This is a genomic window from Terrihabitans aquatilis (genome assembly GCF_052542005.1).
Genome location: NZ_JBOCUO010000003.1, coordinates 55,565 through 113,235, shown reverse-complemented (window position 1 = coordinate 113,235; position 57,671 = coordinate 55,565). Strand labels below are relative to the sequence as shown.

Below are 57,671 nucleotides of genomic sequence, written 5' to 3'. Positions count from 1 at the left end.
CGAGACCGTTCGTCGTCGAGGCCGACGGCGATGTGGCAACCGCTCTCGGCACGGTGTTCGCCGTACGCGAGACCGGCGAAGGCGCCGTGGTGACCGTGCTCGAAAGCCGTGTGGCCGTCGCCTTCCAGCATGGCGGTCCGGAACGGCAACTCGGCCCTGGCGAGCAGGTGCGCCCGCTCGGCGGCAGCCATGAGGTCACCGCGGTGGACGCCGATGCTGCGACCGCGTGGCGGCGCGGCAAGCTGATCTTTTCCGACCGCACTCTCGGCAGCGTCGTCGCCGAGATCAGCCGCTACCATCCCGGGCTGATCCGCATCGTCGATCCCTCGCTCGAAAAACTGCGCGTCAGCGGTGTGTTCGACGCAACCGATCCGCTCGGGGTCGTCGGCGCGCTGGAGGATTCGCTGGGCATCACCTCGACACGGCTCGGTTCGGCGGTCGTCCTGCTGCATCACTGAAAAAGTTTTCCCGGCGACCTCCTCAAACCGCACCCTTCGTCGTCTCACCTCCAGAATGCTGCGATCCGTCGGGGGACGACGCGCATATGGGGGAGATGAGGGCCATGCGTTTCAACCGACCTGTCGGTCGTCTGGTGGGCGCGCTTCTGACGACGACCGGCCTGTTCGCGGTCGGCGCGGTCGCGATGCCCCGTTCGGTTGCGGCGCAGGCCCAGAGCGCGCGTGCCTATGACATTCCGGCAGGCGGACTGACCGCGGCCCTGAACCGCTTCGCCGATGCCTCGCAGATCCAGCTTGTCTACGATGCTTCAATCACCCGCAGCCTGAACTCACCGGGTGTGACCGGGACGTTCACACCGGCCGAGGCGCTGGCGCGGATCCTTGCCGGCAGCCGGCTGGACTGGCGTTTTGCCAATGCCCGAACGGTGACGATCTCAGCCCCGGTGGCCGGCAACACGCAGGCTGGCTTCACGGCCGAAGACGGCACGATCCAGCTCGATACCATCGTCGTCACCGGCGAAAAGCTGACCCGCGATCTAAGCGACGTCTACACCAGCGTTGGCCTGATAACGGGCGACCAGATCGAGGACTTCGCGATCAAGGATGTCGACGAAGGATTGAACAGGCTTGCGAACACGCGGGTCACGAATGGCAGCCGCGGCAACAGCGGCATCGTGATACGCGGCACGAGCTCGGAAGGCTTTTCGCCCGGCATCAACCAAACCAATGCCGTTGCGGTGATCATCGACGGCGCGGCTCAGAACCAGGAAGGCATCCGCCGTGGCAGCCGCGGCACTTGGGATGTCTCATCGCTTGAAGTCCTGCGCGGTCCGCAGTCCACCCTGCAGGGCAACAGCGCCATGGCGGGCGCCGTCATCGTAAACACCAATGATCCCAGCTGGGATTGGACCGGCGCGGTCATGGGCGATTTCTCGACCGCCACCGGATACGGCCATGGCGACGTGAAAGACGGCGCCTTCATGCTCTCGGGCCCTCTCGTTGAGAACCAGCTTGCTTTCCGGGTCTCAGGCCAGATCATCGATGGCGACAAGGGCATCGAGTTCGCCGATCCCCGCAACAAGGTACTGGGCGAGGACGAGTTCGAGCAAATCCGCGCGAAAATGCTGTTCACGCCCGAGGCGCTGAATGGCTTCACCGCGCTGCTCAGCTACAGCCACACGCGCGACAAGCCCGGAGCCGCCGCGGCATCCGGCCCCGATTTCTTCGAGCGCCGCTTCGCCTCGTTCCAGTCGAACATGGAAATTCGCGACACCACGGTCGATGCCTACGTGGCAAACCTGTCGAAGGAAATCGGCGACGGCATCGTCCTGAGGTCGATCACCTCATATCTGGAGACCGATGCGAAGATCGATTCGATCCCCGGCCAGACCGCTTACTTTCGAGACGCGCTGCGCGCCGGCACCGATTTCCACCAGGATCTGCGCGTCGAGCTTGCGCCGGATGTACGCCCGCTCAGCGGTGTTGCAGGCCTGTACTATGGCAATGTCCGGCAGGATAGCGACACTTTCATGGTGCAAACCGGTTTCGGAACGATCCAAGATTTGGATGTACTCGGCAAGACCGAGTCCTTCGCGCTGTATGGTGATTTCCGTTATAAGTTTCAGGACCGCTGGGCACTGCTGTTCGGTGGCCGGCTTGGTGTGGATACGGTCAAGAACAGCTTTTCCGGAACTTCTTACACCTTCCCGGCCGATCTTGACGAAGAAGAGGACTTCTTTGTCGCGCTGCCCAAGATCGGTCTCGCCTATGATCTGACCGAAAATCAAACCGTGGCCTTCACGGTTTCCGAAGGATATCGGCCTGGCTTCAGCACCGTCACGCCAGACGGGATTGGCGGACAACTCTTTTACGCGGTCGATCCGGAATATCTCTGGTCGTATGAACTCGCCTACCGGTCAACATGGCTTGACGACCGGCTCGCGTTCAACGTGACCGGCTTCTACTATGATTTCAGTGACATGCAGGTCGAAGTTCCCAATCCTGCCTTGGGTGGGCTCGTCCCCTCGACGCTCAATATCGGGGAGGCTCATGCCTACGGTGCGGAGTTTGAGGTGCGCTACCGCGCCACTGATGAGCTGACGACTTTCGCCTCGCTCGGCCTTCTCAAGACTCACATCGACGATGGCGTTGTTCCGGTGCCCTTTTTCACCGGTGACTATACTGGCAACGACTTCGCGGAATCTCCCGCCGTAACCCTCAATGTCGGCGCGGTGTACAAGCATCATTCCGGCTTCTTCGCCGCCGGCGATCTCACGTTCACGAACAGCTATTACTCGTCGTTCAGCATCGACAACGACCCGGAAGAAGAAGTTCCAAGCTTCGGCCTCGTGAATGTTTCCGTCGGCTATGAAGGCGAGCACGCATCGATCACGCTTTACGCGAAGAACCTCTTCGACGAGGAGTACGTCACCGGTCTCGCCAACAACACAGCCGCGCCGGGCGCGGATGAAGCCATCGTCGGCGACGGCCGTACAATTGGCATACGCGCCAAGGCCACCTTCTGAGCGGAGAAAGTCCGGCATCAGGGGAGGCCGAGATGTGACATGAGTGAAGGACCGGAGTTCAACGTAGACGCGGCGGCGGCGGATTCACATCCGCTGCTGGCGGCTCTTCACGCCCAGTCGAAACTCTGGCCGTTCCCATCCACCGATGCCGGCGCATGCGCGGACGGCTTCGCGCCGATCTCCGCTCTCGTGGACCGGAGCAGCTTTCTCGAGTCCATGCTGTCGCGGCAGCAAACCTCGACGCCGGGGCTAGACCGCAAAGGCGCGGCCGCCTTCCTGATGACGCAGTACGGACGTCTGTTCGGCGTCACGGCCGCCGCGCCGTTCGTCGGGTTCCGCCTCGTTCCCGATTACGCTCCGGACCGTTATGCGCTCGCGTTCGGCAGCATGCCCTCCGGCACCGATCCATCGAAGCGGCCGGATGTCCGCCTCCGCTTCCTGTCGCGCAGCTTCGTGACCTCCGACCCCGTCAGCGCGGCCCATCCGGATGCACGGGAACTCGTTGATGACGATGCGCTGGAGGATCGGCTCCGCGATCAGATCGAGCGTCATTTCACGACCCTGATCGACCGCCTCCATGTCATGACGCATCTGTCGCCGGCCGCCGCCTGGCGGCTGGTGGGGGATGCCGTTTCCGGATGGTTTCTCGAAGCCGGCGAGACGTTCGGGCGTGTTGGAGAGGCGAAAGAGGCGGCGCTGTCGATCCTGCTGAAGAAAAACTCCAGGCTCTCCAACAAGCAGGTCCATTTTTTCGATGTGACGCTGCACGACGATGCCGCGCCCGAAAAAATCCTGGTCCGGCGAACGTTCCGCCAGCGTGGCGGATGCTGCCGTCTTTACACTGCGGCCGAGCGCAGAATGTGCACGACATGCGTGCTACGCGATCCCGCCGAGCGCGACGCCATCATCCTCTCCGCGATGCGGCGCGCACTCGGCCTTCCGTCGAACACATCAACACCCGGCAAGGCGCCATGAAACGAACGGGCTTTTTCATTTCCGCGCTCGCTCTGGCGATGGCGGGCGTGTCGGGTGCCGCCGCCTGCGAGGGTCGGCAGGTTCAATCGGAACACGTCTATCGATCGCCGGTCTGCGTTCCGGCGGAGCCGAAGCGCATTTTGGTGCTCGATCCCACCTTCAGCCTCGGAATGGCGATCGAGCTCAATTTGCCCGTCGTCGCCGCGCCCCTGTTTTCGATGAGCGATGGGGAGCTGCGCGAGAAATCGCTGGCGCGTTCGGTCGTAGATATTGGCAGCTTCCTCGAGCCAAGCATCGAAAGGATCATCGCGGCGAAGCCTGACCTCATCATCGGTGTCGACGGCTACACGCCGCTCTACGATCTCCTGTCGCAGGTCGCGCCGACCGTTCTCATCGGCGGGCTCAGCTGGCGCGATCATTACGAAGCGCTGGCGCTGGCGGCAGGCCGTGACGACGCAGTGGCTGGCCTGTTCGATGCCTATGACAGACGCGCCGCCGCCATCAAGGCGCGCATGCCGGATGTCAAAGTCTCGGTCCTTCGCATCACCTCATGGGATTTTCAGGTCTTCCTCGACAGCCCGAAAGCCTATGCGCCCTTTGCCGTGCTGCGCGATGCGGGCGTGCGCCGGACCGCCTACGAGACGGCGACGGGAAACGAATCGTCCAAGCGGCCGGACTGGGAGGGACTCGCGGCCCTCGAGGGCGACATCCTGCTCTACATCGTCGGCGGCCAGAACAATTCGGACACCAATGGCCGTCACGAGGAAGTGCTCGGCAATCCGCTCTGGAAAATGCTGCCCGCCGTGAAATCCGGACGGGTGCACCGCGTCGATGCCGGGCTCTGGATGGAGTTCAGCGGCCTGACCTCGGCGAACAAGATTCTGGACGATGTCGAGCGATACATCCTTGCCGCGCCGTGATCCTGCGGCAGGCGGCCGGCACGCGCTTGCGCGTCCAGGGCAATCGCGCGCGGCGCGCACCGCGCTGCTGCTGGCCCTCGCCGCACTGACCATCATCGCCGCCCTGATTGCGGTCACGCTCGGTTCGTTCCAGGCCTCCCCCGACGCCGTTTTCGACGCCGTTCTGCATTTCGACGGTTCACGCGAGCATATCGTGATCCGTGATGTCCGGCTGCCGCGGGTGCTGGCGGCGCTGTTGGTCGGGTCCTCGCTTGCCGTCGCGGGCGCGATCATGCAGGCAATGACCGGCAATCCGCTGGCATCGCCGGGCCTGCTCGGCATCAATGGGGGAGCCGCGTTCGTCGTGGTGCTGGCCGTCGCGCTGCTCGATGCGAAATCCGAGGAGACCTACATCTGGTTCGCCTTCGCGGGAGCGGCCCTTGCGGGAAGCGCGGTCTATCTCATCGGATCCGCCGGCGGCCGCGGCGGCACGCATGTGCGCTTAGCGCTGGCCGGCGCCGTCCTCTCGACCTTTCTCGGCGCGCTGACAGCCTCCTTCCTAATCTTCGACCAGGCGACTCTCGAAGTGGTGCGATTATGGTCTGTGGGATCGCTTGCCAACCGTCAGATGTCATCCGTGCTGGCGGTGTGCCCCTACATTCTCGCAGGCCTTGCCGCAGCGCTGGTTTTCAGCCGCGAGATCATGACTCTCAGCCTCGGCGAAACGATCGCTCAATCCGTCGGCCAGAGCCTCGCCGTGTGGCGCGCGGTGGCGGCCCTGATCGTCGTGCTGCTGGCCGGCGGCGCGGTTGCGCTTGCAGGGCCCGTCGGGTTTGTCGGGCTCGTCGTGCCGCACATCGGCCGGTTCGTTGTCGGCACGGATTATCGCTGGATCATTCCCTTCTGCGCCGTTGGCGGAGCATTGCTCGTCGTCCTCGCGGACGGTCTTCTCAGATGGGTGCTGCCGGTGGGCGACATTCCGGTCGGCGTCACCATGGCTCTGGTCGGCACGCCTCTCTTTATCCATCTCGCGCGGCGGCTCGGGGCCTTCCGATGAAAACCGCCATCTGCCTCGTCATCGCGATTGGCGCCGTCATGGCGCTTTCCCTGCTTGCCGGAGACCAAGGCATCCCGGTGCGCGGTGTCATAGGCGCTCTGTCCGGCAATCCGGATACTGATCCTGCAACGCGGCTCATCGTGCTCGACGTGCGGTTGCCGCGCGCCGTCATGGCGCTGCTGGTGGGCGGCGCTCTCGCCATCGGCGGAGTGCTGACGCAATCGACCATGCGCAATCCGCTCGCCGAGCCTGGATTGCTTGGCATCAACGCCGGCGCCGCGCTTGCGGTGATCGTGCTGATCGTGCGGCTCGGCGATGTGTCGCACGAGCTATTGCCTGGGTTTGCATTCGGCGGCGCGCTCGCGGCCACAATCATCGTGTACGCGCTGTCATGGAGCGGCGGCATGTCGTCGGGGCGAATTGTGCTGATCGGGATCGGGATCAGCGCGCTGGCCGGGGCCGGCGTCAGTTTCGTCTCGGCCTTCGGCGACGTCGCAGCGGTCCAGCGCGCAATGGTCTGGATGTCGGGCAGTGTCTACGACAGCCGGTGGGTGAAGATCCAGATATTGGCGCTATGGGTCTTGCCGATGATGATTGTGGTCTGGCTGGCGGCGCGCGAGCTTGATCTGTTAATCTACGAAGACGCGATCGCGCGCAGCCTCGGGCAGCCAATTGTCGCGATGCGCATGGCGCTTCTGTTTCTTTGCGCCATCATCTGCGGCGCGGCCGTGGCGGCAGCCGGGCTGATCGCGTTTGTCGGCCTGATTGCCCCGCACGCCGCCCGGCGTCTTGTCGGTCCGGGCCATGTGATCCTGGTGCCGGTGTCCGCACTGACGGGGGCGCTGCTGGTTCTGGCCGCCGACCTCATCGGGCGCACGGCAATCGCGCCGGCGCAGGTGCCGGTCGGAATCATGACAGCGTTACTGGGCGCTCCGTTCTTTGCCTACCTGATGTGGAAGAAGCGCTATGGCTGAACCGGCACGGCGCCCAGCGCTCGAAACCAGGCAATTGTCTGCGGGCTATGGGATGCGCACGATCGTTGACAGGCTCGATCTCGCGATCCCGGAGGGTTCTTTCACCGCACTGATCGGCCCGAACGGCAGCGGCAAGTCGACAGTCCTGAGGACGCTTGCTGGCCTGATCACGCCAACCGGGGGAGAGGTGCATCTCCGCGGGCGGCCGGTCGCGAAGATGCCGCGCAAGGCGATCGCCCGCCAGCTGTCCCTGTTGCCTCAGAACCCTGTGTCGCCTGAAGGACTTACAGTCATCGATCTGGTGCGACAGGGCCGCTATCCGCACCGGTCCCTGCTGCGTGGATGGTCTGTCCGGGATGAGGAAGCGGTGCAGGAGGCGCTCGTCAACACGGGGCTTCGCGACCATGCCGAGCAGGCTCTGGACACCTTGTCGGGCGGCCAGCGCCAGCGCGCGTGGATCGCGATGACCCTTGCCCAACAGGCGGAAATCCTGCTGCTCGACGAACCGACGACGTTTCTCGACATCTCGCATCAGCTCGACGTGATGGAACTCCTGTCGGGATTACGGCAGCGCCGCAAGACGACGATCGTCGCCATCGTGCACGATATCAACCTCGCAGCGCGCTATGCGGACAACGTAATAGCACTGCATAAGGGACGGATATACATTGCCGCCTCCCCTGCCGAGGCCGTAACCGGGCAAATGCTGAGCGATGTTTTCGGCATTGATGCGACCCTTCTGACAGATCCCGGCACGGGGTCTCCGGTGGTAATTCCGAATTCGGTCAATCAGACGACGTGATATTGCGCATTCGACATGACGTCTGCGCTGTACACCGCTCATCGAGCAGCCATTCCAGCGCAAAGCATCCCGACGTGTACGTTTCCGCACCAGCCCTGGTCTTCCGGAACGCCTACCGTCTCATTTCTGTTATAGGATTATATTCGACCATCAAAGCTTATCGGTTCCGAAGATTTCGTAGCATCGCTCAAGCGTGCTGATCCGGTACACGCTGTTTTGGCCGGCTTCCAAAGGAGAAGTCCATGCGCCTCGCCGTGTATCCAGATCGCGTGGACACTCACCCTGGAGCCGAATATCTCCTCTGCTTTTCTCATCTGCGCTGGAATTTCGTCTACCAGCGGCCCCAGCATCTCCTGAGCCGGGCCGCGCGCCGGCAGCACGTCGTCTTCTTCGAAGAGCCCATCGATGGAGACGTAGCGGTGCCCCGGCTTGATCTCAGCCGGACACCGGAGGGCGTGACCGTGGCCGTACCGGTCTTGCCGCGCGGCCTCAGCACCTTGCAAACCATCAATGCCCAGCGCGCCTTGCTCGACGGTCTTGTTGCGAAGTGGCCGCGCAAACCGAAGACACTTTGGTACTATACGCCTATGGCTCTGACGTTCTCGCGCCATTTGCAAGCCGATGTGTGCGTCTATGACAACATGGACGAATTGTCCGCCTTTCGTGGTGCGCCTCCTCGGTTGATCGCGCTGGAGCGGGAACTTTTTCGCCGCTCGGACATCGTCTTCACCGGTGGCCAGAGCCTGTACCAGGCCAAAAAAGGCCGCCATCACAATCTCCACGCCTTTCCCAGCAGCATAGATTCCGCGCATTTCGGAACCGCCCGTTGCACGGCGCGGCAGGAACCCGAGGATCAGGCCGAAATTCCCCATCCGAGGCTCGGATTTTTCGGCGTCATCGATGAGCGGATGGACATCGATTTGGTCGGCCGGATGGCCGATCAGCGCCCCGATTGGCATTTCGTGATGATCGGGCCGGTGGTGAAAATCGATCCGGCAACGCTGCCGCAGCGTTTGAATCTGCATTGGCTCGGCGGCAAGAATTACGGCGAGCTCCCTGCCTATCTGGCCGGCTGGGACCTCGGGATCATGCCCTTCGAGATGAACGAATCCACACGGTTCATCAGCCCCACGAAGACGCCTGAATTTTTGGCTGCGGGCGTTCCCGTCATCTCCACGCCGATCACCGACGTCGTTCATCCGTATGGCGATCTCGGACTGGTCGATATCGCGCACGATGCGGACACCTTCGTGCAGAAGGCGGAAATCCTTCTCCGCCGGCCAACCGGCTCCTGGCTGGCGCGCGTCGACGAACATCTCGCGACCATGTCCTGGGATCTGACGTGGAGCTGCATGGACCAATTGATGCAACGAGCACCGGGCCGCGGCACCGCAAGCCTGCCCGCCATCGAGGAGGCTATCGGTGTTTGACCGGTTGATCAGCGGCCGGCACATCGAAGAAACGCGTCCGGGAACGACGCAGCGTGCAACAAACGGTGCGGCACAACCCGCCGTGGACGGATAGGACATGCCGGAGCGTCTCGCCGACGCCCTCGAAATCTGGGGCGGGATCGAATGCACGATCGCCCGGCTTCAGGACAGTTGGCGCGACCAGAGTGTGGAAACCGGACATCGTGAGCGTCTCGACGACCTGGACCTCGTCGCGGACCTGGGAATCCGCACCTTGCGCTATCCTATTCTGTGGGAGACGGTCGCGCCACACATTCCAGAGGCCCTCGATTGGTCCTGGCACGATGCGCGGCTCGGCCGGCTGCGCGAACTCGGCATCACGCCCATCGTGGGCCTGGTGCATCACGGCAGCGGTCCCGTTTATACGAGCCTGCTCGACCCCGAATTCCCGCAGAAGCTGGCGCGCTATGCCGAAGCCATCGCCCGGCGCTATCCCTGGATCAAGAGCTTTACGCCCGTCAACGAACCGCTGACCACCGCCCGTTTCAGCGGACTTTACGGCCATTGGTACCCGCACCATCGTGACATTCGCAGCTGTCTTCGCATGCTGGTCAACCAGTGCCGGGCGGTGGTGCTGTCCATGGAAGCGATCCGCCGCATTACGCCGGACGCCCACCTGATACAGACGGAAGACCTTGGCAAAACGTTCTCGACGCCGCTGCTGTCCTATCAGGCCGAGCACGAGAATGCGCGGCGCTGGCTGACCTTCGATCTGCTGACCGGCCGCATCACACCCGGCCATGCCCTGCACGATTATCTCATCGCGAACGGGATCACGGCGGAGGAACTGGTCGCCTTTGTGGAGGCTCCCTGTCCACCCGACATCCTCGGCATCAATCACTACCTGACCAGCGAGCGCTTTCTGGATCATCGTCGTTCCATGACACAAGGGCATGGCACGGGCTCGAACGGGCGCCATCGCTACGCTGATCTCGAAGCCGTCCGAGCCCATTTGCCGGATGGCTCGACAGGCCCGGAAGCAAGGCTGACGGAGGCCTGGGAGAGATATGGGCTGCCGATGGCTGTCACCGAAGTCCATCATGGGTGCAGTCGCGATGAACAAGTGCGTTGGCTTGCGGACGTTTGGGATGCCGCCCTTCGCGTGCACGATACCGGCGCCGATATCCGAGCAGTCACGGTCTGGGCGCTGTTCGGTGCGATGGATTGGAACAGCCTGCTGACGCAAAGGCATGGGCATTACGAGCCCGGAGCGTACGACATCCGCGCAGGCTCTCCACGCCTCACGGCGCTGGGCACGTTGACGAAGCAATTGGCGCACGCCGGTTCGTGCGATCATCCGGTTCTGGATTCACCCGGATGGTGGCGACGCAAACAGCGCTTCTACCGGGCGACGAAAGACGGCGTTGCGCCGTTGCCTGGCAGGCCACGATCCTTGCTGGTGATCGGCGCCGACAGCCCGTTCGGGCAGGAACTCCTTGAGACGGCGGATCATCGCGGGCTGGCATGTATCGCGCTCCCGGCGCGCGCGCTGGCCGATCGCGGAACGGACTGGACCAGGATACTCGGCGGCCATCGCGCCTGGGCGGTGGTGAACGCCTGGGGGATCGACGGCGCTCCCTCCATCGACGCTCCGGACGGGCCTGAGTCCGGCGGCGATGTGATCGAACTCGCGCGAGAATGCGCCCGGCGCGCCCTTCCCTTTCTCACCTTTTCATTCCGGGACTGCGTTTTCAGCCCCGCGGAGGAAGATCGTCTGCGCAGCCTTTATCCGCACGCTCTTGTGGCGTGCGCCGGACCGCTGTTCATGCCGTCCGACACCGACAATTTCGTCATTTCGGCGCTCCGCGAGATGGCTCAGGGTCGCTCGATCACAGTCCCTGTCCGAAGGCAGATGGCTCCGAGCTATACGCCGGACCTCCTGCACGCAGCCCTGGATCTCCTGATCGATCGGGAACAGGGTATCCAGCGTCTCACCAATGGCGGCGATGTTTCTCCGCTCGACCTGTCACGACGGATCGCCAAACTGGCCGGCCTCGACCCAGCCCGGGTTCTGGCCAGTCCCACGGTACCCGAAGAGGTTCCGCCCAGCCGCAACGAGGCCTTCTGCCCGACAATGCCGAACCTCGACAGCGCATTGCAGCGATACTTTCGCGACAGCAGGATCGTCTGCCACGGCGAGGCGAATGTGATGGCGGCCGAATAGCCGAAATTGCGGCCGACAGCAGCGGGCCGCGTTTCTCACAACTCCCACGTCAGGGCTATTTGCCCTGACGCGCGTCCTCGGCGATCGCGGCAGGGTCGCGCTCTTCCTTCGGCCCATAGCCGCCCGCGCCCGCCATTTCAAAGCGCAGCACATCGCCGTTGTTGAAGCGGCGGATGAACTTGGACGGCAGCGCCTCCTCGTTCGTGGCGCCCGGATTCAATATCGACCGCGCCCGCGCCCCGCCCTCTCCGCCGAACAGGCCGAAAGGCTGGGACTTGAAGCGGTCGGCACGGACCTGGACCTGCACATCGTCCGCAAGGATGCGGTACTGCCGCACCATGCCGAGCGCGCCGCGATATTTTCCCGCCCCGCCCGTGCCGGGCAGGAAGCCGTATTCGTCGATCCGGATCGGGTTCTCCGCCTCGATCAGCTCCACCGGAACATTGGCGAGATTGCCGATACAATAGGGCCCGGCGTCCTGGCCGTCCGAATCGGGATTGGCACCAAGTCCGGTGTTGTTGTGGAATTCGAGGTGCAGAAAGCGGCGGCCCTGCGCGTCATTGCCGGACGCTGCGATGGCGAATTCCGAGCCTCCCGCGCAGGCCGGCATGCGGCCCGGAAGCAGCGTGGCCAGCGCGCCAAGCACGATGGAACGCAGCCGGAAGCCGACCTGCCCGCGCGACCCAACGGCGGCGGGATATTTCACATCCACGAAGGTGCCCGGCCGCGTCGTCACATGGATGGCGCGGTAGAGCCCGGCGTTGTTGGGAATGACCGCGCTCAGCACCGTGCGGATGGCCGCGTAGACGCAGGACACGGTGAAGGCGCGATTGCAGTGCACCGCACCTCCCTTGTCGTCGTCCGTGCCGGAGAAGTCGCAGAAGATCTCGCTGCCCTTCTTGGTCAGCTTGAGGTGGATGCGGATGGGGCCGTTGCCGACGCCGTCATCGTCGTTCCATTCCTCGAACTCGACCTCGCCATCCGGCAGCGCCTCGATCTCGTTCCGCGTCAGGGTCTCGGCATAATCGATGAGATCGCCGAGATAGGCGCCGAGCACGTCGGGCTGCCAGTCGCGGGCCAGCTTCTCGACCTCGGCGGCGGCCTGATCGAGCGCCGCAAGCTGCGCGCGCACATCGCCCATCACGCGGTCGGGCACACGGGTGTTGAACTCGATGATGCGCATCAGCGTGTCGTTGACGCGTCCGCCCTCGACGATCTTCACCGGCGGGATGCGCAGGCCTTCCTCGAAGATCTCCATGCTGTCGGCGGCATTTCCACCTGGCACGCGCCCACCAAGATCGGAATGGTGGAGGATGAGGCTGACGATGGCCACCCGCTCGCCGTTCACGTAGACCGGCTTGAAGGTGAAGATGTCGTTCAGATGGCTGCAGCCCGAATAGGGATCGTTGCTGGCCAGCACATCGCCTTCATGGATATCGTCGCCGAAATGCTCGAGGCAGGCTTCCAGCGCCGGCATGACGACGCCGAGATGCACCGGAACGGCAAGGCCCTGCGCGACGAGGCGCCCCTGGCCGTCACAGATCGCGGCCGAGAAATCCATGCTGTTCTTGACGTTCGACGTGCGCGCCGTGCGCGTGACCATGACAAGCGCGTTGTCGGCGGTGGTGACGAGCGCGTTCTTCAGCAGTTCGCGGCGGACAGGATCGATATTGGTCATCTGAAAACCTCTCAACCAGCGCGGCGCGTGAGCACGACATTGTTCCAGCCGTCGAGGGCGGCGGACCAGTTCGGCAAAACGACGATGGTGGTGTCGTATTCCTCGACGATCACGGGGCCGTCGAGTGGCTCACCGGTGAGCGCGGACCGGGGAATGACGGGCGTCTCGAACCAGCCGGCCTCACCGAAGAAGGCGCGACGGCGCGAGACGGGCGCGCGCTTTTCGGCGCCGCGCTCGGCCCGCTCGGGCATGCGCGGCTGGTCCGGCACGCCGCCGCAAACGAGCTTCAGCGACACGAACTGCACCGCCTCGCCCGGCGAGGAATAGCCGAAGATGGCCTCATGCTCGCGGTGGAAAACGGCCTCCAGCTGAGCGATGGCGCTCTCGCCCTCCGGCACTTCCAACGTAAGCGGCGCGGTCTGCCCGACATAACGCAGATCGGCGAACAGGGTCATGCGGCGGCGCGAGGCCTCGGTGAAGCCTTCGGCCGACAGCATGTCGAGACCGCGCGCGATTAGAGGGGCCGCGGCCTCGTCCAGCGCGGCGCGGTCCACGGCGTCGAGCCGGCGGTAAAATGCGCCGACGAGCTGGTGCTCGACATCGGCGAACAGCATGCCGAGCGCGCTGAACAGGCCGGCCACCGGCGGCACGACGATGCGCTTCATCCCGGCGGCTTCCGCAAGCGTGCAGGCATGCACCGGCCCGTTCCCGCCGATGGCGAGCATCGCGTATTGCGAGGGATCGCGCCCCTTCTCGGACGACACGCCACGCAGCGCGCGCAGCATGGTGGCGTCGGCGATGGCGTGGATGCCGTAGGCGGTATCGGTCTCCGACAAGCCAACGCGCGCGCCGAGATCGGCGACGGCTTTGCGGGCGGAGTCGATGTCGAGCGTCAGCTCGCCGCTGACCAGAGCGTGAGGGTTCAGATAGCCGAGTATCAGATTGGCGTCGGTGACGGTCGGATTGGTGCCGCCCCGCCCATAAGCCACCGGGCCGGGCTCCGCACCCGCGCTGCGCGGGCCGACCGTGAGGCCGCCCGCGACGTCGCTCGCCGCGATGGAGCCGCCGCCGGCGCCCACTTCCGCGATGTCGATGGTCGGAACCTGGACTGGGTAGCCGGCGCCCTTGATCATGCGCGTCCCGAGCGCCGCCCCGCCTCCGACTTCGGTTTCCGGGCACAGCTGGTAGGCGAAATTCTCGATGACGGTGGCCTTGGCCGTGGTGCCGCCCATGTCGAACACCAGCACGTCAGGCTCGCCGATCTTGGTGCCGAGACGCTGGCCGCCGAGCACGCCCGCCGCCGGGCCGCTCTCGATGATGTCGATGGGCTGGCGCGCCACGAGATCGCCCGGCGAGATGCCGCCGCTCGACTGCATGATCATGAGCGGCGCCTTGATGCCGAGCCGGTCGAGCCGCGCCTTCAGCGACTGGACGTAACGCTCCACGACGGGGCGGATGTACGAGTTCACCACCGTGGTGGAGGTGCGCTCATACTCGCCGAGCTGGGGCAAGAGATCGACCGAGGCGGTGACCGGCACGCCCGGCAGAGCTTCGGCGAGCAATTCCGCCACGCGCCGCTCGTGCGCGGCGTTGACGTAGGAGTTGATGAGCGTGACGGAGACCGACTGGACGCCCTCGTCGCGGAATATCTGAGCGAGGGTCGCGATCTCGCTCTCGTCGAGGGGCGTTACCACAGAGCCGTCCGAGGCGATGCGCTCGTCCACTTCGAGGCGAAGGCGCCGCTCCACCAGCGGATCCTGCTTCTTGTAATGGATGTCGTAGAGGCGCGGCGTGCGGAAACGCGCGATCTCGAGCACGTCGCGGAAGCCCTTGGTGGTGACAAGGCCGACCTTGGCGCCCAGCCGCTCGATGATGGTGTTGGTCGCGACCGTCGTCGCGTGGACGAATTCGCCGATCTGCGAGGCATCCACGCCGAGCTCGCCGAGCAGCGCGGAGACGCCGTTCTCGATGCCCTGGCTGTAATCCTTCGGCGTCGACAGGACCTTCTTCGAGAAGATGGTGCCCTCTGCGCTCATCAGCACGACATCGGTGAAGGTGCCGCCGATATCGACGCCGAGACGGTAGGATGGCTGTGTCATGATCCTGCGACGGTCCTTTCCTGAAGCGGGTGCCGGGGCTAGCGCAGACGCGCGGCGGCCGGGATCGGCCACACCGCGGCGATGCGGTCACCACGCAGGGCGTAAAGCTCGCTGTGGAGGTGAACACTGGTGTCGGCATAGCCGACGACGAAGCGGATGCGCTCGCCGACGCGCGGCGTCTCCGAGGGCGCGGTGAGTTCGATCTTGGCGTGCTCGGCGGAGAAAGCGGCACTGGCCAAATTGTCGACCAGAGGCAGGGGCAGCCCGGAATCGGTGCTCATGCTCTTCTTGCCGGCATCGGTGATGATGCGGGTCGGGGTCGGGCGGCTCGTCACCGTGGAGAGCACGGTCAGCCCGTATTCGACCGGCACATGATAGAGCGTGCGGTAGCGGACATCGCCGAAGATACCGCCGCCGGCCTGAATCTCGGTGACGCCGGGGATGCCCGGCGAGACTTCGAAGGTGCCGGTTCCGCCACAGCTGACGATGCGGATGGGTATTCCCTCGGAGCGGCAAAGCTCCGCGCTGGCGACGAGCTGGCCGACGGCGCCTTCGATGGCCGCCCGCTTTTCGTCGGGATCCTCGATGCGCGTCGTGTGGCCTTCCCAGGTCATCACGCCGGCGAGGTCGAGCGAGGAATGGCTCTTGATGAAACGCGCCAGATCGAGCACCGCCTCGCCGGGCGCGACGCCCGCGCGCTTCGTGCCCGTATCGACCTCGATCAGGACGCGGAGGCTGAGGCCCGCGACGCCCGCCGCCGCGGCGAGCGCCATCACGTTGTCGCGCCCGTCGACCGCCACCGCGATGTCCGCCCGGCGGCGCAGGCCCATCAACCGCTCGATCTTGATCGGACCGGCGATCTGGTTGGCGACAAGGATGTCGTCGATGCCGGCATCCACCAGCATCTCCGCTTCGGACAGTTTGGCGCAGGTGATGCCTATGGCTCCCGCCTGAACCAGGAGGCGGGCGATGTCGGGCGATTTGTGCGCCTTGCAATGCGGCCGCCAATCGACACCACCAGCCCGGCAGGCATTGGCGATGCGCCCGATATTGCGCGCCATCACGTCGAGATCGATCAGCAGGGCCGGCGTGTCGATCGCGTCGGTGCTGGCACCGACGAAGGGCTGCACCGCGATCATGCCGCGCGGCCCCGGCCCGCTTCGCGGAACAGGCGCACCAGCTCGCGGGCATCCGCGACACCGTCGAGGTCCATCACGGCGGCCTGCAGGCTTTCGATGCCGTCAGGCTCTGCGCCGAAGCCCCATTCCAGGCAGGAGCGGAACTTGGCGAATACCTCCGCCTCGCTCATCGGCTCGTCCGGCGCGCCCTTCATGGTCAGACGCTCGAGCTTCAGCTCGCGGCCATCCTTCGTGGTGATCGAGACGCGCGCGGGCGCGATGGCCGTTTCGGGATAATCGGCGGCGGCGATCGTGCGGATCGTGGAGGCGAACGCCACGTCATCGGCCTGGATACGGGCCGGCTGGAAGGTCTGGATTGTGACCGCGCCATCGCGCAGGGCCGCCGCGAAGGCATAGGCCGCGTTGAACTGGGCGTGGACCACCGGCGTGGGGTGCGCGCGGTCGAAGTTCGCGCCCACGATCTTGCGATTGACCTCGCCGAGCTCGATCGTGCCGCCCGCAACATCGTCGGCGGACAGACCCTGCGCGCGCAGTTCCAGAGCGAGCTGGATGGCGGTGTGCGTGCAGCGGCAGCATGGAAACGGCTTCATGCTGAGGTCGCGGACATGCCAGTCCCGGCCCAGACCATCGACGAGGATTTCCGGCCGCACCTCGCCGCGCTCATGCAGGTTGAACAGACCGGCCTGCCCCTCGAGGAAGCGCGCGGGGCCGGTGATGCCATTGCGGGCGAGCTGCGCCGCCAGCACGCCGGAGCGGGCCGCGAAGCCCGGACCCACGCGTTTTGCCAGCGCGCCGTCGGCGATGAACTGGGTGGTGCCCGAGAGCTGGACGAAGGCGAGCGCGAGCGCGTTCAGCGTCTCTTCCTCGTCCAAACCGTAAATGCTGGCGGCTGCGGCGGCCGCGGAAATGGTGCCGAGCGCGGTGGTGGGGTGCCAGCCCTTGCCCAGCGAATTGTAGCAGGCGAGCCCCAGCCGGCAGAACAGCTCCACGCCGATGGCGATGGCGGTGATCGCCTCGCGCCCGCTGACCGTGCGCTCCTCGCCCTCGATGGCGGCCAGCACCGCCGGCAGCACCACGCAGAACACGTGGACACGGGCCGGGTCGTGCTGGTCGTCGAAATCGAGGCTGTGCGCTGCCGCGCCATTGGCGAGCGCCGCCGTCGCGGGGTTCACCCGGGCGCCGTTCAAAAGCAAGGTGGCGCGGCCGCCATCTTCCCAGGCGGTGAGCGCTCTCAGCAATTCCTGCATGCCGGGCGCCCGCGCCGCGCCGCCGATCACGCCCAGGGTGTCCACGGTGAACAGCTTGACGATGCGTGCCACGTCCTCGGGCAGATCCTCGTAGCGCAGAGCGGAGATGGCAGCCGCGATCTCCCGGCCATAGGGCCGCAATTCGGTTCCGGTCTGTGTCATCGTCAGGTCTCGATGTCGTGCCGAAGGAGCTCGGAGATCTCGCGCCGCAGTTCGAGGAATTCGGGTGCGAGCTTCATCTCCTCGCGGCGCGGGCGCTCGAACGGCACCCGGATCTCGCGCAGCACATGCGCGGGCCGCTTGGAGAAGACGAGGATGCGGTCGGCGAGGTAGAGCGCTTCCTCGATGCCGTGCGTGACGAACAGCACCATCTTGCGCTCGGCTTCCCAGATGCGGACCAGTTCGTCCTGCAGGATGTCGCGCGTCTGCACGTCGAGCGCGCCGAACGGCTCGTCCATCAGGAGCAGGCTGGGCTGGATGCAGAAGGCGCGGGCGATGCCGACGCGCTGCTGCATGCCGCCCGACAGCTGGTGCGGCCAGGAATTCTCGAATCCCTTGAGGCCGACCATCTGCAGGTATTTGCGGGCGCGCTCCAGCCGCTCGGCCTTGGGCACGCCCATGACCTCCAGCCCGAACGCCACGTTCTCGATGGCCGTGCGCCAGGGGAACAGATCCGCCCCCTGGAACACCATGCCCCGGCCCGTCCCGGTCTTGCCGGTGATGTCCTGTCCGTCGAGCACGATCTTGCCGGTATCGGCTGGAACCAGCCCGTTGATGATCTGCAGCAGAGTGGACTTGCCGCAGCCCGAGGGGCCGAGGAGCGCGACGAACTCGCCCTCATCCACTTCCATGGATTGCTCGACGAGAACCTGGACTTGGCCGAAGGATTTCGAGACGTTCGATACCGAAAGGTGGGCCATCGTCAGCCGATCTCTTTCAGGGCCTGTTCGAGGTAGGTGCGGTCGATCACCTGGTCGAGCTTCACCGTGCCCTTCAGCGCACCGGCCTTCTGATAGACCGGCAGCACCTTGGCGAACTCGTCCGGCGTCAGCGGGGCCATGTCGCCGGGGAACGCCTTGATCTCGGTGGTGAGCGTCGTCCAGACGGGCTTCAGGACATCATCGCCCGCCGCCTTCAGGTCCTTCGACGAGGCGTATTCCGCGACGCGCGCCTTGTACCAGTCATAATCCTCATTAGTCTTGCGGAACGAGGTCAGGGTCGCCTTCAGCACGGCCACGGCCGCCGCCTTGTTCTCGTCGGCCTGGAGCCATTTGCCGGAGGCGATGATCACCGCCGAAAACCAATTGTCGTATTCCTCCCAGGGGCGCACGAGGACCTGGAAATTGCCCTGCTTGGCCAACGCCGCCGCCTGCTCGACATGCATCGGCACCGCATCGACGCGGCCGGCCAGCAGCGCGCGGGCGCGGTCGCCCGAGGATCCCATCTCGATGAAGTTGACGCTGGAGGCGTCGATGCCGCGCTTGGCCAGAACGCCCAGCAGCATCACGTACATGAAATCGCCGATGCTGTTCACGGCGATGGTGCCGCCGTCCTTGGCGACATCCTTGAGGCTCTTCGTCTTGTCGGCGTTGACGACGATCACCTGCGAGGTGTTGCTGTAGGACAGGCCGATGATCTTGAGGTCGGCGCCGGCTTCCGCGCCCGACAGCGTGGAGGCGACATCCGCGTCACCGAGATCGGCCGAGCCGGCGATCACTTCCTGCGCGATCTGCGGGATCTTGGCGGTGGGCCGCACTTCCGGCGCGGCGAAGCCCGCGAGCTGGGGCAGCTCGGTGCGGAGCGCCGCCTGCATCGGCACATTGACCGCTGCGGCCGAGGCCAGGGTGTTGATCTTCAGCGCGCGCCCGCTCTGGGCAAAGGCGCCCGAAACGGGTCCGAGTGCGAGCATGCCCATGCCGGCCAGCCCGGTACGCATCACATCGCGTCTGCTCATCTTTCCGAACATGGCCTGCACCTTTCCTGTGGTTATCCGTGGGGGCCTTCAATGGGCGGTGCGGCTCGCGTACCAGGGAGCCGATCGGCCGGCGATCCAGCGCAGCACGCCGGTCGCCGAGATGCTGACCGCCATCAGGATGACGATGAGCCCGAAGAGATTGGCCGTCGAAAGATCGAGGCCGGCATTGTTGATAAGGCCGCCATAGCCGGCGCTGATGAACATCTCTGCCGTCACCATGGCGCGCAGCGCATGCACGAAGCCGATGCGCGCGGCGATCAGCACGAAGGGATGCAGCGCGGGCAGCAGCACGTAGCGAAAGCGCTGGAAATCGCTCGCGGCGAAGGAATGGGCGACGTTGAGCAGGCGCGGCGACACGTTGCGCGCGGCCTCCGTCATCGAGATGACGACGTACCAGACGGTGACGACGAAGACGATCGAGACGCAGAACGCGACGCCGCGCCCAAGCAGGATGATGAACAGCGGCACGATGGCGGCGGCCGAGATGACGATGAACATCGACGCCCAGGGCTTCACCACGCTGTAGACGATGCGCGAGCGGCCCATGGCGATGCCCAGCGGCACGCCGACCAGCATGGCAAGCACGTAACCGATCAGCATCTGCCACATCATCAGCCAGACGGACGACCAGAAACCCGGATCGGACAGCGTGGAGAGGACCGATGGCGCGACCTGCAACGGTGTGGCGAGCAGCGCCTCGCCGAACTGCATGCCGGCAACCTGCCACAGGACGAGGACGAGGAAGACGCCGAGCAGGTTCACGGCTGTGGAACGGCGGCGCATGGTCAAGCCTTCTCCTGCCGCCAGGTGCAGATGCGACGCTCCGCGATGAGCAGGATCTCCTGCAGCAGGAGGCCGGTGACGCAGAGAAGAACAAGAACGCCCAGCACGGCCGCGCTGTCGAAGCGCACCGCCGCCTGCTTCATGATCTTTCCGAGATTGACCGCCGCGAGGAACAGCTCGGCCGTGATCATCGCATTGACAGCGCGCACGACACCGATGCGCAACGCGGTGAAGGTGAAGGGCAGGCTTTCCGGAAGGAGAATCAGCCGAGTGCGCTGCCAGGCGCTGGCGCCGAAGGAGCGCCCCACATTCAGCAGCCGCTGCTCAGCATTGCGCGCCCCCGTCGACACCACGATGATCATGTCGAAGGTGCACATCATCACGACAAGCGCGACCCGCGCCTCGAAATAGAGGCCGAACCAGATCATGATGAACGGCGCCCACGCCACGCTGGGCACGGCGTAGATCAGGTTCACCACCGGATCGAGAAGGTCGTTGATGAAACGCACGCGCCCCATCAGAAAGCCGATGGGGAAGGCGATCGCGCAGGCGATGAGGAAGCCCACCACCATGTGCTGCAGGGCACCGCCGAAGGCCGACGGAAGCTCCCAGCTGACCGTCAGTTGCCAGAGCCGGGCCAGGACTTCGATCGGGCCGGAGAGCACGAAGCTCGAATAGCCTTTCGCGACCAGCTCCCAGACGACGAGGCCGAAGACGATGGACGCAAGAAACAGCAGCAGATCGGATCGCTGCGCCTTTTGGCGCCTCGACACTTTCGCTGAGGGCTGGACTGCGTCCGTCATCCCCTGTCTCCACCCGATGGATCATTGTCGATCCGTGTTATTTCGCTGTCATCTTGCGGCAAGAATTGATAGCTGTCTAGTTGACTATGCAGCTTTTCAACGCGAGCGCTGAAAATTGTCTCACGTGGATTTCATTCCCCTCTACGCGCGCATCGAACGGCATCTGCGCGACGAGATCGCCTCCGGGCGCCTGCGTGAGGGAGACCGCATGCCGTCCGAGCCGGAACTGGCGCGCAGCTTCAACACCACGCGAGCGACCGTGTCGCGGGCGCTTCAGCAGCTCGTCTTCGAGGGCGTGGTGCTCCGGCGGCCCGGCAGCGGCACCTTCGTCGCCGCCACGTCCCTGAGCGCCCCGCTCGAAACGTCGCGCGTCCATTCCTTCGAGGAGCAACTCGCCGCCAAGGGTGCGGAGATCACCTACAAGCTCCTGAACTTCGACGAGCGCGCCGCCAGCGCCGAGGAGCGCGACGACCTGCATCTCGACGGGGAAAGCCACATCTACGCGCTCGACCGCCTGCGCATCGTCAGCGGCAAGAATTTCAGCGTGGAGTGCCGCGTGATCCCGGCCGAGCTCGGCCGCCACATCACGCTCGACATGCTGCACTCGCAGTCCATCCACCGCATCCTGCACGAGCATTTCCGGCTGCCCGTTCACCGGGTCGAGGGAAAGATCCGCGCGGGCCTGGCCAGTCAGGCCATCGCGTCCCATCTCGATGTGAAGGCCGGCAGCCCCGTACTGATCCGCGAATATGTGCTTTTCAGCATGGACCGGCGGCCGCTGGTCTGCGGCGAATCGTTCTACCGCGAAGACTTCAGTATCGATTACCTCGTCCAGCAATCGCTTGATGACGAAGGGTCGCCGCATCAGGCTTCCAAACCGTAGATTGTGCGTGCGCTTTCCTCGCTGACATAGCCGAAAGCGATGTCGCGGCGGATCAGATTCTCCGCGCGGGACCGGGGGTCGCCATAGCCGCCGCCGCCGGCCGAACGGCAGATGATGCGGCTGCCGGGCTCGATCCGCACCGCGCTGTCATGGACGCCGAGCGGGCGGCGTTCGCCATCGGCCATTTCCACGCTGTAATCATGGCCCGGCCCGGCGAGGCCGCCTTCCACGCCATAGGGCGCCACTTCGACACCCTCGCCCGACGCATTGAGCAAAGCGGGTCCTGCACCGCCATAGCGCAGGACGAGGCGTCCTCCGAGGCCGCCGCGCCGCCGGCCCGGCCCGCCCGTATCCGGCATCAAGGCATATTCCTCGACCGTGAGCGGATAGGAGCTTTCCGTCTGCTCGATACTGGGTGAGGCCGTGCCGCCGGGATTGTGCAGGCCGCCGATATTGCTCCAGCCGTCATGCTCCCGATTGCCGCCGGTGCCGCCCTTGTTGAAGAAATAATGCCAGATGAAGGTGGAGCCGTCGGCCGCACCGCCGGACAGCGCAAAGCGGAAGCGACGCGCGAAACCGCCGATGGCGCGGCCGGGATCAGCTCCGCTCAGCGCGTCGAGAACCGCCTCGATCACCGCACACGCGGTCGATGAGGTGCACGCGCCCACAGGCGCCGGAAGCCGGGGGTCGAGCAGGCTGCCCTTTCGGGTGCGGATGTGGATGGCGCGCGCGCTGCCGTCGTTCAATCCTTCCTCGTCGCCCATGAAATAGAGGAAGGCCACCAGCACGGCGGCACGGGTGTTGGCCTCGGAGCTGTTGATGAAGGCCTGCACCTGGTCCGGCGCGGCGGTGAGATCCACCTCCGCCTGCCCGTCGGCGATGCGGACGGACACGGGGATGGGCAAAAGGCCGCCTTCCACGCCCGCGAATTCCATATGGCTGAGGCCGTTGTGCACGCCTTTGGCACAGCCTCGCAGCAGGGCCCGCATCAGGCCCTCGCCGCCGTCGAGGATGGCTGCGACCGCAAGCGCGATCTCATCGCGCTGGTAGCGGCGGAACAGATCTTCCAGACGGCGCGCGCCGGTGCGGACCGCCGCCAATTGCGCCATCAGATCGCCGATGATGTCGCCCGGACGCCGGGTGTTCTCCGCCACGAGCCGCAGCATGTCGCGGCGCAGTTCCCCGCCCTCCACGAGCCGCACCGGCGGGATGCGCAGGCCCTCGTGCCACACCTCACGCGCCGCGGCGCTGTAACCGCCCGCCGAAAGGCCGCCGATATCGCCCTGATGCGCCCGGATCGCGACCCAGAAACGGATCTCCTGCTCATGGAAGAAAGGCATCGCCAGGGTGACGTCCGGCAGATGGCTGCCGCCCCAATAGGGATCGTTCGCCATCAACACGTCGCCGGGCGCGAGATCCTCGAAAGCCTCGGCCATCAGCCGCACGGCGAGCGGCATCGCTCCCATATGGATCGGCACGCGCTCGGCCTGCGACACCGTACGGAACTCGGTGTCCAGAATGACGGCCGAGAAATCCTGGTTCTGGTTGAGGATCGGCGAGAAGCAGGTGTGGGTCATCACCTCGACCATCTCCTCGGCCACGGCGCGCAGCTTGTGGCGGATGATGGCGAGCGCAAGCGGACTCAGGATCGGCATCACAGGGCTCCGAGATCGAGGCTGCCGGTGCGGTCGAGGCGGGCCTGCCGGCCTTCGCCGACGAGGATCGTGGTCGAGGTGGATTCGATGATCGCCGGGCCGGCGACCGACATTCCGGGAGCGAGCGCCTCGAACCGGTAGATGCCGGCCTCGACCGGGCGGCCGAGATAGAGCGTGCGCGTGCCGCTCCGCGCAGCCTGCGCATCCGCCTTCTGCTCCGTCTGGTTCGGCAGGCTGATTTTCGGAAGCGTTCCGAGCACCGAGACCCGACAGGTCTCGATCATGGCCGGCTCGTCTTCATGCGCGTGGCCATAGAGTTCGCGGTAGCGGTCCGTGAAGGCCGCCTCGATCGAGGATGGATCGTAATCCTCGCCCAGCACCACGGGGATGCCATGAACCTGCCGACCGTAGCGGCAATCCATCTGCCGCACCACGCGAATATCGCCGGTGCCGACACCCGTCGCCGCCAGCTGCGCGCGCGCATCCGCTTCGAGCGCCGCGAAAATGGCTTCGATCCCGGCCGCATCGAGGTCGCGGATCGCACGATTGACCACGCCTTCGCGGTCCTGGCGGATATCGGCCGCGAGGAAGCCGAGGGCGGACAGGACCGAGGCCATCTGCGGGATGACGACGCGGGGGATCTCGAGATCCACGGCCACCTCGTCCGCATGCAGGCCGCCGGCTCCACCGAAGGACATCAGGGCGAAATCGCGCGGGTCCTTGCCGCGCCGCACGGTGGCCAGCCTCACGCCTTCGGCAATGCGCGACGACGCCAGCACATGAAGCGCCCAGGCGGCCTCCTCCACGCTTATGCCGAGCGGCCGCGCGATATCGGTCTCGATGGCGGTGCGCGCGGCGTCCACCGAGAGGCGCATGCGGCCGCCGAGGAAATTGTCGGGATCGATCAGGCCGAGGACGAGATTGGCATCCGTCAGCGTGGCGCGCGTGCCGCCGCGCAGGAAACACGCCGCGCCCGGCACGGCGCCCGCGCTTTCCGGCCCGATGGTCAGGATGCCCGAGGCGTCCACCCGAGCAAGGCTGCCGCCGCCGATCCCCAGCGGGTTCACGTCGATCCCCGGAACCGCGATCCGCAGATCCTCATGGTCGGTGCGCTGGCGTTCCACCGGCACGCCGTTCTCGATGAGGGCGATATCGGTGGTGGTGCCGCCAGTGTCGTAGGTCACGAGCCGCTCGATGCCGAGCTCGCGCGCGAACAGCGCTCCGGCCATGGCGCCGCCCGCGGGTCCGCTCGTGACGGCACCGACCGCGCGCCGTCCAGCCGCCTCGACCGGCAGCACGCCGCCCGTCGATTGCATGACGAACACCGGAACGGCGATGCCGCGGTCGCGAAGATTATTCGAAAGCCGGCCCAGATAAGCCTGCAGACCGGGGCCAATGTAAGCGTTGACCACGGCGGTCGAGAGCCGATCATATTCGCCCTGCTGGCCCAGCAGATCGTGGCCCAGCGAGACATAGGCATCCCAGCCGGCATCATGGATCGCCGCGCGCACGGCGTCCTCATGCGCGCTGTTGCGGTGGGCGTGCAGGAAACAGACGGCGACGCCTTCGACACCCTCCCCCCGCAGCGCGGCAATGGCCGCATCCAGCTCCTCGGCATCGAGCGGCCGTTCGACTTCGCCGTCAGCCCGCAGGCGCTCGGCCACTTCCAGCCGCAGCGGCCGGGGCACGAGGGGTTCCGGCTCGGCGCGGCGCAGGGTGTAGCGGCGATCGCGCGCGCCTTCGCGCATTTCCAAGAGATCGCGAAAACCGCGCGTCGTGATCAGGCCGAGCTTGGCGCCCTTGCGCTGAACGAGGGTGTTGGTGGCAACCGTCGTGCCATGAATGAACACTTCGATCTCGGCCAGCAGGTCCGGGAGGTGCCGCCCCTGCCGCTCCGCCAGCACATCCAGCGCATCGAGCACCGCGCGCGCCGGATCGTCCGGCGTGGAGGGCATCTTGACGAATTCGATGCCGTCACGCCCGCCGCTTGCCACAAGATCCGTGAACGTGCCCCCAACGTCGATGCCGATGATCATGATCTCTCCTCAAAGGCAGGAGAGGCCATCCTTCATGATCGAGCAATGTCATGAGTGATGCGATTGCGATGCTCAAACGGCATCACTAGACTGCGAGCATGGACATTGTGGTTTGGCGCAACTTCCTCAGCATCATCGAAGCCGGCTCCATCCGCCGGGCGGCAGACAATCTCCATATTGCGCAGTCCGCTCTCACCCGTCAGATCGCCGGGCTCGAACGTGAGGTTGGGGCGCCGCTGCTCCTGCGCCTGCCGCGCGGGGTGCGGCCTACGGAAGCCGGCCTGATCGCCGCCCGCCGCGCACGCATGGCCCTCGATCAGTTCGAAAGCGTCGGCGAGGACATCCGGGCGCTGAACGGGCTGCAAACCGGCCGCATCTCTATCGCAGCCATCGAGCCGGTGGCGGCCATCATGCTTCCGCACTGCATCACCGGCTTTCACGCGCAATATCCGGGCGTTTCGTTCGACGTGCGCGTGGGCAATACCAGGCAGGTCCTGTCACTGCTCGCAGAAGGCATTGCCGACCTCGCCCTCGCCTACAACGCACCGGTCAATCCGGACATCTCCGTTCGCGCTCACATACACATGCCGCTCGTCGCGCTGGTCCGGAACGGCCACCCGATCGGCGATAAAACGGCCATCGAAATCCAGGACCTGACGAACTGGCCCATCGTGCTTCCTCCCGCGGGGTCGCCATCCCGGGTGCTGATCGACGAGGCGGCACGCCGGGAAGACTGCCATTTCGGCTCGGTCCTGCTTGAAAGCGATTCCGCCGTCCTGCGCCTCTCCATCCTCGAAAACACCGACGCCATCGCCATTCTCGCGGAAGCCTCGGGGCACATTCCGGGAGCGGGCCAAAGCGTTGCCGTCCTCCCGATCAAGCACCCGATGCTCGAAGCGGGCTCCCTCCAGCTTCTGGCGAACCGCAATGTCGGCCAGGGTCTCGGAATGAGCCGCGCCTCGCTCGCCTTCGAGCGGCTGCTGCGTGCCGAGATGCGGAAGCTCCGGGCGGCGATGAACAGCTCGCCCAGCGTGCGTTAACCCCATCGGGCGCCGGCCGACATATCGCGGGTGTGATCGGCCTGTATCGGTGGGCTGATATCCGCTTCTGGTGTACGAGAAGCCTTGGCTTGGACCAGCGCCCGCAAGCTGGGAAGTGGAGAGGACCAATCTATGGATACGTTCGGCCTGTCAGGCTTCGGCATGATCATCGTCATTCTGGCCGTTCTTGCCGTCCTCTATCTCTTCTCGGCGATCAAGATCGTGCCCCAGGGCTACAATTGGACGGTCGAGAATTTCGGCCGCTACACGCGCACGCTGAAGCCCGGGCTGAACCTCATCGTGCCGTTCGTGGAGCGCATCGGCCACAAGATGAACATGATGGAGCAGGTGCTGGACGTTCCGACGCAGGAGGTCATCACCCGCGACAACGCCTCCGTGGCCGCCGACGGCGTCGCCTTCTACCAGATCCTCGACGCCGCCGCAGCCGCCTACGAGGTGTCGGGCCTCAAGAACGCCATCCTGAACCTGGTCATGACCAATCTGCGCTCGGTCATGGGCTCCATGGATCTCGACGATCTTCTCTCCAACCGTGACGCGATCTCCGAGCGCATCCTGCGCGTCGTCGATCAGGCCGCGCATTCGTGGGGCATCAAGATCACCCGCATCGAGATCAAGGACATCAACCCGCCCGCCAATCTGGTGGAATCCATGGGTCGCCAGATGATGGCGGAACGCGAAAAGCGTGCCGAGATCCTGGAAGCCGAGGGCGCGCGGGCCGCCAAGATCCTGCGGGCCGAGGGCGAAAAGCAGTCTCAGATCCTCGAAGCCGAAGGCAAGCGCGAAGCCGCCTATCGTGAAGCCGAAGCGCGCGAGCGTCTCGCGGAGGCGGAAGCCAACGCGACCCGCATGGTGTCCGAGGCGATCGCGGCCGGCGACGTGCAGGCCATCAATTATTTCGTCGCCCAGAAATACACCGAGGCGCTGTCCAAGATCGCGTCCGCGCCCAACCAGCGCGTCGTGATGATGCCGCTGGAAGCCTCCTCGCTGATCGGCGCGATCGGCGGCATCGCCGAGATCGCCCGCGCCAGCTTTCCCGAAGCACCCACTCCCGGAACCGCTCCGTCTTCGGACAATGTCCGGCGCCGGGGGGTAAGCGTCCCGTCCGTGGGCGAGCGCGGCTGACGCGATGATGGAGTTTCTGACCACCTACGGATGGTGGATTCTCGGGCTGCTTCTGCTCGGGCTGGAGTTGGTCCTGCCCGGTGTCTACCTGCTGTTCTTCGGCATCGGCGCGCTGGTCATCGGCATCAACAGCCTGCTGTTCCCCGCGCTTGGCTGGCAGGGCGAAGTGCTCGGCTTCATCGTGGTGTCGACCGTTGCCGCCCTTCTCGGTCAACGCTGGTACGGACAGCGAAGCGACAGCGCCGGGGCCGACCTGCTCAACAAGCGCACCGATCGCCTGATCGGGCGCACCGCCACCCTCAGCGAAGCCATCGTCAACGGACGCGGCCGCGTGTCGATCGAAGACGGGTGGTGGAGCGTGGCCGGCCCGGACCTTCCCGCCGGCACGCAGGTCGAAATCGTCGGCGCGAAAGCAAGCGTCCTGGATGTGCGCGCGGCGGAGCATCCAGCACCCTGACGCGAGATATTCGAGATTCAGGCGCTTCAGATCTTGGTGTTGACCGGCGGCAACTCGCCGTTAAGGTAGAAATTGCCCACCGCCCGCGCTTTGTAGGCGACGGGATCATGCGTGGTGTGGGTGCGGGCGTTGCGCCAATGGCGATCGAGGTTCAGCGCGCGCGACGTCGCCGAGGCCCCGCCGATCCGGTAGATCATCTCGGAGACCTTGATCGACACCTCGCTGGAGAGGAACTTCGCCTCCGCCACCGCGATGGAGGCCTCCGCCAGCAGCCGGTCGGCGTCTTTTCCATTTGCATGGAACGCCGCTACCCCTTCGTCGAGCAACGCGGCACCGCGTTCCACCATCGCCAAGGCGCTGTGTGCGGCGATCACCATCTCGCCCACATTGTGCAGGACATAGGGGTCGTTCGCGCCTGTCTCGACACCCGCTTCCGGCAATGGACGCACGCCTGAGCGGCCGAAGGCCACGGCATCGTCCACGGCCGCCAGAGCGATGCCCGTGTCGACCGCGCAGTGCAGGAGCTGGGCGAAGGCGCCCTCATAGGTTCGCCTGCGGCCATATTCCAGAATGGGCAGCACCTCGTCTTCCGCCAGCTGCACATTCTCGAAGATCGCCGTGCCGCTGGCGGTCGCCCGCTGCCCCATCCCGTCCCAATCGTCCAAGAGGGTCACGCCCGCACGGTCGGTCGGGACGATCACGGCCGCTCGCCGACCGCCTTCGAGATGGGCGGTGACCAGGGTAAATTCGGCGAAGAGGCTGCCCGTCGCGTAGAATTTTCGGCCATTGAGCCGATAACCCGCCCCGTCTCGTGTCACGAGCGTGGTCATGTGCCCGATTGTCGTGCCGCCGCGCTCCGCCGCAGCATTGCCCGTCAGAACCCGCCCGCCGAGCGCGAGCCCGAAGTACTTTCTTTTCTGCGCCTCGCTTCCGTAGATCCGGATCTTCTCGATATTGGTGAATTGCGGCGCAGCCGCCTGCGCGATGTTGGGGTCGCCCTTGGCGAGGTTCAGAAGAATGCGGGTGTAATCCAGCACGCTGCCGCCAGCGCCGCCATAAGCCGCCGGGATCCGGGCCGACAGGACACCACTCTCCGCGAGCCGCCTGATCTCGTCGAACGGCAGCAGGCGTTCGGCATCGCGGCGTGCGGCACCTGCCGCAAGCTCCCGGCCGATATTCTCCGACAAGGACACGAGCTCCGCTGCCGTGTGCGAGACAACCTGTTCGGCAAGCAGGGCCGATGACGTCGACATGTGGAAATTCCCTTCACGCGCATGGGCCGGCACAGGAGCCAGAAATCCCGGATTTCAGAGGCTCTCCGTCAGGCCGATGGGTCGATCCAGACGGTCTTCAGGGATGACAAGACGCCGTCCGGCGCCGTGTTCAGGCCGCGCACCTTCTTGTTGAAGAAGGTGAAGTGCTGCATCTCGAAAAGCGGCAGCAGCGGCAGGTCGTCCATCGCCACACGCTGGAGATCGTGGAACAGCGCCACGCGCTTCTCCGGATTGGCCTCGATGCGGATGGCCTCGATGATGGCGTCGGTGCGCGGGCTCGAATATCCCGAGGCATTCACATAGGGCACGCCCGGCGCCTGAGCCTTGGTCCAGTACAGCCGGAACAATCCCATCTGTGGATCCGCCAACGGCGAGATCTGCAGAAGATTGAGATCGAAATCGTAGTCCTTGTAGACCTTCTTCAGATACGACGGATCATCGAGATTGTTCAGAGTGACGTCGATGCCGATTCTCTTGAGGCTCTGGCGGATATATTCGGCCGAGTTCGCGGTGACATCCCCGACAGAGGTGAAGTCAAGATTGATGGCGAAGCGGCTTCCGCCGGCTCCGCGCGGATAACCGGCTTCGTCGAGCAGGCTTTCGGCCCGCTTCGGATCGAAATCGTAACGCTCCACATCCGGGGTGTAATAGGTCTTCACGCTGGACGGGATGGGCCCGGTCGATGGCTTGCCCAGGCCGTACCAGACGGTGTCGATGAGCGCGTGTTTGTCGATGGCATGGGCGATCGCCTTGCGCACCTGCGGCTTGCTCAGGATCGGATGGCGCAGATTGCTGTCCAGCAGATAGAATTGCGAGTGATAATCGTAGCCACGGCTCTCGAAGCCAAGGCTCGGATCCTCCTTCAGCCGGGCGACATCGCCCAATGGCACGGCATCGTAGGGTGCGTAGAGAAGCTCGCCGGTCTCAAGCGCGGCGGCGCGGCTGGCCGTATCCGGTATGACCTTGAAGATGACGCGGTCGAGATAGGGCTTGCCGGCGTCCCAATAATCCGGGTTCCGCTCCAGCTCGATGTACTGGCCCTTCTTCCATTCCTTGAAGCGGAACGGGCCGGTGCCGATCGGCTTGACGTTCGCCGGATTGGTCTGGATCTGGCTTCCCTCGTAGATGTGCTTGGGAATGATCTGGGATTCGGCCGAGTTCAGCGCATTCAGGATCACCAGCGACGGCGCTGACAGCCGGAAGATGGCCGTCAGTTTGTCCGGCGTCTCGACATCGGTCAGCGCCACGAAGGTGAGGCGGCCGCGCGTGTGTGTCTTCTTCCACGCCTCCAGCGCGCTGAACTTCACGTCCTCCGAGGTGAAGTCGACACCGTCGTGCCAGCGCACGCCCGGGCGCAGCTTGAAGGTGATCGAGAGCCCGTCGGGCGCCACCTCCCAACTCTCGGCAAGGCTCGGCTGTGGCCGCAGATCGTCGTCGTAGCGGACGAGGCCGTCATACAGGTTCACCGAAAGAACCGCGTTTGCGTATTGGTTGTTGAACACGGTGGTCAGCACCGAGGGCTGCGGCTCGATCGCCGCGATCAGCGTCCCGCCCCGGACCGGCACGGCCTCCTGCGCCAGCGCGCCGTTCCCCTTTGCGAACAAGGCGGCCACCGAAAACGCAGCGCTGCTCAGCAGCATATCACGCCGATTGATGGATGGGCCGGACCCAGCCGGACGCAGGGGATGGAAGCGCATGTTCGACCTCAGGGGAAGTGCGCTTCCAAGGGAGCGCAGACCAGCTGCGACTGAAATGTCTCAGCTTGCCGCGTACAATTATCCAATATGTCGATTGACTCAATAGGGTTTATGGAGATATCCGCTTAATCACTGTGTTCAATATTAAACCACACACTTATTTTGTTTTATTTACCGATTGGGGCGGTTCGCGTGGTGCTAAAGTTTCGCCGATCAACGATTTCCGCAGCTGCGCAGAAGATGGGTCTGCTGGCCTGCGGCCTCGGACTCGCCTTCAGCACCGGCATCGCATCAGCGTCGGAACCTGTCCGGGGCGGCACCCTGATCACTGTCATCCAGCCGGAGCCGACATCGCTCAACAGCGTGGTGAACAACAATTACGCCAATGGCTCGGTCAGCGCGAACGTCTATGACGGCCTGCTTCGCTACGACGACGCCATGGCCCCGCAGCCGGCCCTCGCGGAGCGCTGGGAGGTAGCGCCCGACGGCAAGTCGATCACGTTCCACCTGCGGCAGGGCGTGAAATGGCACGACGGTGCGAATTTTACCTCGGCCGATGTGCGCTTCAGCGCACTGGAGCTCTGGAAGAAGGTCCATGCGCGCGGACGGGTCACGTTCGCATCGCTCGAAGACGTGGAGACGCCCGACGACCACACGGCCATCTTCCGGCTAAAGGCTCCGGCGCCTGTGATCCTCAGCGCATTGAACGCGGCGGAATCGCAGGTTCTCCCCAAGCATCTCTATGAGAACACCGAGATCCTGCAGAACCCGCGCAACAACAACCCCGTGGGAACCGGCCCCTACATCTTCAAGGAATGGAAGAAGGGGCAATACGTCACCCTGGAGCGCAATCCGAATTACTGGGATGCCGGGAAGCCCTATCTCGACCGGATCATCTTCCGGGTCATTCCCGACGCCGCGTCACGCGCCGCCGCGCTTGAGACCGGCGAGGTCCAGTACGCCCCGTTCAGCGCCGTTCCGCTGTCGGACGTGGATCGGCTCAAGGACGACCCATCGCTCGCCGTCGCCACCAAGGGCTATGCGTTTCAGTCCCACGTCTTCCTTCTCGACTTCAACCTGAACCGGGGGCCGCTGAAGGAACTGGGCGTGCGCCGCGCCATCGCCCATGCCATCAACCGGCAGGGCCTGATCGACACCGTCTGGTACGGCCTCGGCAAGCCGGCCATCAGCCCGATCCCGTCGCAGCTCACGCGCTTCCACAACACGGAGACCGTCTCGTACGCCTTCGATCCGGCGCAGGCCGAGAAACTTCTCGACGAGGCCGGCTACCCCCGGGCAGCAAATGGCGTCCGCTTCCAGATCACGCATGATTACTTGCCGTTCGGCGAAACCTACAAGATCGCCGGCGAGTACATCCGCGACAATCTGAAGAAGGTCGGCATCGATCTTGTGCTGCGTGGTCAGGATTACCCGACCTGGACCAAGCGGGTCTACACCGATTACGATTATGACATCGACAGCAACACCATCGCCGTGATGATGGACCCGGAGATGGGCCTGCCCCGTCTTCTTCTGTCGACCAATCGCAAACCTGGCGTGCCCTCCTCGAACAATTCCGGATACGAAAATCCGGAGGCGGATTCCGTGATCCAATCGCTCCAGATCGAGCCCGATGCCGCCAAGCGCAAGGCGCTGTTCGACCGCCTGCAGACGATCGCGATGACCGATTTGCCGCTCCTGCCTCTCAGCGAGATGCGGCACTTCACGGTCTACAACAAGCGTCTCCACGGCCTTTCGACGGCTCCGGACGCCGCCCTCGCCGCGCTCTCCGGCGCATGGCTGGCGCCCGAATGAACCCGGCCCTTCCCGACGCCTGCCATTCTTCTGCGGGAGCGCAGCGATGACCAAGGAAATCCGCTTCAACGCGTTCGTCGTGAACCGGCCGGTGCATCAATCGCCGGGTCTGTGGCGCCACCCGCGTGATCGCTCGACATCCTATCAGGACCTCGACCATTGGTGCGAACTGGCCAGGACGCTGGAGCGCGGCCTGTTCGACACCGTGTTCCTGGCCGACGGGATCGGGCCGAACGACGTCTATGGCGGCAATCTCGATGCGGCGCTGCGGCACGGCTCACAGGTTCCGACCAACGATCCCATCCTGCTGGTGCCGGCCATGGCCGCCGTCACGAAGCATCTCGGCTTTGCGATCACCGGCAATCTCTCGTTCGAACCGCCTTATCTGTTCGCCCGCAAGTTCTCGACCCTCGACCAGCTGACGAAGGGCCGCGTCGGCTGGAACATCGTCACGGGCAAATCCTCGGCCGGCGCGAAGGGCATGGGGCGCATTTTGCTGGGCCACGACGCCCGTTACGACGTCGCCGACGACTTCATGGACGCCGTCTACAAGCTCTGGGAAGCGAGCTGGGAAGACGATGCCGTCCTGTGGGACCGCGAGGCGGGGATTTTCGCGCGTGCCGACAAGGTGCACCGCGTCCACCACGACGGGCCGCATTACCAGCTCGACGCCATCCACCTGACGGAGCCCTCGCCCCAGCGCACGCCGGTGCTGTTCCAGGCGGGCGCATCGCTCCGGGGACGCGTCTTCGCGGCGCGTCATGCCGAAGGCGTCTTCCTCGCCGCGCCGACCAAAAATGTCGTGAAGGACATCGTTGACGACGTGCGGCGCAGGGCCGCCGAAAACGGCCGCGATCCCGCCGACCTGCTGTTCTTCCCGCTGATGACCGTCATCGTCGGTGAAACCGAGGAGGCCGCGCAGGCCAAGCTCGCCGAATACCGCGACTACCTCAGCGAGGAAGGCGCGCTCACGCTGTTTTCGGGCTGGACCGGCATCGACCTGTCCGGGCGCGATCTCGATGAGGTGCTGCAGTTCGAGAACCGCGACAACGGCGTGGTCTCGACCATCGAGGCCTTCACCATCGCCGATCCCGACCGAAAATGGACGCTGCGCGACATCGCAAGGCACGCTGGCATCGGCGGTCAGGGACCGCTGATCGTGGGCTCGCCCACGCAGGTCGCCGACGAACTGCAAAGCTGGGTGGAGGAGACCGGCGCGGACGGTTTCAACCTCGCCTACGCGGTGCTGCCGGAGACCTATACCGATTTCATCGACCTCGTGGTGCCGGAATTGCAGCGGCGCGGCGCCTACAAGACGGGATACGCCGCCGGCACGCTCCGCGAGAAGTTCTTCGGAGAGGGGCGCGCGCGGCTCGGCGCCAACCACCCCGCCTCCGACACGCGCCGCACCGCGTCTCCCGCTTCCGAAGCACGCACGCCCGTCGAGGCATGAACATGGCCAAACAGATCCACCTCAACACCTTCCACATGAACGCGCCGGGGCATTCCTGGGCCGGCCTGTGGACCCATCCGCAAGACACGTGCGTGAACTACACGGACCTCGATTTCTGGACCGAGATCGCACGCACGGCCGAGCGCGGCCTGTTCGACGGCATCTTCCTGGCCGATGTGTCGGGCGTCTACGACGTCTACAACGGATCGCCCGACGCAGCCCTGGCAGCCGGCGCGCAAATCCCGAGCGGCGATCCGTCCGTGCTCATCTCGGCCATGGCGGCGGCGACGCGTCATCTCGGCTTCGGCGTCACCGCGTCGGTCGGCTACGAACAGCCCTATTATCTGGCGCGCCGCTTCTCGACGCTCGATCACCTCACGAAGGGCCGCATCGCCTGGAATATCGTGACCGGCTACCTCGACAGCGGCTCGAAGGCGCTCGGCGAAACCACCACCCGCGCCCACGACGACCGCTACGACCGCGCCGACGAATTCCTCGAGCTCGTCTACAAGCTCTGGGAAGGCAGCTGGGAAGATGATGCGGCCGTGCACGACAAGGTCGGGCGGCGGTTCGTGGATCCCGCCAAGGTTCACCGCATCAGCCATCACGGCGAACATTTCAATCTCGACGCCATCCATCTGAGCGAACCGTCGCCGCAGCGCACGCCCCTGCTCTATCAGGCCGGCACGTCGACACGCGGCCGCGAATTCGCCGCCCGCCATGCGGAATGCGTGTTCGCGAACCAGAGCAAGACATCGCTCGCGGAAAACGCTGCTGACATCCGACGCCGTGCCGCCGCTTATGGCCGCCGGCCGGAGGACATCAAGATCTTCGTCGGCGCCACCGTGATCGTCGCGCCGACCGAAGCCGAAGCGCGCGACAAATACGAGGATTATCGTGGCCATCTCGACGTGCAGGGCGCGCTGGCCCTCCTGTCGGGCTGGACCGGCATTGATTTCGCGCAGTACGGCCCGGACGATCCGGTGCAATACGTCAAGAGCAACGGCATGCAGTCGAAGCTCGAGGCCATGACGATCCGCAGCCCGGACCGGGTGTGGAAGGTCAAGGATCTGGCCGATTTCGGCGAAGTCGGGGGGCGCGGGCCGTTCGTGGTCGGCACGCCCTCACAGGTCGCCGACGAATTGCTGTCGTGGGTCGATGACGCCGGCGTCGACGGCTTCAACCTGACCCGGGTGGTCGAGCCCGCGAACCTCGCCGACTTCGTCGATCTCGTCGTGCCCGAGCTGCAAAACCGCGGCGTCTACAAGACCGAATACGCGCCGGGCACACTGCGCGAGAAGATCTACGGCTCCGGCCACGCCCGGCTGTCCTCCCGGCATCCGGGAGCGGGCTTCCGCCATGGGGTCACGGCCACGCCCTCGCCGGCGCCTGTTCGGGAGCCTGCGGAATGATCACGCGCCGTCGCCTCAATCACCTCATCGGCGCGCTCGCGCTGGCCTCGATCGTCTCGCCCGCCCTAGCTCAGACGCCGCCCTCCCCGGCCCGGGGCGGCACGCTGATCGGCGTGCTCGAGCCGGAGCCGTTCGCGCTCGTCAGCATCGTGAACAACAATTATCCGCTGGCCATCGTCACGGCCAACGTGTTCGACGGGCTCGCCGTCTACGACAGGGATTTCGTGCCTCAGCCGGCCCTTGCGGAGCGCTGGGACATCGCTCCCGACGGGCTGTCCATCACCTTTCATCTGCGCCGTGGCGTCAAATGGCACGACGGGCAGGACTTCACCTCCGACGATGTCCGCTACAGCGCCCTCGAGCTCTGGAAGAAGTTCCACCCGCGCGGCCGCTCGACCTATGCGGCGCTGAAGGACGTTGAGACCCCCGATCCGCACACCGCCGTGTTCCGGCTGGAGCATCCCTCGCTCGTTATCTTCAGCGCGCTGTCGGCGGCGGAATCGCCGGTTCTTCCCGCGCACCTCTACGAAGGCACCGAGCCGCTGAAGAATCCGCACAATTCAAAACCGGTCGGCACCGGCCCCTTCGCCTTCAAGGAATGGAAGAAGGGGCAATATGTCGAACTCGTCCGCAACGAGCATTACTGGGTGGAGAACCGCCCCTATCTCGACCGCGTGATCTTCCGCACCATTCCCGACGCCGCCTCCCGCGCCGCGGCACTGGAAACGGGCGAGGTGCTCTACGCGCCGTTCGACGCCGTTCCGTTCCCAGACGTCGCCCGGCTGGAGGAGGCCGGACTGAAGGCCGAACGGCGCGGCTATGATTTCCAGTCGCAATTCCTGCAGCTCGAATTCAATCTGAAGAACCCGATCCTCGCCAATCTGAAGGTGCGCGAAGCGATCGAACACGCCATCGATCGGCAGGGCCTGATCGAAACCGCCTGGTACGGCTTCGGCAAGCCCGCGACCGGGCCGATTCCGTCATCCCTCAAGCGCTTCTATACACCCGATGTCAGCGTCCGGAGCTTCGACGCCGCACGGGCCGAGGCGCTGCTGGACGAGGCCGGATATCCGCGCAAGGCCGGCGGTGTGCGCTTCGCGATCAGCCAGGATTACGCGCCGATCAGCGAAGGCCATCGTCTGTCGGCCGAATACATCCGCCAGAACCTCAAACAGGTCGGCATCGAGCTGGAGGTCCGCACGCAGGACATGGCCTCCTACACACGGCGCGTCTTCACCGATTACGACTTCGACACGCAGCTTGGTCAGTATTCGGCAATGATCGACCCGGAAATGGGCCTGTTCCGCAAGCTGTTGTCGACGAATTACATCAAGGGCGTTCCAAACATGAACGTCTCCAGCTACGCGAATCCGGAAACCGATGCCCTCATCGCGAAAATTCGCTCGGAAGCCGATCCGGAGAAGCGGGCGGAACTGTTCAAGAGCCTTCAGGGCATCGTCCAGAAGGACCTGCCCTTTCTCTCGCTGACCGAGATCGAGCACGTCACGATCCACAGCAACCGGCTCCGTGGCGTTGCGCAGACGCCTGACGGCGCCCTGTCCTCGTTCCGCGACGTCTGGCTCGCGCCATGACCGACACCGGCCCAGTTGAACGCACCGAGCGAGCCCTGCCCATGCTTGAAACCGTGAAATCACCGGCGGGATCCGCCATCCATCTCGGTCGCTATCCCGAACCCGTCGTCAATTCGGATCAGTCGCCGTCCGACCTGGTGTCCGCTTCGCGTGAGCTCGGCGAAACCCTCTCCCGCACCGCCTCCGACCGTGACCGCGAAGGGCGTCTGCCGCGCGCGGAGCTGGAGGAGGTGCGGAAGGCCGGCCTCACCGCCATCCGCGTTCCGCGTCCCTATGGCGGGCCGCATCTCTCCTACACCGACACCGCCAAGGTGATGATCCATCTCGCCAAGGGCGATCCCAGCGTGGCGCAGGTGCTGCTGCCCCACACCACCACCATCGAACGCATCCGCCTGATGGCCACCGAGGATCAGCGGCAGCTTTACCTCGGCGCGGTCCGGCACGGCGCCATCATCAGCGGCGCCACCACCGAGCGCGTCAGCACGATCCGCACCGACATGGCGACACGCCTCGTGCGCGACGGCGAAGGCTATCGCCTGACCGGCACCAAGTTCTACAGCACTGGTGGCCTGATGGCCGACCTGCTGCGGGTCACCGCACGCCATGATGACGGGCATACGGTCTCCGTGCTTCTGCCCCGCGACCGGGCCGGCATCCATCAGGAAGACGATTGGCGGTCCATGGGCCAGAAGGGCACGGCCAGCGGCACCACCCGCTTCGAGGACGTGGCCGTCTCCGAAGACGAGATCATCCCCTTCGACGCGCGCGAAGGCAGCACCCGTAATTATCAGGCCAGCGGCACGCAGGTCCTGCATTCGACGATCGAGGTCGGGATCGCGCTCAACGTGCTCGACGATGCCGCGCGCTTCGTCCGGGAAAAAGCCCGCGTGCTGCCCGACAGCGGCGTGACCCGCGCGGGCGACGATCCTTACGTGCTCCACACCATCGGCGACATCGCCGCCCGTGCGCACACCGCTCGCGCGTCCCTGCTTTGGGCGGCCGGCTGCGTGGATGAGGCGCACGACCTCTGGCACGAGGGCTGGCTGACCGGAAAGCATCCGTGGGAGCGGGTGGAGCAGACACTCGCCGAAGCGTCCGTCGCCGTCGCGGAGGCCAAGATCGTCTGTAACGAAGCCGCCCTGCGCTCGGCGGACCTGCTGTTCGAAGTGGGCGGCGCGTCGGCGACGCTCAGCACGAACAATTTCGACCGACACTGGCGAAACGCGCGCACGCACACCACGCACGATGCCACGCCGTACAAATACAAGATCGTCGGCAATTACTACACGAACGGCACCCTTCCGCCGATCACCATGTACTATTGATTACATCAGGCACACCATCATGGATCTTGGCCTCCACCAGAAAAACGTCCTGATTACCGGAGGAAGCAAGGGCCTCGGCCTTGCCGCCGCCCGGGCTTTTGCAGCGGAAGGTGCCCGCGTGGCCATCCTTTCGCGCAGCGCCGACAATCTGGCCAAGGCGCAAGCCGAGCTGTCCGCTGAGGGCTTCGCGGTCGAGACCGTCGTCGCCGATCTCGCCGACCCCGCGGCCGCCACACGCGCCGTGGACGAGGCCGAGGCGCGGCTCGGCCCGCTCGACATCCTCATCAACAGCGCCGGCGCCGCGAAGCGTACCCCAGCCGAGTTGCTGGACGCCGCCGCATGGCGGGCAGGGCTGGAGGCGAAGTTCTTCCCCTACATCCACGTTCAGGATGCCGTGCTGAAACGCTTCCGCAGCCGCGCCGAGACCGACGGGACCACGCCCCCGCTCCGCCAGATCGGCGCCATCGTCAACATCGTCGGAACGGGCGGACGGGTGCCGGCGGACAATCATCTGCCGGGCGGCTCGTCGAACGCTGCCTTGCTGCTCTCGACGCTTGGGCTGGCCGGCTATTACGCGCGCTACGGCATCCGCATCAACGCCATCAACCCCGGCATCACATTGACGGGCCGGGTCGAGCAGGGCCTCGCGCTGGACATTCAGCGGCTGGGCATCAGCCGCGAGGAGGCCCTGGCGCGCGGCCAGGCACAGACGCCGCTGCGCCGCTACGGCGAGCCCGAAGAGATCGCCAATGTGGCGCTGTTCCTGGCGAGCGAGAAGGCAAGCTACGTCGTGGGTGCGCTCGTCTCGGTCGACGGCGGCCAGGCCGCGGTTCTGTAAGAAGGATCGCGCCGTTGCCGAAAACCCTGATCTATGTCGGCCGGAGACTGGTCCAGGCGCTTCCCCTGGCCTTCGGCATCGTGCTGCTGAACTTCGTCCTGCTGAAGCTGACGCCGGGCGACCTCGTCGATGTCATGGCCGGCGAATCCGGTTCGGCGACGCCCGAATACATGGAGCAATTGCGCACGCTGTACGGGTTGGACGTGCCGCTGTCCCAGCAATTCCTGAACTATATCGGCAACATCATCCATCTCGATCTCGGCTTCTCCTTCCGCCAGAACATGGCGGTGGCCGATCTGATCGTGGAACGGCTTCCCTCCACCATCCTCTTGTCCCTGACGGCGATCGCCTTCGCCCTCGTCATCGGGGTGACGTTCGGCGCGATTGCCGCGCGCTTCCGCGGCAGCGCCGTCGATGAGAGCATTTCCATCGTCTCGACCATCGGTTTCGCCACGCCCCTGTTCTGGGTGGGCCTGATGATGATCGTGGTGTTCTCGATCAAGCTGCGCTGGCTACCCTCGGCCGGCATGGTCACCATCGGCACCTCCTATGACGGCACCTGGGACTATGTCGTCGACGTCGCCCGGCACCTCGTCCTGCCGGCTTTCACGCTCAGCCTGTTCTTCCTGTCCATCTACGTGCGCATCACGCGCTCGGCGATGCTGGAGGTCTACGGCCAGGATTTTATCCGCACCGCGCGGGCCAAGGGCCTCAGCGGCACGCGCATCATCATCCGCCACGTGCTGCGCAACGCCTTGCTGCCCATCGTCACCATTACCGGCCTGCAAGTGGGCGCGATCTTCGGCGGGACGGTGGTCATCGAGACCGTGTTCGGCTGGCCCGGCGTCGGGCGGCTGGCGCACGAGGCGGTGTTCGCGCGAGACGTGAACCTGCTGCTCGGCATTTTCCTGTGCAGCTCGCTCATGGTCATCATCGTGAACCTGCTCGTGGATCTGCTCTACGCCGTGCTCGATCCCCGCGTGGAGGTGCGCTGATGGCCATCATCACCGTCCCATCCCGCCCGCTGCCCGCACTGCGCCGGCTGAAAATATCGCGCGCTCTGTTCGTCGGGCTGCTGTTGCTGGCCATCGTCGCGTTCGTCGCGCTGACCTGCTCGCTGTTCTATCCCACCGATCCAAGAGACATGGTGGGGCGGGCCTCGCTGTGGCCGGGCGTTGACGCCCGCTTCCCGCTGGGCACCGACATGATGGGCCGCGACATGGCGGCCGCCATCGCCCATTCCGCCGGCACCTCCCTGACGGTGGGAATCGCAGCGACCAGCCTGTCGCTGATCGTGGGCATCACGTTCGGCATCCTGTCCGGCTATTTCGGCGGTGCGGTCGACGATGTGCTGATGCGCATCAGCGAGCTGTTCCAGACCATGCCGAGCCTGCTCTTCACCATTATTCTCGTGGTGATCCTGGGCCCATCGGTCGAAAGCATCGCCTTCGCCATCGGCATCACGTCCTGGCCTCAGATCGCCCGCCTCGTCCGCGCCGAAGCGCTGCGGGTCCGCCAGCTCGATTTCGTCCATGCGGCCACCACCATGGGCATGGGTCATGGGCGCATCATCTGGACCCATGTGCTGCCCAACAGCCTGTCGCCCGTCATCGTCGCGGCGTCGATCCTCGTCGCGCATGCCATCCTCTCCGACGCGTCGCTCGCCTTTCTCGGCCTTGGCGATCCCAATGTGATGAGCTGGGGCAGCATGGTGGGCGCCGGCCGGCCGATGCTGCGCACCGCCTGGTACATGACGGCGCTCCCCGGCCTCGCGATCTTCGTCACCGTGATGAGCTTCATGCTCATCGGCAACGGCCTGAACGACATCCTCAATCCTCGCACCCGGTGATCCAGAGATGAGCCTGCTTGAGGTCGAAAACCTGTCTGTCCGATTTGGCGACGCCGCGGTGGTGGACAGCCTGTCGTTCTCGCTCGATGCCGGCGAGACGCTCGCGATCGTCGGCGAATCCGGCTGCGGCAAGTCCATGACGGCCCTGGCGGTCACGCGGCTTCTGGAGCGGTCGGCGCGGCTGTCCGGCAGCATCCGGCTCGGCGGCTCCGAACTGACGGGCCTCGGCGAGCGGCAGATGCGCCAAATCCGTGGACCCGGCATCGGCATCGTGTTCCAGGACCCGATGTCGGCCCTCAATCCGGTGCTGACGGTCGGCGAGCAGATCGTGGAAGCCGTCCGCGCCCATGGTGATCTGGGTCGCAGCGCCAGCCGCGATCGCGCGGCCGAGCTTCTCGACCTCGTCCGCATCCCCGACGCCCGACGGCGGCTGAACGATTATCCGCACCGCTTCTCGGGCGGGATGCGCCAGCGCGTCGCCATAGCCATCGCCATCGCGTCGAATCCGTCGATCCTTGTCGCGGACGAGCCTACGACCGCGCTCGACGTCACCATCCAGGCGCAGATCCTCGACCTCCTCGGTGATCTTCAGAGCAAACTGCGGATGGGCCTCCTGCTGATCACCCACGACCTCGGTGTCGTGGCGGAAACCGCGGACCGCGTGCTCGTGATGTATGCCGGCAGCAAGGTGGAGGAGCAGGACGCATCCGCCCTCTTCGCGCACCCGCTTCATCCCTATACAAGGCGTCTGATGGGTGCGAAACCGGGCCTGACGCTCGGTGAGCCCCAGCCGCGACAGCGCCTTCAGGAAATCCCCGGCCTGGTCCCCAAGCCGGGCACGATGCAGCAGGGATGCGCCTTCGCGCCGCGCTGCTCGCTGGCGGATGAACGCTGCACGACGGAAAGTCCGGCCCTGCGGCCATTCGGGCGCGCCCGCGCCGCCTGCCACAAGATCGAGCCGTCCGTCGGAACCATCGCGGCACCCTTCGCCCGAAAGCTCACCGTGCCCGCCACCCCGCGGGCGGCCGTTCCGGCGTTCGCAAGAGCCGGGAGGCAGGCGCTTTGACCGCCTTGCTCGATGTCCGCGACCTCGAGGTCCGCTACCAGACGGGCCGTGGCCTTCTTCATGCGGTCGACGGCATCAGCTTCTCGCTGAAACAAGGAGAGACGCTCGGCCTCGTCGGCGAGTCCGGCTGCGGGAAATCCTCGCTCGGCAAGGCGATCATGCGGTTGATCGAACCTCATTCCGGCAGCATCTCGCTCGACGGCACCGACATCACGCGCTTGAAGGGGCGCCGGCTGCGGCCGCACCGCAAACGCTTCCAGATGGTGTTTCAGGACCCGTCGGCCTCTCTCGATCCACGCAAACGGGTCGGCGCGCTGCTCGAGGCGCCGCTCGCCCTGCACAGGCTCGGCAATCACCGGGAGCGGCGCGACCGTGTTCTCGCCTTGATGCGGCAGGTGGGGCTGCACGCCGATCACGCCGACCGGCTCCCCCATGAGTTTTCCGGCGGGCAGCGGCAGCGCATCGCCATCGCCCGCGCTCTGGCGCTGGAGCCGAGCCTCATCGTCTGCGACGAGCCTGTCTCCGCGCTCGACGTCTCGCTGCAGGCGCAGATCCTGAACCTGCTCTCCGATCTGCAGGAATCGCGGGGTGTGGCCTATCTGTTCATCAGCCACGACCTCTCCGTCGTGCAGCATCTCGCCGACCGGATCGCGGTCATGTATCTCGGCCAGATCGTCGAGATCGCGCATCGGGCCTCGATGTGGCGGCGGCCGGCCCATCCCTACACGCAGGCGCTGATCGCCTCCGTGCCGCAGGTGGACCCGGCGCAGCGGCGTGCCGCATCGGCGGCGCACCTCAGCGGCGACCTGCCAAATCCCTATGCGCCGCCGCAGGGCTGCCGCTTCCACACACGCTGCCCGCACGCCATGGCGATCTGCCGCCGGGAAGCGCCGGTTCTGCGCAACATCGCGCCGGACCACGCCGCCGCCTGCCATCTCCACGGCGAGGCCGCCAGTCCAGACATCCACATCGCTGAGAAGGAATGTGCCTCATGAACGCTGTCGTTCCCATCGTCCCGGCCACACGTGGCGCCTCCAGAGAGACGCCCGAGCAGCTTCAGGCCCGCATAGATCTCGCGGCCTCCCAGCGCCTCGCCGTCATCCAGGACATGAGCGAAGGCATCTACAACCATTTCACGCTCGCGGTGCCCGGAACCGACGACCGCTTCTACGTCAGCCCGCTGGGCCTGCACTGGTCCGAGATCAATGCGGGAAGCCTGCTGACGGTCAGCTACGACGGCGAGGTGCTCGACGGCCAGGGCCCGTTGCAGCGGTCCGCCTATTGCATCCACGCGCCGATCCATCGTCGAAAGCCACAGCATGCGGCGCTGCTTCACACGCACATGCCCTATACCAGCGCCCTCACCCGGCTGAAGGACCAGCGGCTCCTGCCCATCGGTCACACCGAGGCGCAGCTGATCACCCAGATCGCCTATGACGAGGATTACACCGGCCTCGCCCGCGACACCGCCGAGGGTGAGCGCCTCGCCGACGTGCTGGGCGACAAGACCATCCTCATCATGGCCCATCACGGCGTGCTGGTGGCGGGCCGCACGATCTCGGAAGCCTACGACCGGCTTTACCAGCTCGAGCGCTCGGCGCGTGTGCAGTTGTTCGCGCAATGGACGGGCCAGCCGCTCCGTTACCTGACAGACGAGCAGGTCGACCACGTCTACGCCCAGATCACCGGTACGCCACTCACCAATGGCGGCAAGCCGGGGCATGAGATGCACTTCGATGCGCTCAAGCGCCTGCTCGACCGGCAGAATCCCGGCTACCGCGACTAGCCGTCAGCCACCGCGCGCCTTTTTCCAGCTTCTCGATCGGCACCTCCATGAACATCCCTGTCTTCGATCCGTCCGTCGTCCGCTCCGTGTCCGCCACACAGGTGCGGCAATGGCTGGAGGAACCCGAGGAGATCGCGTTCATCGACGTCCGCGAGGAAGGCGAATTCGGCTGGGGGCATCCGCTCCTTGCCGTCAATCTGCCCTACAGCCGGCTGGAAGCCGATGTGGAGCGTCTGGTGCCGCGCAAAGGCACCCGCATCGTCCTGATCGACGGTGACGGGATCATCGCCGCACGCGCCGCGCGGCGGCTGAAGGCGCTCGGCTACACAAATCTGCACGCCATCGACGAGGGGATCGACGGCTGGAAATCGGCGGGCTTCCCTGTCTTCCAGGGCGTCAACGTGCCCAGCAAGTCGTTCGCGGAAGTGGTGGAGCATGCCTACCACACGCCCGACATCAGCGCCGAGGATCTGAAGCGCCTGCAGGATGGCGCGGAGGATTTCATCATCCTCGACAGCCGGACGGAGGAAGAGTTCGACCGATTTCACGTTCCCGGCGCCATCAGCGTGCCAGGTGGCGAATTGGTGCACAGGTTCGATGACGTCGTGACATCGCCCGACACGCTCGTCGTCGTGTCCTGCGCAGGCCGCACGCGCGGCATCATGGGCGCGCAAACCCTGATCAACGCCGCCGTTCCCAACCGGGTGGTCGCCTTGGCCGGCGGCACGCAGGGCTGGCGGCTGGCCGGTCTCCCGTTCGAATCCGGTCCCCGGCCCTCGCATATTCCGAGCACGCAGGCACGGGCCAAGGCGCGTGAACGCGCCGACGCGCTGAACGAACGTTACGGCGTGCGCCACATCGATCATGACACGCTTGCCGAATGGCGGGCCGACGCGGCCCGCACCACGGTCCTGATCGACGTGCGCAGCCCCGAAGAATTTGCAGCCGGTCACCTCGCCGGCACCGTGTCCGTGCCCGGCGGCCAATTGGTGCAGACGCTCGACGAATGGGTGGCCGTGCGCCGCGCACGCCTCGTCCTCGTGGACGATGACGGCGTCCGAAGCACGATCACCGCGCACTGGCTGAACCAGCTTGGCTGGGACGCGTTCGCGCTCGATGGCGCACTGGAAGCCCGTGAGCTCGTCACGGGCGCCGACGAGGTGTCCACCAAGATCGTCGACGTGAACAGCGTCACCGCTGCCGAGGCGCAAAGCTGGCTTGCCGAGGACGGACAGATCGTTTCGGCGTCGCCCAGCGGGGAATTCCGCAAGGGCCATCCGGCGAGCGCGGTGTGGGCCATCCGGCCACGCATCGACGGCCTGCCCGAAACGGTTCGTAAGGCTCCGAAGATCCTCGTCGTCGGAAGCGACCCGGCATTGGCCGCGCTGCTGGCCGTCGAACTGGGCGAGGCCGCGACGGGCGAGGTGCGTGTGCTCAGCGGCGGCGACGCCGCCTGGCGGGCCGCCGGCCTGCCCTGGACGGAAGCCGACACCGAACCGGCGGACCACGCGCGTATCGATTTCCTGACGTGGAACCACGACCGCCACCAGGGCAATCTGGAAGCATCGCGCGCCTATCTCGACTGGGAGGGCGATCTGCCCCGACAGGTCGCCGCCGATGGCGGCGCCCAGTTCAGCATCGACACGCCCTAGCGTTTCAGCAAAGCGAGGCCGCTGGCCTGATCACCGGCGGCCGGGCCGCGCCATTTCGGAGAGGTCTCGGCGAAGATAAGCGCCATAGCCTTTCGCGCCTACGATTTTCCCCTCCTGCGCGACAACCTCGCCGCGCAGGACGGTCATGACCGGCCAGCCCGTTACCTCAAGCCCTTCATAGGGCGTGTAATCGCAACCGTGATTGAGGATGTCCTGGCGGATGGTTTCCTTCCGCTCGGGATCCCACAGCACGATATCGGCATCCGAGCCCACGGCGATCGTACCCTTGCGGGGATAGAGGCCGTACATGCGGGCGTGATTGGTCGAGGTCAGCGCCACGAAATCGTTGATGCTGATCCGCCCTTTGGACACGCCCTCCGAGAAGAGGATCGGCAGGCGGGTTTCGACGCCCGGAATGCCGTTGGGAATCCATCTGAACTTCGCATCCGAGCCATGCCGCTGCTTGCCGTCCGGGCCGTCGAAGCGGAACGGGCAATGATCCGACGAGAACAGCTGGAACACGCCCTGCTCCAGCCCCTGCCAGCAAGCGTCCTGGCTGTCGGTGTCGCGCGGCGGCGGGCTGCACACGAATTTGGCGCCCTCCATCCCGTCGCGGTTCAGATCGTCCTCGGTGAGGACGAGGTATTGAGGGCAGGTTTCGCCATAGATCTTGAGGTTGCGGTCGCGCGCCCAGCGGATCTGCTCCATGGCCCCGCGTCCGGACACATGGACGATGACGATGGGCACATCCACCAGCTCGGCGAAGCTGATGGCGCGATGCGTGGCCTCACGCTCCACCATGGAGGGACGCGAGACGGCATGGCCGTAGGGCTGGGTGCGCCCCTCATTTTCCAGACGCTCGGCCATGAATTTGATGGCGTCGTCGTTCTCGGCATGGACCATGACGAGCGCCCCCTCGTCGCGGGCAACCGCCAGCACGTTGAGGATCTCGCGATCGTTCAGCTTAAGATCGTCATAGGTCATGAAGATCTTGAAGCTGGTATAGCCGTCGCGCACCAAAGCCGGCAGTTCCTGCCCCAGCACGCGATCGCTCGCGTCCGAGATGATCATGTGGAAGCTGTGGTCGACGTAGCAATTGCCTTCGGCCAGGCGATGATAATCCTGCACGGCGGCGCGCAGCGACTGGCCGCGCGGCTGCACCGCAAAGGGCAGGATCGTCGTATTGCCGCCGCAGGCTGCGGAGGCCGTGCCGCTCTCAAAGTCGTCGGCCATGACGATGCCATGCCCGCTCGGCTGCGCCAGATGAACATGGCTGTCGATGCCGCCCGGCAGGACCAGAAGCCCGCCGGCATCGATCGTCTTCGCGCCCGCGAGATTACGGCCGAGCGCCTGCACCACGCCATTGGCAATGCCCACATCGCAGACGATCGTATCGGCCGCCGTGCAGACCGTGCCGCCACGGATGACAAGATCGAAATCGTTCATCGGAAAGAAGCCATCGCGCAATCCTACAGGACAGACCGGCTCCGACCGTTTCTGACGCCGAATCCAGGTTGATCACGCTGCAGGGTCGGGCCGGACGCCACAATCTCAAACATTGTGCAGAATGGGCAAATTCCCGGCATGGAGCCATTGCGCAATTCGCATCTGGCGTTGCATTTGCAGCCCGTGATCGCATCAGGGCCTCCCATCGACTTGGGAGCGACGCCCCAACCCGCGATCAAATCAGGGCAGCGATGCAGTGTAGGCATAAGTAGAAAGCAAACATTCGCAGCCTTCTTACGAGCTATTGAAAATATATTGTTTATTGTGGATGTACAGCCACACCTCTTCCCAGAGCAACTTTGCCTATATTAGAGCTCTTCTAATAATAATGTGCCTGCCACCTACTTGCCACATTTTCTCAACGTGGCTATCAGGGCGCTTGAGTTTGTTGTTGTGTGACGCTCCATCTTAGTGCGTGCAGCGGGGGCTGCGGATGCGGATGCGTCTTTGAGGAGATTCGATATGCACCGCGCCGACAATCAGACTGCGCTTCAGCGCAGGGCGTGTGGCCAAGCCCATTTGCGCCAGACTTTCCTGTCCGGCTTCAGCCATTGCGCGCTGATGGCCCAATTGATGGGTGGTCTGGTCGTGGGAGCCCTGCTCGTCGCGCCGGCCTCGGCGCAGACGGCGGCCGGCGCTTCGGCGGACGGCACCATCGAACTCCAGACAATCGAAGTCGAAGGCACCGGCGAGGGCCGCATCGGCTCGGTCCCGGCGCCTTATGCCGGCGGCCAGGTCGCTCAGGGCGGATCGCTCGGCATCCTCGGCACGCAGAGCGTGATGAACACGCCGTTCAGCACGGTCAATTTCACCGAAAAGCTGATCAAGGATCAGCAGGCGCGCACGGCCGCGGACATTCTTGTCAATGACGCCTCGGTGCGCCTGACCACGGGCAGCAACGGATTCGACGACACCTTCCAGATCCGCGGTTTCCAGGTCAATTCCGAGGATGTGGGCTTCAACGGCCTCTATGGGCTGATCCCGTCCAACCGCGTCAACTCGCAATACATCGAGCGCATCCAGCTTCTGAAGGGACCGGGCGCCTTCATGAACGGCATTCCGCCGGGCGGAAGCGTCGGTGGTGCCATCAACATCATTCCAAAGCGCGCGATCGATGAAGCCTTCATCGAGGTCACGCCCGGCTTCATCAGCGACGGCAATTTCGGCGTCGCGGTCGATGCCAATCGCCGCTTCGGCGCGAACAAGGAATGGGGCATCCGCTTCAACGGCGTCGGCCGCAAGGGCGAAGCCTCGATCGAGGACGGCGATTGGGAATCCGGCGTCGGCGCGCTGTCGATCGACTACAATGGCGATCGCTTCCGGTGGGCACTCGACGCCATCACTCAGAACGACAACACGGAGAATTTCCGCCCGCAGGCGACTCTCCGTTCCGATATTCCGTTCATTCCCCGCGCGCCCGATGCACGCGGCAACTGGTTCCCGGGCACCGAGCTTGAGCAGCACGACAACACGATCGCGACGTTCGCCGAATACGATGTGACGGACTGGCTGACGGCCTATGCGGGCTATGGCCATCGCGAGGGCGAGAACTACCAGACCTTCCCGGATACCCGCGCGGTTAACGGCGGCGTCGATGAGAACGGCAACTTCTTCCTGACCAACTCGTATTACGATTCCTATTCCTCGACCGACAGCGGGAATGTGGGTCTGCGCGCGAACTTCGACACAGGCTTCGTGAACCATTCGATGAACGTCGTGTTCACCGGCTACACCGAGGAAAGCGGCTGGTCTTACACCCAGGGCGACGCAACGGTTCCGTCGAACATCTACAACCCGTCGCCACTTCCGAGCATATCCGGCGACCGTCTGGAACCGACCAAGACCGACCGGGAGACGCTCACGAGCTACGCAGTCGTCGATACGATGTCGTTTCTCGACGAGAGGATCCTGCTGACGGCGGGTGTCCGTTATCAGGAGGTCAAGCAGGAAACGTTCGGGGGCAATTCGTGGACGACCTCCTATGAGGCGGATGCGACGAGCCCGCTTGCCGGCATTGTGGTGAAGCCGTGGGACAAGGTTTCGATTTACGCAAATTATGCGGAAGGGCTTTCCGCCGGCGAGACTGTCCCCGCGAATTCTGGCTATTCCAATGCGGGCGAAGTCCTTGCACCGTACAAGTCGGATCAGCAGGAAGTCGGCGTGAAGGTCGATTGGGGCACGATCACGACGACCGCCGCGCTCTTCCAGATTTCGCGCCCCAATCTGGTGGGCACCGTGCCTGGTCCGCGGGATTATGATGGCGAGCAGCGGAATCGCGGCCTCGAGCTCTCTGCCTTCGGCGAGATCATTCCCGGCCTGCGCGGCTACGCCAGCGTGATGTTCCTGAACGCGGAACTGACGAACCCGGCCGATCCGTCGCAGCGTGGCAACGAAGCGGCAGGCCAGCCGGACTTCACGGCATCGGCCAGCCTCGAATGGGATACGCCGTGGGTGGAAGGGCTGTCCCTCAACGGACGCGTCATCTACACGTCGGGCTCCTACCTCACGAACGATAACCTTCTGGAGTTCCCGGATTGGACCCGCGTCGATCTCGGCGCGCGTTACGAGACCGTCATTCAGGACACGCCGGTCACCGCCCGGCTCACCGTCGAGAACGTGTTCGACGAGAACTACTGGCTGACCACCGGCAATTTCGTGACGGTCGGCTCGCCCCGCACCTTCCTCGGCTCCGTCGCGATGAAGTTCTGAGGGATGCACGCCAAGGCCGGCCCATCGCATGAGGGGCCGGCCAGAGGAACAGCTTTCACGATGATGCACGGCAGGCGCGTCCCTGCCGTGCATCGCGCATTTTGCGCCCAAAAACCTCCGAGCTCCGGACGCGTTCAGCGGGCTCCACGAACAGGCCTTTTCCGATGCCTCGATTGATCTCCCTCATCCGCATCGCGGCCCTTTGCCTGGCCTTCGGCGCGGCATCCACGGCCATTGCTGACGAAACCACCTATCCCATCACCATCATGCACGCCCTCGGCGAGACGGTAATCAAGAAGAAGCCGGTACGGGTCGCGACCGTGAACTGGGCGAACCATGAGGTGCCGCTGGCGCTCGGCGTGGTTCCGGTCGGTTTCGCGAGGGCCCCGTTCGGCGACGAGGACGGAGACGGGCTGCTGCCCTGGGTCGAGGCAAAGCTCAAGGAACTCGGCGCCGGCACGCCGGTCCTGTTCAACGAGGGCGACGGCATCGACTTCGAAGCCGTCGCGGCCACGCAGCCCGATGTCATCCTCGCCCCCTATTCCGGCCTGAGCCAGAAGGATTACGCCACCCTGAGCCAGATCGCCCCGGTCGTCGCCTATCCGGAGGCGCCGTGGTCAACGCAATGGCGCGACATGATCCGCCTCAGCAGCACGGCCATGGGAATGGCCGAAGAGGGCCAGGCGCTGATCGCGAAGATCGAGGCGGAGATCGCCGGGACGATTGCGCAATATCCGGAGCTGCGCGGCAAATCGGCGATGTTCGTCACGCACCTCAGCGCTCGCGACCTCAGCACCATCAATTTCTACACGCCGAACGACACCCGCGTGAAGTTCTTCGACGATCTCGGGCTCGTCTCTCCGAAGGCGGCGCTCGACGCCAGCCAGCCCGGCAAATATTCCGGTTCGATCAGCGCCGAGAAGATCGATCTGTTCGAGGACGTCGACATCTTCGTCACCTATGGCGGGCCCGATCTCCTCAAGGCGCTGGGCGACAATCCCCTGATGGCGCGGATGCCGGCCGTGAAGCGGCAATCGGTCGTCGTGCTCGGCCGCAATTCCGCCGGCACCGCCGCCAACCCCACGCCCCTTGCGATCTCCTGGGTTCTGAAGGATTACGTGGCCCTGTTGGCCGAGGCGGCGCGCAAGGCCGAGTGAGCGGGCGGACGTCGCAATTCATGGTTTCCGGTGTGTCCTCCGGTCGCCGCCACGCGGTTCGCGGCCTCGCTTTGCTGGGATTGTTCACCCTCCTCGCCGCGCTCATGGCGGTCTCGGTGATCGTCGGTGCGCGCGAGGTCTCGTTCGGCGATATCCTGGCGGCCATTGGCGGCCAGACGGAAACGATCGGCCAGTCCGCGGTCGCCGTACGCATACCCCGCATGGTGCTGGCCATCCTCGCCGGAGGGGCGCTCGGGCTGGCCGGGGCGGTCATGCAGGGCGTCACCCGCAATCCTTTGTCCGACCCCGGCATTCTGGGCGTCAATGCCGGGGCGGCGCTCGCCGTCGTCATCGGCGTCGCCTGGTTCGACATCACCTCCGCCGAATCCTATCTCTGGAGCGCACTGATCGGCGCCGGCGCGGCCACCTTGTTCGTCTACCGCATCGGATCGCTCGGGGCCGGGGGCGCCACGCCGCTGAAGCTGACATTGGCCGGCGCCGCGACATCGATCGCCTGCGCGTCGCTGATCATCGCCGTGGTTCTTCCCCGAAACGACATCGCCGGCGGCATCCAGTCCTGGCAGATCGGCGGCGTGGGCGGCGCCACGTTCGAACGGATCGTACCGGTTCTGCCGGTCCTCATTCTGGGCTTCGCGATCAGCCTGCTGGCCGCACGCAAGCTGAACTCACTCGCGCTCGGAGACGACGTGGCCGCCGCGCTCGGCGAAAACGTGGCGCTCGCGCGTGTCGTCGCGTCGGTCGGGGCGGTTCTTCTGTGCGGGGCGATAACGGCCCTGTGCGGACCCATCGGTTTCCTGGGTCTCGTCGTTCCCCATCTCTGCCGGCTGCTGATCGGCGTCGATTATCGCTGGCTTCTGCCGTTTTCCGCCCTGGGCGGCGCGTGCCTGCTCCTGGCCGCAGACGTTCTCGGGCGCGTCGTCGCCCGGCCGGGCGAGATCGAGGTCTCCATCATCACGGCCCTGATCGGCGCACCCTTCTTCATTTGGATCGTCCGTCGCCAGAAGGTCCGCGAATTGTGACGACGCATCAGGCCGCCATCCACGCCATCGCCGATCGCCGGCGCGGCCGCCTCGTTCGCCGCCGGCTCACGCTCGGCATTCTTCTGGCGCTGGTCTTCGGGCTTTTTGCGCTGACTCTGGTGCTCGGCCAGTCGTTCACGCCGCCCTCCATCGTGCTGCGCGTGATCCTGGGCGAGGATGTCGAAGGCGCGAGCTTCCTCATCGGCACGCTGCGCCTCCCGCGCGCCGTCATGTCGGTTCTGGCCGGGCTGGCCTTCGGGCTCGGCGGCGTCGTGTTTCAGGTCATGCTGCGCAATCCGCTGGCCAGCCCCGACATCATCGGCATCACCTCGGGCGCCAGCGCTGCCGCCGTGTTCTGCATCGTCGTCCTGTCGCTCAGCGGGCCCATCGTCTCCGTTATCGCGGTCATCGCCGGGCTTCTGGTCGCCTTGATCGTTTACGGCCTGGCGGTGCGAAACGGCGCTGCCGGGACACGCCTCATCCTGGTCGGCATCGGCGTCGCGGCCATGCTCAACAGCGTGGTCGCCTATATCCTGTCGAGCGCGCCCGCCTGGAACCTGCAGGAGGCGCTGCGCTGGATGACGGGCAGCGTCAACGGCGCCCAGCTCAGCGACGCCCTTTCGCTGTTCCTGGTCCTCTTCGTGTTCGGCGGGCTCCTTTTCACCCAGCGCCGCGACCTCGAGGCCCTCCGGATGGGCGACGACACCGCCGCCGCCCTCGGCGTCCGGGTGGGGCGGACGCGGATCATGGTCGTTTTCGCGGCGGTCGGCATGATCGCGTCCGTCACCTCGATCACCGGGCCCATCGCCTTTGTCTCGTTCCTGGCCGGCCCGATCGCCGCACGCATCGTCGGTGGCGGCGGGTCCCTGCTGCTCCCGGCGGCCCTGATCGGCGCGGTGCTCACCCTCGCCGCCGATTACACGGGGCAATTCCTGTTGCCGAGCCGTTATCCCGTCGGCGTCGTCACCGGCGCGCTCGGCGGGCCCTATCTGCTTTACCTCATCGTCCGCATCAACCGCAGCGGAAGGTCGCTATGACGGATCATCCCCGCCACGTCCTCACCGTCAGCCAGCTTTCGGCCAGCTATGGCGATACCGAAATCCTGCGACATCTCGACCTCGACGTACCGCCGGGAAAGATCACCGTGATCGTCGGCGCCAACGCTTCGGGCAAGTCCACGCTGCTGCGCACCATGTCCCGCCTCCTGTCGCCGACGGCCGGGCAGGTCCTGCTCGACGGACAATCGATCCACCGGATGCCAACCCGCGAGCTCGCCCGCACGCTCGGCCTGCTGCCCCAATCGCCCATCGCGCCGGAAGGCATCCTCGTGGACGATCTCGTCCGGCGGGGGCGCCATCCGCATCACGGCCTGTTCTCGTCGTGGACACGGAAGGACGAGGACGCGGTGGTGCATGCGCTGACCGCGACCCGCACCGCCGATCTCGCGGAGCGGCCGGTCGACGAGCTGTCCGGCGGCCAGCGCCAGCGGGTCTGGATCGCGATGGCGCTCGCGCAGGAAACGGACATCCTGTTCCTGGACGAGCCGACCACGTTCCTCGACATCAACCACCAGATCGAGATCCTCGACCTTCTGGTGGACCTCAACCAGGCTCGCGGCACGACCGTGGTGATGGTGCTGCACGACCTCAATCTCGGGGCGCGCTATGCCGACCATCTCATCGCGCTGGCCGGGGGCGGGGTGCATGTCTTCGGCGCGCCGGAAACGGTTCTGACCGAGGACAATGTCCGCGCCGTTTTCGGGCTCGACAGCCGCATCCTGACCGATCCGACCTCAGGCCGCCCCATTATGGTGCCCATCGGCCGGCACGGCATGCTGGACGATCACCGCATCCGCTAGATCCCGCATGCGGTCATCGGCCGTCAGCGAAGGTCGGCGGCCGCCTTTGCCAATGCCGTGATACGGCTGCGGTCACGGGCCGCCACGGCGTCGGGCGGGGTCAGCCAGGAGCCGCCCACCGCCGCCACGTTCGGCAGGGCAAGATAGCCACGCGCCTTTTCGACATCGATCCCGCCCGTCGGGCAGAATAGGATGTCCGGCAGCACCGGGGCCCAGGATTTCAGCATCGCCGTGCCGCCCGAGGCTTCGGCGGGGAAGAATTTCAGCACCTTGCGCCCGTGCTCGCGCAGCCGCATCACCTCCGAGGCTGTGACGGCGGCGTGCAGCCAGGGCAGGTCGAAATCGGCCCCTTCCCGCAGCAGCGCGTCGGTGCAGCCGGGCGAAACGAGGAAGCGTGCGCCGGCAGCCTTGGCCGCTTTGGCCTGGTCCATGCCGAGCACCGTTCCCGCGCCGACCTGGGCCTCGGGAAACCGGCGCGCGACGGCCTCGATCACCTCAAGCGCGCCCGGCGTCCGCAAGGTGATCTCCAGCACATCCACGCCACCGTCGAGCAGGGCGCCGCACACATCGATCGCTTCTTCGGCCGTCTGGAAGGTCAGGACGGGAACGACGGGGCCACGGCCGAGAAGATCCCGCAGGGCCTGATTGTGGTCGATCATCGTGGGCTCCGTTTCGGTCAGTGGGCGAGCGCCGCCGTCACGTCGCGGCGGAACGGCATGGGGGCCACCGCGCCATGGCCGCGCGTCTGCAGCGCGGCGGCGACATTGGCGTAGCGCGCGGCGGCGAAGGGATCGCCGGTCACGAGATATTCCGCGAGGAAGGCGCCGCCGAACGTGTCGCCCGCGCCCGAGGCGTCCACCGCGTCCACGCTGATGCCGGGCACCACGCAACGCCGCTCCGGCGTAGCGACGAGGCAGCCTTCGCGGCCGAGCGTCAGCGCCACGATGCGGGGCCCGAGCCCGAGATAGAAATCGGCGATCTCATCCGGTGTCTGCAGGCCGGTCAGCTGGCGCGCATCGTCGAGCCCCGGCCGGGCAATCGTGACATCGGCCATGGCGCGGTGGATCACCGCGCGGGCGCGCTCCAGCGGCCACAGCCGCAGCCGCAGATTGGTGTCGTAGGAGATCAGCGCCCCGGCGGCCTTTGCCTGCGCCATGGCGGAGACCACGCATTCGCTGGCGCTATCGCTGATGGCCTGGCTGATGCCGGAGACGTGGAGGATACGGGTGTCCGCCAGAAGCGCGTTCGAGAGTTCGGCCTCGCTGATCCGGCTCGCCGCCGAGCCGAAGCGGGCATAGCTGAACTCGTGCCCGTCCGCGCCATAGGTGATGAAATAGGCTCCGGTATAGCCGTCCGACCGGGTGATGACGGTGCTGCGGTCGATCCCCTCGCGGTCCCACAGATCGAGGAAATCGCGCCCGAAGCGGTCGTCCCCCAGCGCGGTGAACAGCGCGACCTTCGCGCCCTGCCGCGCCGCGGAGACCGCGACATTCGCCACATCACCGCCGAAACCCGGCAGCATCAGTCGCTCGCCGGCGCGCGTCACTTCCGCGAACTCCATCAGGGGTTCGCCGATGCACAACAGGTCGAACCGTTTTGCCACAGGAGCCACCGTCCCGCTCATTCGGCCGGCATCCGCACCACGAGATCGTCACGCGCGGCGGCGCAATGGTGCCGGGCGACCTCGACCGCCCGTGCGCAATCGCCGCTCGCGATGGCGTCGACCAGGAGACGGTGCTCCTCGAGGATGTTGGTGATGCGGTTCTCGCCGAAGCCGTAGCGCTTGCGGATGGCGACCACGAGCTCCCAGCCCTGATCCTGGATGCGGGCCGCTTCCGGATTGTCGCCGACGATGGCGATGAAGCGGTGCAGGGCCCGATTGGCCTGCACCATGCCGGCCGCGTCGTTGGCGGCCACGGCCTCCTCATAGATCTCGGCATGGCGGCGGAGTTTCACCGTCTCGTCCGCACTGATCTTGCGGGACGCGTTCTCGACCAGCAGCGCCTCGATCGCCGCGCGCATGTCGTGCATGTCGATGACGAATTTGCGCGTCACGCCGCGCAGGATAGCGCCCTTGTGCGGATCGATGACGACGAGCCGGTCGCCCTCCAGCTGGCGCAGCGCCTCACGCACGGGGATTGGGCTGACCCCGTATTTGGCGCTGAGCTGCGCCACGCGCAGGCGGGTGCCGGGCGCGATGTCGCCGCTGACGATGTCCTTGCGAATGGCCTGCTCGACGCGGGAGGACATCGTCTCGGATATGCCGTTGAGAATGACCTCGGTCACCGCGCCTCCCGCCTCCGTCAGCCCGTAGCTGCGAAAGCCTATCATCGTCCGCTTCATCATAGCACAGAGCTACGGCGCGGCTTGCCTTCTTATATTATATATTATATTTGATCGTCGAGTGCATCATTCCTCGCATACGAGGGATGCTCAAAACGCTGGGCGGGACACCGGACAGCGAAACAGCGGCCACAAGAGCCGCAGGCACGATTGGGAGGATTATTCATGAGCGATTTCCACGACCCCAACAGACAATGGCGTAACCGGTTCGCGATGGACCGGCGGCGCATGCTGATGCTGATGGGCGCGACATCGGCGCTGCCCTTCCTGCCGACGATGGCCCATGCGCAGGAAACGCCGCGCAAGGGCGGCGTGCTGAAGCTGGCCGCGCCCTTCAATCCGTCGAGCCTCGATCCCGTCACAGGCGGCGCGGGCTCGGATCACATGATCCTCTATCCGATCTTCGACACGCTGGTCGATTTCGAGCCCACCACCTTGTCCGCGCGGCCGGGGCTTGCGCTCGCGTGGGAATTCCCCGATCCGCAGACCCTTCTTCTCACCTTGCGGCCGGGCGTGCGCTTCCACGATGGCGAGCCCTTCAATGCGGAAGCGGTGAAGGCCAATCTCGACCGCGCGAAGAGCGATCCGCGCTCCGCCGTGCGCGGCGATCTGCAATCGCTCGAATCCGTCGAAGTGGTGGCCGACGATAAGGTGGCGCTGAAGCTCAACCGGCCCGACACCGCGCTACCGCTGATCCTGGCCGATCGTTCGGGCATGATGTCGTCGCCCAAGGCGTTTGCCGGCAAGGGCCGCGATTACGACCGCTCACCGGTCGGCACGGGGCCGTTCAAGTTCGAGAGCTGGGCCGACAATGATCGCGTCGTGCTCACGAAAAACGCCGATTATTGGGACAAGGACCTGCCGCACCTCGACGGCATGGTGTTCCAGATCATCACCGATCTGAACACGGGCCTGAGGTCCGTCGTCGCCCGCGAGAACCATTTCGCCTACCGGCTGAACCCGCAGCAGAAGCTCGTCGCCGAGCGCGCGGGCAAGAGCGTCATCATCAGTTCGACGCCGACGATCGCCGACTACCAC

47 protein-coding genes (2 of these 47 running past the window's edge) are annotated in these 57,671 nt (G+C 65.4%); 31 read left to right on the top strand and 16 right to left on the bottom strand.

Annotation, left to right across the window (positions count from 1 at the left end):
- The 9 genes from ACQ6S1_RS11540 to ACQ6S1_RS11500 form a co-directional block, all read left to right on the top strand.
- Positions 1–458, top strand: the 3' portion of a protein-coding gene (locus ACQ6S1_RS11540; RefSeq protein ID WP_445041368.1) for a FecR family protein. Its footprint begins 454 nt before the window's first position; the window shows 458 of its 912 coding nt (coding positions 455–912); the start codon falls outside the window, past its left edge; its stop codon occupies positions 456–458.
- Between the two features lie 134 nt (positions 459–592).
- Positions 593–2,983, top strand: coding sequence for a TonB-dependent receptor (locus ACQ6S1_RS11535; RefSeq protein WP_445041367.1), 2,391 nt, complete (start codon positions 593–595; stop codon positions 2,981–2,983).
- Between the two features lie 39 nt (positions 2,984–3,022).
- Positions 3,023–3,958, top strand: coding sequence for a ferric iron reductase (locus ACQ6S1_RS11530; protein WP_445041366.1), 936 nt, complete (start codon positions 3,023–3,025; stop codon positions 3,956–3,958).
- Complete coding sequence (locus ACQ6S1_RS11525) at positions 3,955–4,878, top strand: iron-siderophore ABC transporter substrate-binding protein (protein ID WP_445041365.1); 924 nt, start codon at positions 3,955–3,957, stop codon at positions 4,876–4,878. The genes ACQ6S1_RS11530 and ACQ6S1_RS11525 overlap by 4 nt, the downstream gene beginning before the upstream one ends.
- Positions 4,847–5,914 carry a FecCD family ABC transporter permease gene (locus tag ACQ6S1_RS11520; protein ID WP_445041364.1) on the top strand — a complete coding sequence of 356 codons (1,068 nt, stop codon included), beginning with the start codon at positions 4,847–4,849 and terminating at the stop codon, positions 5,912–5,914. The genes ACQ6S1_RS11525 and ACQ6S1_RS11520 overlap by 32 nt, the downstream gene beginning before the upstream one ends.
- Positions 5,911–6,888, top strand: coding sequence for a FecCD family ABC transporter permease (locus ACQ6S1_RS11515; RefSeq protein WP_445041363.1), 978 nt, complete (start codon positions 5,911–5,913; stop codon positions 6,886–6,888). The genes ACQ6S1_RS11520 and ACQ6S1_RS11515 overlap by 4 nt, the downstream gene beginning before the upstream one ends.
- 52 nt (positions 6,889–6,940) lie before the next feature.
- A complete protein-coding gene (locus ACQ6S1_RS11510; protein WP_445041362.1) occupies positions 6,941–7,690 on the top strand; it encodes an ABC transporter ATP-binding protein in 750 nt (249 codons plus the stop codon).
- Positions 7,691–7,932: 242 nt separating this feature from the next.
- Positions 7,933–9,120 (top strand): glycosyltransferase, encoded by a 1,188-nt coding sequence (locus tag ACQ6S1_RS11505; protein WP_445041361.1) that lies wholly within the window; start codon positions 7,933–7,935, stop codon positions 9,118–9,120.
- A 97-nt stretch (positions 9,121–9,217) separates the two neighbouring features.
- Positions 9,218–11,323 (top strand): family 1 glycosylhydrolase, encoded by a 2,106-nt coding sequence (locus ACQ6S1_RS11500; RefSeq protein WP_445041360.1) that lies wholly within the window; start codon positions 9,218–9,220, stop codon positions 11,321–11,323.
- 55 nt (positions 11,324–11,378) lie between these two features.
- On the opposite strand, the gene ACQ6S1_RS11495 is transcribed toward ACQ6S1_RS11500, so the two are convergent.
- Genes ACQ6S1_RS11495 through ACQ6S1_RS11460 form a run of 8 tightly spaced genes read right to left on the bottom strand, consistent with a single transcriptional unit; the run spans position 11,379 to position 21,047 of the window.
- Positions 11,379–13,001, bottom strand: coding sequence for a hydantoinase B/oxoprolinase family protein (locus ACQ6S1_RS11495; RefSeq protein WP_445041359.1), 1,623 nt, complete (start codon positions 12,999–13,001; stop codon positions 11,379–11,381).
- 11 nt (positions 13,002–13,012) lie between these two features.
- Complete coding sequence (locus tag ACQ6S1_RS11490; RefSeq protein WP_445041358.1) at positions 13,013–15,100, bottom strand: hydantoinase/oxoprolinase family protein; 2,088 nt, start codon at positions 15,098–15,100, stop codon at positions 13,013–13,015.
- A gap of 38 nt (positions 15,101–15,138) precedes the next feature.
- Complete coding sequence (locus tag ACQ6S1_RS11485) at positions 15,139–16,239, bottom strand: alanine racemase (RefSeq protein ID WP_445041357.1); 1,101 nt, start codon at positions 16,237–16,239, stop codon at positions 15,139–15,141.
- Positions 16,236–17,648: an MmgE/PrpD family protein gene (locus tag ACQ6S1_RS11480; protein WP_445041356.1), complete on the bottom strand. Its 1,413-nt coding sequence runs from the start codon at positions 17,646–17,648 to the stop codon at positions 16,236–16,238. The genes ACQ6S1_RS11485 and ACQ6S1_RS11480 overlap by 4 nt, the downstream gene beginning before the upstream one ends.
- Positions 17,649–17,650: 2 nt before the next feature.
- Positions 17,651–18,406, bottom strand: coding sequence for an ABC transporter ATP-binding protein (locus ACQ6S1_RS11475; RefSeq protein WP_445041355.1), 756 nt, complete (start codon positions 18,404–18,406; stop codon positions 17,651–17,653).
- Positions 18,407–18,408: 2 nt separating this feature from the next.
- Complete coding sequence (locus ACQ6S1_RS11470) at positions 18,409–19,440, bottom strand: ABC transporter substrate-binding protein (RefSeq protein WP_445041354.1); 1,032 nt, start codon at positions 19,438–19,440, stop codon at positions 18,409–18,411.
- A 48-nt stretch (positions 19,441–19,488) separates the two neighbouring features.
- Positions 19,489–20,244 carry an ABC transporter permease gene (locus ACQ6S1_RS11465; RefSeq protein WP_445042006.1) on the bottom strand — a complete coding sequence of 252 codons (756 nt, stop codon included), beginning with the start codon at positions 20,242–20,244 and terminating at the stop codon, positions 19,489–19,491.
- Between the two features lie 2 nt (positions 20,245–20,246).
- Positions 20,247–21,047 carry an ABC transporter permease gene (locus ACQ6S1_RS11460; protein ID WP_445041353.1) on the bottom strand — a complete coding sequence of 267 codons (801 nt, stop codon included), beginning with the start codon at positions 21,045–21,047 and terminating at the stop codon, positions 20,247–20,249.
- Between the two features lie 124 nt (positions 21,048–21,171).
- Between ACQ6S1_RS11460 and ACQ6S1_RS11455 the strand changes: the two genes are divergently transcribed.
- Positions 21,172–21,930, top strand: a complete 759-nt coding sequence (locus ACQ6S1_RS11455; RefSeq protein ID WP_445041352.1) for a GntR family transcriptional regulator — start codon at positions 21,172–21,174, stop codon at positions 21,928–21,930.
- Here ACQ6S1_RS11455 and ACQ6S1_RS11450 read toward each other — a convergent pair.
- Together ACQ6S1_RS11450 and ACQ6S1_RS11445 are read right to left on the bottom strand one after the other, a co-directional pair.
- Positions 21,912–23,585, bottom strand: coding sequence for a hydantoinase B/oxoprolinase family protein (locus ACQ6S1_RS11450; RefSeq protein WP_445041351.1), 1,674 nt, complete (start codon positions 23,583–23,585; stop codon positions 21,912–21,914). The two genes, ACQ6S1_RS11455 and ACQ6S1_RS11450, sit on opposite strands and share 19 nt — an antisense overlap.
- The gene (locus tag ACQ6S1_RS11445) at positions 23,585–25,621 is read right to left on the bottom strand and encodes a hydantoinase/oxoprolinase family protein (protein WP_445041350.1); all 2,037 of its coding nucleotides are present in this window, start codon (positions 25,619–25,621) and stop codon (positions 23,585–23,587) included. Before ACQ6S1_RS11445 ends, ACQ6S1_RS11450 begins: the two co-directional genes overlap by 1 nt.
- 98 nt (positions 25,622–25,719) lie before the next feature.
- Here ACQ6S1_RS11445 and ACQ6S1_RS11440 point away from each other — a divergent pair, with 98 nt between their 5' ends.
- The 3 genes from ACQ6S1_RS11440 to ACQ6S1_RS11430 all read left to right on the top strand — a co-directional run bounded on the left by ACQ6S1_RS11440 (position 25,720) and on the right by ACQ6S1_RS11430 (position 28,261).
- The gene (locus ACQ6S1_RS11440; protein WP_445041349.1) at positions 25,720–26,661 is read left to right on the top strand and encodes a LysR family transcriptional regulator; all 942 of its coding nucleotides are present in this window, start codon (positions 25,720–25,722) and stop codon (positions 26,659–26,661) included.
- A gap of 162 nt (positions 26,662–26,823) precedes the next feature.
- Entirely contained in the window at positions 26,824–27,804 is a 981-nt protein-coding gene (locus ACQ6S1_RS11435) for an SPFH domain-containing protein (RefSeq protein WP_445042005.1), read from the top strand.
- Positions 27,805–27,808: 4 nt separating this feature from the next.
- The gene (locus tag ACQ6S1_RS11430) at positions 27,809–28,261 is read left to right on the top strand and encodes an NfeD family protein (RefSeq protein ID WP_445041348.1); all 453 of its coding nucleotides are present in this window, start codon (positions 27,809–27,811) and stop codon (positions 28,259–28,261) included.
- Between the two features lie 26 nt (positions 28,262–28,287).
- Here the strand turns inward: ACQ6S1_RS11430 and ACQ6S1_RS11425 are convergent, their stop codons facing one another.
- On the bottom strand, positions 28,288–29,514 hold the full coding sequence (locus ACQ6S1_RS11425) for an acyl-CoA dehydrogenase family protein (RefSeq protein WP_445041347.1): 1,227 nt from the start codon (positions 29,512–29,514) through the stop codon (positions 28,288–28,290).
- A gap of 68 nt (positions 29,515–29,582) precedes the next feature.
- Positions 29,583–31,232 carry an ABC transporter substrate-binding protein gene (locus tag ACQ6S1_RS11420; protein ID WP_445041346.1) on the bottom strand — a complete coding sequence of 550 codons (1,650 nt, stop codon included), beginning with the start codon at positions 31,230–31,232 and terminating at the stop codon, positions 29,583–29,585.
- A gap of 240 nt (positions 31,233–31,472) precedes the next feature.
- Here ACQ6S1_RS11420 and ACQ6S1_RS11415 point away from each other — a divergent pair, with 240 nt between their 5' ends.
- From ACQ6S1_RS11415 to ACQ6S1_RS11360, 12 genes are read left to right on the top strand one after another with little or no spacing between them, the layout of a single operon-like run.
- On the top strand, positions 31,473–33,047 hold the full coding sequence (locus ACQ6S1_RS11415) for an ABC transporter substrate-binding protein (RefSeq protein WP_445041345.1): 1,575 nt from the start codon (positions 31,473–31,475) through the stop codon (positions 33,045–33,047).
- 46 nt (positions 33,048–33,093) lie between these two features.
- Complete coding sequence (locus tag ACQ6S1_RS11410; RefSeq protein ID WP_445041344.1) at positions 33,094–34,500, top strand: LLM class flavin-dependent oxidoreductase; 1,407 nt, start codon at positions 33,094–33,096, stop codon at positions 34,498–34,500.
- Positions 34,501–34,502: 2 nt separating this feature from the next.
- Positions 34,503–35,912 (top strand): LLM class flavin-dependent oxidoreductase, encoded by a 1,410-nt coding sequence (locus ACQ6S1_RS11405; RefSeq protein ID WP_445041343.1) that lies wholly within the window; start codon positions 34,503–34,505, stop codon positions 35,910–35,912.
- Entirely contained in the window at positions 35,909–37,504 is a 1,596-nt protein-coding gene (locus tag ACQ6S1_RS11400) for an ABC transporter substrate-binding protein (RefSeq protein ID WP_445041342.1), read from the top strand. The genes ACQ6S1_RS11405 and ACQ6S1_RS11400 overlap by 4 nt, the downstream gene beginning before the upstream one ends.
- Positions 37,501–38,829 carry an acyl-CoA dehydrogenase family protein gene (locus ACQ6S1_RS11395; RefSeq protein WP_445041341.1) on the top strand — a complete coding sequence of 443 codons (1,329 nt, stop codon included), beginning with the start codon at positions 37,501–37,503 and terminating at the stop codon, positions 38,827–38,829. The genes ACQ6S1_RS11400 and ACQ6S1_RS11395 overlap by 4 nt, the downstream gene beginning before the upstream one ends.
- A 19-nt stretch (positions 38,830–38,848) precedes the next feature.
- Entirely contained in the window at positions 38,849–39,667 is an 819-nt protein-coding gene (locus ACQ6S1_RS11390; RefSeq protein WP_445041340.1) for an SDR family oxidoreductase, read from the top strand.
- A gap of 14 nt (positions 39,668–39,681) precedes the next feature.
- Entirely contained in the window at positions 39,682–40,662 is a 981-nt protein-coding gene (locus tag ACQ6S1_RS11385) for an ABC transporter permease (protein ID WP_445041339.1), read from the top strand.
- Complete coding sequence (locus ACQ6S1_RS11380; RefSeq protein ID WP_445041338.1) at positions 40,662–41,516, top strand: ABC transporter permease; 855 nt, start codon at positions 40,662–40,664, stop codon at positions 41,514–41,516. Before ACQ6S1_RS11385 ends, ACQ6S1_RS11380 begins: the two co-directional genes overlap by 1 nt.
- A gap of 7 nt (positions 41,517–41,523) precedes the next feature.
- Entirely contained in the window at positions 41,524–42,582 is a 1,059-nt protein-coding gene (locus ACQ6S1_RS11375; RefSeq protein ID WP_445041337.1) for an ABC transporter ATP-binding protein, read from the top strand.
- Entirely contained in the window at positions 42,579–43,577 is a 999-nt protein-coding gene (locus tag ACQ6S1_RS11370) for an ABC transporter ATP-binding protein (protein WP_445041336.1), read from the top strand. Before ACQ6S1_RS11375 ends, ACQ6S1_RS11370 begins: the two co-directional genes overlap by 4 nt.
- Positions 43,574–44,368: a class II aldolase/adducin family protein gene (locus ACQ6S1_RS11365; RefSeq protein WP_445041335.1), complete on the top strand. Its 795-nt coding sequence runs from the start codon at positions 43,574–43,576 to the stop codon at positions 44,366–44,368. The genes ACQ6S1_RS11370 and ACQ6S1_RS11365 overlap by 4 nt, the downstream gene beginning before the upstream one ends.
- A 47-nt stretch (positions 44,369–44,415) precedes the next feature.
- Positions 44,416–46,020: a rhodanese-like domain-containing protein gene (locus ACQ6S1_RS11360; protein ID WP_445041334.1), complete on the top strand. Its 1,605-nt coding sequence runs from the start codon at positions 44,416–44,418 to the stop codon at positions 46,018–46,020.
- Between the two features lie 30 nt (positions 46,021–46,050).
- Here ACQ6S1_RS11360 and hydA read toward each other — a convergent pair whose 3' ends face one another.
- Positions 46,051–47,466 carry a dihydropyrimidinase gene (gene hydA, locus ACQ6S1_RS11355; RefSeq protein ID WP_445041333.1) on the bottom strand — a complete coding sequence of 472 codons (1,416 nt, stop codon included), beginning with the start codon at positions 47,464–47,466 and terminating at the stop codon, positions 46,051–46,053.
- Positions 47,467–47,988: 522 nt separating this feature from the next.
- Between hydA and ACQ6S1_RS11350 the strand changes: the two genes are divergently transcribed.
- From ACQ6S1_RS11350 to ACQ6S1_RS11330, 5 genes are all read left to right on the top strand, one after another.
- Entirely contained in the window at positions 47,989–50,235 is a 2,247-nt protein-coding gene (locus tag ACQ6S1_RS11350) for a TonB-dependent receptor (RefSeq protein WP_445041332.1), read from the top strand.
- A gap of 164 nt (positions 50,236–50,399) precedes the next feature.
- Entirely contained in the window at positions 50,400–51,392 is a 993-nt protein-coding gene (locus ACQ6S1_RS11345) for an iron-siderophore ABC transporter substrate-binding protein (RefSeq protein ID WP_445041331.1), read from the top strand.
- 20 nt (positions 51,393–51,412) lie between these two features.
- Positions 51,413–52,432, top strand: coding sequence for a FecCD family ABC transporter permease (locus tag ACQ6S1_RS11340; protein WP_445041330.1), 1,020 nt, complete (start codon positions 51,413–51,415; stop codon positions 52,430–52,432).
- Positions 52,429–53,469 carry a FecCD family ABC transporter permease gene (locus ACQ6S1_RS11335; RefSeq protein WP_445041329.1) on the top strand — a complete coding sequence of 347 codons (1,041 nt, stop codon included), beginning with the start codon at positions 52,429–52,431 and terminating at the stop codon, positions 53,467–53,469. The genes ACQ6S1_RS11340 and ACQ6S1_RS11335 overlap by 4 nt, the downstream gene beginning before the upstream one ends.
- A complete protein-coding gene (locus tag ACQ6S1_RS11330; RefSeq protein ID WP_445041328.1) occupies positions 53,466–54,290 on the top strand; it encodes an ABC transporter ATP-binding protein in 825 nt (274 codons plus the stop codon). The genes ACQ6S1_RS11335 and ACQ6S1_RS11330 overlap by 4 nt, the downstream gene beginning before the upstream one ends.
- A gap of 23 nt (positions 54,291–54,313) precedes the next feature.
- On the opposite strand, the gene eda is transcribed toward ACQ6S1_RS11330, so the two are convergent.
- The 3 genes from eda to ACQ6S1_RS11315 are packed head-to-tail and all read right to left on the bottom strand — an operon-like array spanning position 54,314 to position 56,621.
- A complete protein-coding gene (gene eda / locus ACQ6S1_RS11325; RefSeq protein ID WP_445041327.1) occupies positions 54,314–54,949 on the bottom strand; it encodes a bifunctional 4-hydroxy-2-oxoglutarate aldolase/2-dehydro-3-deoxy-phosphogluconate aldolase in 636 nt (211 codons plus the stop codon).
- Between the two features lie 17 nt (positions 54,950–54,966).
- Complete coding sequence (locus ACQ6S1_RS11320; protein ID WP_445041326.1) at positions 54,967–55,914, bottom strand: sugar kinase; 948 nt, start codon at positions 55,912–55,914, stop codon at positions 54,967–54,969.
- Positions 55,911–56,621 (bottom strand): GntR family transcriptional regulator, encoded by a 711-nt coding sequence (locus tag ACQ6S1_RS11315; RefSeq protein ID WP_445041325.1) that lies wholly within the window; start codon positions 56,619–56,621, stop codon positions 55,911–55,913. The genes ACQ6S1_RS11320 and ACQ6S1_RS11315 overlap by 4 nt, the downstream gene beginning before the upstream one ends.
- A 177-nt stretch (positions 56,622–56,798) precedes the next feature.
- On the opposite strand from ACQ6S1_RS11315, the gene ACQ6S1_RS11310 reads away from it, so the two are divergent.
- Positions 56,799–57,671 carry the 5' portion of an ABC transporter substrate-binding protein gene (locus ACQ6S1_RS11310; protein ID WP_445041324.1) on the top strand. The gene runs 711 nt beyond the window's last position, so the window shows 873 of its 1,584 coding nt (coding positions 1–873); the start codon lies at positions 56,799–56,801; its stop codon lies off the right edge, out of view.

What these genes read in the sequence shown, in the direction of transcription:
- ACQ6S1_RS11530 (WP_445041366.1), top strand. Translation starts at nt 3,023, where the DNA reads ATGAGTGAAGGACCGGAGTTCAACGTAGACGCGGCGGCGGCGGATTCA.
- ACQ6S1_RS11525 (WP_445041365.1), top strand. Translation starts at nt 3,955, where the DNA reads ATGAAACGAACGGGCTTTTTCATTTCCGCGCTCGCTCTGGCGATGGCG.
- ACQ6S1_RS11520 (WP_445041364.1), top strand. Translation starts at nt 4,847, where the DNA reads ATGTCGAGCGATACATCCTTGCCGCGCCGTGATCCTGCGGCAGGCGGC.
- ACQ6S1_RS11515 (WP_445041363.1), top strand. Translation starts at nt 5,911, where the DNA reads ATGAAAACCGCCATCTGCCTCGTCATCGCGATTGGCGCCGTCATGGCG.
- ACQ6S1_RS11510 (WP_445041362.1), top strand. Translation starts at nt 6,941, where the DNA reads ATGCGCACGATCGTTGACAGGCTCGATCTCGCGATCCCGGAGGGTTCT.
- ACQ6S1_RS11505 (WP_445041361.1), top strand. Translation starts at nt 7,933, where the DNA reads ATGCGCCTCGCCGTGTATCCAGATCGCGTGGACACTCACCCTGGAGCC.
- ACQ6S1_RS11500 (WP_445041360.1), top strand. Translation starts at nt 9,218, where the DNA reads ATGCCGGAGCGTCTCGCCGACGCCCTCGAAATCTGGGGCGGGATCGAA.
- ACQ6S1_RS11495 (WP_445041359.1), bottom strand. Translation starts at nt 13,001, where the DNA reads ATGACCAATATCGATCCTGTCCGCCGCGAACTGCTGAAGAACGCGCTC.
- ACQ6S1_RS11490 (WP_445041358.1), bottom strand. Translation starts at nt 15,100, where the DNA reads ATGACACAGCCATCCTACCGTCTCGGCGTCGATATCGGCGGCACCTTC.
- ACQ6S1_RS11485 (WP_445041357.1), bottom strand. Translation starts at nt 16,239, where the DNA reads ATGATCGCGGTGCAGCCCTTCGTCGGTGCCAGCACCGACGCGATCGAC.
- ACQ6S1_RS11480 (WP_445041356.1), bottom strand. Translation starts at nt 17,648, where the DNA reads ATGACACAGACCGGAACCGAATTGCGGCCCTATGGCCGGGAGATCGCG.
- ACQ6S1_RS11475 (WP_445041355.1), bottom strand. Translation starts at nt 18,406, where the DNA reads ATGGCCCACCTTTCGGTATCGAACGTCTCGAAATCCTTCGGCCAAGTC.
- ACQ6S1_RS11470 (WP_445041354.1), bottom strand. Translation starts at nt 19,440, where the DNA reads ATGAGCAGACGCGATGTGATGCGTACCGGGCTGGCCGGCATGGGCATG.
- ACQ6S1_RS11465 (WP_445042006.1), bottom strand. Translation starts at nt 20,244, where the DNA reads ATGCGCCGCCGTTCCACAGCCGTGAACCTGCTCGGCGTCTTCCTCGTC.
- ACQ6S1_RS11460 (WP_445041353.1), bottom strand. Translation starts at nt 21,047, where the DNA reads ATGACGGACGCAGTCCAGCCCTCAGCGAAAGTGTCGAGGCGCCAAAAG.
- ACQ6S1_RS11450 (WP_445041351.1), bottom strand. Translation starts at nt 23,585, where the DNA reads ATGCCGATCCTGAGTCCGCTTGCGCTCGCCATCATCCGCCACAAGCTG.
- ACQ6S1_RS11445 (WP_445041350.1), bottom strand. Translation starts at nt 25,621, where the DNA reads ATGATCATCGGCATCGACGTTGGGGGCACGTTCACGGATCTTGTGGCA.
- ACQ6S1_RS11440 (WP_445041349.1), top strand. Translation starts at nt 25,720, where the DNA reads ATGGACATTGTGGTTTGGCGCAACTTCCTCAGCATCATCGAAGCCGGC.
- ACQ6S1_RS11435 (WP_445042005.1), top strand. Translation starts at nt 26,824, where the DNA reads ATGATCATCGTCATTCTGGCCGTTCTTGCCGTCCTCTATCTCTTCTCG.
- ACQ6S1_RS11430 (WP_445041348.1), top strand. Translation starts at nt 27,809, where the DNA reads ATGATGGAGTTTCTGACCACCTACGGATGGTGGATTCTCGGGCTGCTT.
- ACQ6S1_RS11425 (WP_445041347.1), bottom strand. Translation starts at nt 29,514, where the DNA reads ATGTCGACGTCATCGGCCCTGCTTGCCGAACAGGTTGTCTCGCACACG.
- ACQ6S1_RS11420 (WP_445041346.1), bottom strand. Translation starts at nt 31,232, where the DNA reads ATGCGCTTCCATCCCCTGCGTCCGGCTGGGTCCGGCCCATCCATCAAT.
- ACQ6S1_RS11415 (WP_445041345.1), top strand. Translation starts at nt 31,473, where the DNA reads ATGGGTCTGCTGGCCTGCGGCCTCGGACTCGCCTTCAGCACCGGCATC.
- ACQ6S1_RS11410 (WP_445041344.1), top strand. Translation starts at nt 33,094, where the DNA reads ATGACCAAGGAAATCCGCTTCAACGCGTTCGTCGTGAACCGGCCGGTG.
- ACQ6S1_RS11405 (WP_445041343.1), top strand. Translation starts at nt 34,503, where the DNA reads ATGGCCAAACAGATCCACCTCAACACCTTCCACATGAACGCGCCGGGG.
- ACQ6S1_RS11400 (WP_445041342.1), top strand. Translation starts at nt 35,909, where the DNA reads ATGATCACGCGCCGTCGCCTCAATCACCTCATCGGCGCGCTCGCGCTG.
- ACQ6S1_RS11395 (WP_445041341.1), top strand. Translation starts at nt 37,501, where the DNA reads ATGACCGACACCGGCCCAGTTGAACGCACCGAGCGAGCCCTGCCCATG.
- ACQ6S1_RS11390 (WP_445041340.1), top strand. Translation starts at nt 38,849, where the DNA reads ATGGATCTTGGCCTCCACCAGAAAAACGTCCTGATTACCGGAGGAAGC.
- ACQ6S1_RS11380 (WP_445041338.1), top strand. Translation starts at nt 40,662, where the DNA reads ATGGCCATCATCACCGTCCCATCCCGCCCGCTGCCCGCACTGCGCCGG.
- ACQ6S1_RS11375 (WP_445041337.1), top strand. Translation starts at nt 41,524, where the DNA reads ATGAGCCTGCTTGAGGTCGAAAACCTGTCTGTCCGATTTGGCGACGCC.
- ACQ6S1_RS11365 (WP_445041335.1), top strand. Translation starts at nt 43,574, where the DNA reads ATGAACGCTGTCGTTCCCATCGTCCCGGCCACACGTGGCGCCTCCAGA.
- ACQ6S1_RS11360 (WP_445041334.1), top strand. Translation starts at nt 44,416, where the DNA reads ATGAACATCCCTGTCTTCGATCCGTCCGTCGTCCGCTCCGTGTCCGCC.
- hydA (WP_445041333.1), bottom strand. Translation starts at nt 47,466, where the DNA reads ATGAACGATTTCGATCTTGTCATCCGTGGCGGCACGGTCTGCACGGCG.
- ACQ6S1_RS11350 (WP_445041332.1), top strand. Translation starts at nt 47,989, where the DNA reads ATGCACCGCGCCGACAATCAGACTGCGCTTCAGCGCAGGGCGTGTGGC.
- ACQ6S1_RS11345 (WP_445041331.1), top strand. Translation starts at nt 50,400, where the DNA reads ATGCCTCGATTGATCTCCCTCATCCGCATCGCGGCCCTTTGCCTGGCC.
- ACQ6S1_RS11340 (WP_445041330.1), top strand. Translation starts at nt 51,413, where the DNA reads ATGGTTTCCGGTGTGTCCTCCGGTCGCCGCCACGCGGTTCGCGGCCTC.
- ACQ6S1_RS11330 (WP_445041328.1), top strand. Translation starts at nt 53,466, where the DNA reads ATGACGGATCATCCCCGCCACGTCCTCACCGTCAGCCAGCTTTCGGCC.
- eda (WP_445041327.1), bottom strand. Translation starts at nt 54,949, where the DNA reads ATGATCGACCACAATCAGGCCCTGCGGGATCTTCTCGGCCGTGGCCCC.
- ACQ6S1_RS11320 (WP_445041326.1), bottom strand. Translation starts at nt 55,914, where the DNA reads ATGAGCGGGACGGTGGCTCCTGTGGCAAAACGGTTCGACCTGTTGTGC.
- ACQ6S1_RS11315 (WP_445041325.1), bottom strand. Translation starts at nt 56,621, where the DNA reads ATGATAGGCTTTCGCAGCTACGGGCTGACGGAGGCGGGAGGCGCGGTG.